This window comes from Klebsiella sp. CN_Kp091, from assembly GCF_040065095.1.
Taxonomy (GTDB): domain Bacteria; phylum Pseudomonadota; class Gammaproteobacteria; order Enterobacterales; family Enterobacteriaceae; genus Klebsiella; species Klebsiella aerogenes.
Genome location: NZ_JBEAIO010000047.1, coordinates 1 through 57671, shown reverse-complemented (window position 1 = coordinate 57671; position 57671 = coordinate 1). Strand labels below are relative to the sequence as shown.

51 protein-coding genes (1 of these 51 running past the window's edge) are annotated in these 57671 nt (G+C 55.6%); 34 read left to right on the top strand and 17 right to left on the bottom strand.

Going from position 1 to position 57671, the window contains the following annotated elements; genetic code table 11:
• The 4 genes in view from fhuA to fhuB are tightly spaced (at most 45 nt apart) and all read left to right on the top strand, a layout consistent with a single transcriptional unit that may run on beyond the window.
• Positions 1 to 620, top strand: the end of a protein-coding gene (fhuA, locus tag ABLV17_RS19985; RefSeq protein ID WP_087860853.1) for a ferrichrome porin FhuA. The gene continues 1591 nt to the left of window position 1, outside the view; only the last 620 of its 2211 coding nucleotides appear in the window; the start codon falls outside the window, past its left edge; its stop codon occupies positions 618 to 620.
• 45 nt (positions 621 to 665) lie between these two features.
• A complete protein-coding gene (gene fhuC, locus ABLV17_RS19980) occupies positions 666 to 1463 on the top strand; it encodes a Fe3+-hydroxamate ABC transporter ATP-binding protein FhuC (protein WP_113374432.1) in 798 nt (265 codons plus the stop codon).
• A complete protein-coding gene (gene fhuD / locus ABLV17_RS19975) occupies positions 1463 to 2353 on the top strand; it encodes a Fe(3+)-hydroxamate ABC transporter substrate-binding protein FhuD (RefSeq protein ID WP_271031948.1) in 891 nt (296 codons plus the stop codon). Before fhuC ends, fhuD begins: the two co-directional genes overlap by 1 nt.
• Complete coding sequence (gene fhuB, locus ABLV17_RS19970) at positions 2350 to 4332, top strand: Fe(3+)-hydroxamate ABC transporter permease FhuB (protein WP_348854565.1); 1983 nt, start codon at positions 2350 to 2352, stop codon at positions 4330 to 4332. The genes fhuD and fhuB overlap by 4 nt, the downstream gene beginning before the upstream one ends.
• A gap of 204 nt (positions 4333 to 4536) precedes the next feature.
• On the opposite strand, the gene hemL is transcribed toward fhuB, so the two are convergent.
• Positions 4537 to 5817, bottom strand: coding sequence for a glutamate-1-semialdehyde 2,1-aminomutase (gene hemL / locus ABLV17_RS19965; protein WP_045376565.1), 1281 nt, complete (start codon positions 5815 to 5817; stop codon positions 4537 to 4539).
• Positions 5818 to 5996: 179 nt separating this feature from the next.
• Between hemL and clcA the strand changes: the two genes are divergently transcribed.
• Both clcA and erpA read left to right on the top strand, forming a co-directional pair.
• Positions 5997 to 7415: a H(+)/Cl(-) exchange transporter ClcA gene (clcA, locus tag ABLV17_RS19960; RefSeq protein WP_113374436.1), complete on the top strand. Its 1419-nt coding sequence runs from the start codon at positions 5997 to 5999 to the stop codon at positions 7413 to 7415.
• Between the two features lie 81 nt (positions 7416 to 7496).
• Positions 7497 to 7841 (top strand): iron-sulfur cluster insertion protein ErpA, encoded by a 345-nt coding sequence (erpA, locus tag ABLV17_RS19955; RefSeq protein ID WP_008807363.1) that lies wholly within the window; start codon positions 7497 to 7499, stop codon positions 7839 to 7841.
• 79 nt (positions 7842 to 7920) lie between these two features.
• Here the strand turns inward: erpA and ABLV17_RS19950 are convergent, their stop codons facing one another.
• Genes ABLV17_RS19950 through mtnN form a run of 3 tightly spaced genes read right to left on the bottom strand, consistent with a single transcriptional unit; the run spans position 7921 to position 10070 of the window.
• Complete coding sequence (locus ABLV17_RS19950; protein WP_087860849.1) at positions 7921 to 8544, bottom strand: TRIC cation channel family protein; 624 nt, start codon at positions 8542 to 8544, stop codon at positions 7921 to 7923.
• Positions 8545 to 8578: 34 nt separating this feature from the next.
• Positions 8579 to 9379, bottom strand: a complete 801-nt coding sequence (btuF, locus tag ABLV17_RS19945; protein WP_087860848.1) for a vitamin B12 ABC transporter substrate-binding protein BtuF — start codon at positions 9377 to 9379, stop codon at positions 8579 to 8581.
• Positions 9372 to 10070: a 5'-methylthioadenosine/S-adenosylhomocysteine nucleosidase gene (gene mtnN / locus ABLV17_RS19940; protein ID WP_126033713.1), complete on the bottom strand. Its 699-nt coding sequence runs from the start codon at positions 10068 to 10070 to the stop codon at positions 9372 to 9374. Before mtnN ends, btuF begins: the two co-directional genes overlap by 8 nt.
• Positions 10071 to 10153: 83 nt before the next feature.
• Between mtnN and dgt the strand changes: the two genes are divergently transcribed.
• The 3 genes from dgt to ABLV17_RS19925 all read left to right on the top strand — a co-directional run bounded on the left by dgt (position 10154) and on the right by ABLV17_RS19925 (position 14576).
• Entirely contained in the window at positions 10154 to 11668 is a 1515-nt protein-coding gene (dgt, locus tag ABLV17_RS19935) for a dGTPase (RefSeq protein WP_113374437.1), read from the top strand.
• Positions 11669 to 11809: 141 nt separating this feature from the next.
• On the top strand, positions 11810 to 13243 hold the full coding sequence (degP, locus tag ABLV17_RS19930; protein WP_087860846.1) for a serine endoprotease DegP: 1434 nt from the start codon (positions 11810 to 11812) through the stop codon (positions 13241 to 13243).
• A 175-nt stretch (positions 13244 to 13418) separates the two neighbouring features.
• Positions 13419 to 14576 (top strand): CdaR family transcriptional regulator, encoded by a 1158-nt coding sequence (locus ABLV17_RS19925; protein ID WP_087860845.1) that lies wholly within the window; start codon positions 13419 to 13421, stop codon positions 14574 to 14576.
• 37 nt (positions 14577 to 14613) lie between these two features.
• Here ABLV17_RS19925 and ABLV17_RS19920 read toward each other — a convergent pair whose 3' ends face one another.
• From ABLV17_RS19920 to map, 5 genes are all read right to left on the bottom strand, one after another.
• Positions 14614 to 17601: a putative mucin/carbohydrate-binding domain-containing protein gene (locus ABLV17_RS19920; protein WP_348854564.1), complete on the bottom strand. Its 2988-nt coding sequence runs from the start codon at positions 17599 to 17601 to the stop codon at positions 14614 to 14616.
• A gap of 196 nt (positions 17602 to 17797) precedes the next feature.
• Positions 17798 to 18184, bottom strand: a complete 387-nt coding sequence (locus ABLV17_RS19915) for a DUF3461 family protein (protein WP_015368173.1) — start codon at positions 18182 to 18184, stop codon at positions 17798 to 17800.
• Positions 18185 to 18291: 107 nt separating this feature from the next.
• Positions 18292 to 19116: a 2,3,4,5-tetrahydropyridine-2,6-dicarboxylate N-succinyltransferase gene (dapD, locus tag ABLV17_RS19910; protein ID WP_015368172.1), complete on the bottom strand. Its 825-nt coding sequence runs from the start codon at positions 19114 to 19116 to the stop codon at positions 18292 to 18294.
• A 31-nt stretch (positions 19117 to 19147) separates the two neighbouring features.
• The gene (gene glnD / locus ABLV17_RS19905) at positions 19148 to 21811 is read right to left on the bottom strand and encodes a bifunctional uridylyltransferase/uridylyl-removing protein GlnD (RefSeq protein WP_271031952.1); all 2664 of its coding nucleotides are present in this window, start codon (positions 21809 to 21811) and stop codon (positions 19148 to 19150) included.
• A gap of 57 nt (positions 21812 to 21868) precedes the next feature.
• Positions 21869 to 22663, bottom strand: coding sequence for a type I methionyl aminopeptidase (gene map / locus ABLV17_RS19900; RefSeq protein ID WP_045376596.1), 795 nt, complete (start codon positions 22661 to 22663; stop codon positions 21869 to 21871).
• A gap of 322 nt (positions 22664 to 22985) precedes the next feature.
• Here map and rpsB point away from each other — a divergent pair, with 322 nt between their 5' ends.
• The 21 genes from rpsB to tilS all read left to right on the top strand — a co-directional run bounded on the left by rpsB (position 22986) and on the right by tilS (position 48635).
• A complete protein-coding gene (gene rpsB / locus ABLV17_RS19895; RefSeq protein WP_004858107.1) occupies positions 22986 to 23711 on the top strand; it encodes a 30S ribosomal protein S2 in 726 nt (241 codons plus the stop codon).
• 119 nt (positions 23712 to 23830) lie between these two features.
• Positions 23831 to 24682 (top strand): translation elongation factor Ts, encoded by an 852-nt coding sequence (gene tsf / locus ABLV17_RS19890; RefSeq protein WP_015368168.1) that lies wholly within the window; start codon positions 23831 to 23833, stop codon positions 24680 to 24682.
• 150 nt (positions 24683 to 24832) lie between these two features.
• Entirely contained in the window at positions 24833 to 25558 is a 726-nt protein-coding gene (pyrH, locus tag ABLV17_RS19885; RefSeq protein WP_004098747.1) for a UMP kinase, read from the top strand.
• A 150-nt stretch (positions 25559 to 25708) separates the two neighbouring features.
• Entirely contained in the window at positions 25709 to 26266 is a 558-nt protein-coding gene (frr, locus tag ABLV17_RS19880; RefSeq protein WP_015368165.1) for a ribosome recycling factor, read from the top strand.
• A gap of 229 nt (positions 26267 to 26495) precedes the next feature.
• Positions 26496 to 27680: a 1-deoxy-D-xylulose-5-phosphate reductoisomerase gene (ispC, locus tag ABLV17_RS19875; protein ID WP_087860843.1), complete on the top strand. Its 1185-nt coding sequence runs from the start codon at positions 26496 to 26498 to the stop codon at positions 27678 to 27680.
• 266 nt (positions 27681 to 27946) lie between these two features.
• Entirely contained in the window at positions 27947 to 28708 is a 762-nt protein-coding gene (gene ispU, locus ABLV17_RS19870) for a (2E,6E)-farnesyl-diphosphate-specific ditrans,polycis-undecaprenyl-diphosphate synthase (protein WP_087860842.1), read from the top strand.
• 12 nt (positions 28709 to 28720) lie between these two features.
• Positions 28721 to 29578 carry a phosphatidate cytidylyltransferase gene (gene cdsA, locus ABLV17_RS19865; protein WP_087860841.1) on the top strand — a complete coding sequence of 286 codons (858 nt, stop codon included), beginning with the start codon at positions 28721 to 28723 and terminating at the stop codon, positions 29576 to 29578.
• Positions 29579 to 29589: 11 nt separating this feature from the next.
• Entirely contained in the window at positions 29590 to 30942 is a 1353-nt protein-coding gene (rseP, locus tag ABLV17_RS19860; RefSeq protein WP_045390141.1) for a sigma E protease regulator RseP, read from the top strand.
• A gap of 31 nt (positions 30943 to 30973) precedes the next feature.
• Entirely contained in the window at positions 30974 to 33391 is a 2418-nt protein-coding gene (gene bamA, locus ABLV17_RS19855; protein ID WP_087860840.1) for an outer membrane protein assembly factor BamA, read from the top strand.
• Between the two features lie 122 nt (positions 33392 to 33513).
• Positions 33514 to 33999, top strand: a complete 486-nt coding sequence (gene skp, locus ABLV17_RS19850) for a molecular chaperone Skp (RefSeq protein ID WP_087860839.1) — start codon at positions 33514 to 33516, stop codon at positions 33997 to 33999.
• Between the two features lie 3 nt (positions 34000 to 34002).
• Positions 34003 to 35028, top strand: coding sequence for a UDP-3-O-(3-hydroxymyristoyl)glucosamine N-acyltransferase (gene lpxD / locus ABLV17_RS19845; RefSeq protein WP_271031953.1), 1026 nt, complete (start codon positions 34003 to 34005; stop codon positions 35026 to 35028).
• Between the two features lie 106 nt (positions 35029 to 35134).
• Positions 35135 to 35590 (top strand): 3-hydroxyacyl-ACP dehydratase FabZ, encoded by a 456-nt coding sequence (fabZ, locus tag ABLV17_RS19840; RefSeq protein ID WP_004145858.1) that lies wholly within the window; start codon positions 35135 to 35137, stop codon positions 35588 to 35590.
• A 3-nt stretch (positions 35591 to 35593) separates the two neighbouring features.
• Positions 35594 to 36382 (top strand): acyl-ACP--UDP-N-acetylglucosamine O-acyltransferase, encoded by a 789-nt coding sequence (lpxA, locus tag ABLV17_RS19835; protein ID WP_015368155.1) that lies wholly within the window; start codon positions 35594 to 35596, stop codon positions 36380 to 36382.
• Positions 36382 to 37530 (top strand): lipid-A-disaccharide synthase, encoded by a 1149-nt coding sequence (gene lpxB, locus ABLV17_RS19830; protein WP_308958177.1) that lies wholly within the window; start codon positions 36382 to 36384, stop codon positions 37528 to 37530. The genes lpxA and lpxB overlap by 1 nt, the downstream gene beginning before the upstream one ends.
• The gene (gene rnhB, locus ABLV17_RS19825; RefSeq protein WP_015368153.1) at positions 37527 to 38126 is read left to right on the top strand and encodes a ribonuclease HII; all 600 of its coding nucleotides are present in this window, start codon (positions 37527 to 37529) and stop codon (positions 38124 to 38126) included. The genes lpxB and rnhB overlap by 4 nt, the downstream gene beginning before the upstream one ends.
• A 17-nt stretch (positions 38127 to 38143) precedes the next feature.
• Positions 38144 to 41626, top strand: a complete 3483-nt coding sequence (gene dnaE, locus ABLV17_RS19820; protein WP_113374442.1) for a DNA polymerase III subunit alpha — start codon at positions 38144 to 38146, stop codon at positions 41624 to 41626.
• Positions 41627 to 41638: 12 nt separating this feature from the next.
• Positions 41639 to 42598 (top strand): acetyl-CoA carboxylase carboxyl transferase subunit alpha, encoded by a 960-nt coding sequence (gene accA, locus ABLV17_RS19815; protein WP_348854562.1) that lies wholly within the window; start codon positions 41639 to 41641, stop codon positions 42596 to 42598.
• Between the two features lie 191 nt (positions 42599 to 42789).
• Entirely contained in the window at positions 42790 to 44574 is a 1785-nt protein-coding gene (locus ABLV17_RS19810) for a glycoside hydrolase family 19 protein (protein WP_308958900.1), read from the top strand.
• Between the two features lie 100 nt (positions 44575 to 44674).
• Positions 44675 to 46813 carry a lysine decarboxylase LdcC gene (locus tag ABLV17_RS19805; protein WP_113374444.1) on the top strand — a complete coding sequence of 713 codons (2139 nt, stop codon included), beginning with the start codon at positions 44675 to 44677 and terminating at the stop codon, positions 46811 to 46813.
• A gap of 62 nt (positions 46814 to 46875) precedes the next feature.
• A complete protein-coding gene (locus ABLV17_RS19800) occupies positions 46876 to 47265 on the top strand; it encodes a VOC family protein (protein WP_015704453.1) in 390 nt (129 codons plus the stop codon).
• A gap of 68 nt (positions 47266 to 47333) precedes the next feature.
• On the top strand, positions 47334 to 48635 hold the full coding sequence (tilS, locus tag ABLV17_RS19795) for a tRNA lysidine(34) synthetase TilS (protein ID WP_348854561.1): 1302 nt from the start codon (positions 47334 to 47336) through the stop codon (positions 48633 to 48635).
• Positions 48636 to 48650: 15 nt separating this feature from the next.
• Here the strand turns inward: tilS and rof are convergent, their stop codons facing one another.
• Both rof and ABLV17_RS19785 read right to left on the bottom strand, forming a co-directional pair.
• Positions 48651 to 48911, bottom strand: coding sequence for a Rho-binding antiterminator (gene rof, locus ABLV17_RS19790; RefSeq protein ID WP_113374446.1), 261 nt, complete (start codon positions 48909 to 48911; stop codon positions 48651 to 48653).
• Positions 48898 to 49098 (bottom strand): YaeP family protein, encoded by a 201-nt coding sequence (locus ABLV17_RS19785; RefSeq protein WP_087860833.1) that lies wholly within the window; start codon positions 49096 to 49098, stop codon positions 48898 to 48900. Before ABLV17_RS19785 ends, rof begins: the two co-directional genes overlap by 14 nt.
• A gap of 196 nt (positions 49099 to 49294) precedes the next feature.
• On the opposite strand from ABLV17_RS19785, the gene ABLV17_RS19780 reads away from it, so the two are divergent.
• From ABLV17_RS19780 to nlpE, 3 genes are read left to right on the top strand one after another with little or no spacing between them, the layout of a single operon-like run.
• Positions 49295 to 49840 carry a YaeQ family protein gene (locus ABLV17_RS19780; RefSeq protein WP_045376632.1) on the top strand — a complete coding sequence of 182 codons (546 nt, stop codon included), beginning with the start codon at positions 49295 to 49297 and terminating at the stop codon, positions 49838 to 49840.
• Positions 49837 to 50250: an alternative ribosome rescue aminoacyl-tRNA hydrolase ArfB gene (gene arfB / locus ABLV17_RS19775; protein ID WP_045390167.1), complete on the top strand. Its 414-nt coding sequence runs from the start codon at positions 49837 to 49839 to the stop codon at positions 50248 to 50250. The genes ABLV17_RS19780 and arfB overlap by 4 nt, the downstream gene beginning before the upstream one ends.
• A gap of 42 nt (positions 50251 to 50292) precedes the next feature.
• Positions 50293 to 50991, top strand: a complete 699-nt coding sequence (gene nlpE, locus ABLV17_RS19770) for an envelope stress response activation lipoprotein NlpE (protein WP_087860832.1) — start codon at positions 50293 to 50295, stop codon at positions 50989 to 50991.
• A gap of 62 nt (positions 50992 to 51053) precedes the next feature.
• On the opposite strand, the gene proS is transcribed toward nlpE, so the two are convergent.
• From proS to metN, 6 genes are all read right to left on the bottom strand, one after another.
• Positions 51054 to 52772: a proline--tRNA ligase gene (gene proS / locus ABLV17_RS19765; protein ID WP_113374447.1), complete on the bottom strand. Its 1719-nt coding sequence runs from the start codon at positions 52770 to 52772 to the stop codon at positions 51054 to 51056.
• Between the two features lie 112 nt (positions 52773 to 52884).
• Positions 52885 to 53592 carry a tRNA (N6-threonylcarbamoyladenosine(37)-N6)-methyltransferase TrmO gene (gene tsaA / locus ABLV17_RS19760; protein ID WP_020079574.1) on the bottom strand — a complete coding sequence of 236 codons (708 nt, stop codon included), beginning with the start codon at positions 53590 to 53592 and terminating at the stop codon, positions 52885 to 52887.
• Positions 53589 to 53996 carry an Rcs stress response system protein RcsF gene (gene rcsF / locus ABLV17_RS19755; protein ID WP_015704458.1) on the bottom strand — a complete coding sequence of 136 codons (408 nt, stop codon included), beginning with the start codon at positions 53994 to 53996 and terminating at the stop codon, positions 53589 to 53591. Before rcsF ends, tsaA begins: the two co-directional genes overlap by 4 nt.
• 108 nt (positions 53997 to 54104) lie before the next feature.
• On the bottom strand, positions 54105 to 54920 hold the full coding sequence (gene metQ, locus ABLV17_RS19750; RefSeq protein ID WP_015368138.1) for a methionine ABC transporter substrate-binding lipoprotein MetQ: 816 nt from the start codon (positions 54918 to 54920) through the stop codon (positions 54105 to 54107).
• A 43-nt stretch (positions 54921 to 54963) separates the two neighbouring features.
• The gene (locus ABLV17_RS19745) at positions 54964 to 55617 is read right to left on the bottom strand and encodes a methionine ABC transporter permease MetI (protein ID WP_045390177.1); all 654 of its coding nucleotides are present in this window, start codon (positions 55615 to 55617) and stop codon (positions 54964 to 54966) included.
• Positions 55610 to 56641: a methionine ABC transporter ATP-binding protein MetN gene (gene metN / locus ABLV17_RS19740; RefSeq protein ID WP_087860830.1), complete on the bottom strand. Its 1032-nt coding sequence runs from the start codon at positions 56639 to 56641 to the stop codon at positions 55610 to 55612. Before metN ends, ABLV17_RS19745 begins: the two co-directional genes overlap by 8 nt.
• Positions 56642 to 56829: 188 nt before the next feature.
• Here metN and gmhB point away from each other — a divergent pair, with 188 nt between their 5' ends.
• Positions 56830 to 57396: a D-glycero-beta-D-manno-heptose 1,7-bisphosphate 7-phosphatase gene (gmhB, locus tag ABLV17_RS19735; RefSeq protein WP_047044557.1), complete on the top strand. Its 567-nt coding sequence runs from the start codon at positions 56830 to 56832 to the stop codon at positions 57394 to 57396.
• Positions 57397 to 57671 lie beyond the last annotated feature (275 nt).

Sequence of the window (57671 nt, the reverse complement as noted above, 5' to 3'; positions counted from 1 at the left end):
AGTATGAAGCCGGCGTGAAGTATGTGCCGAAAGATATGCCGGTGGTGGTAACCGCGGCGGTCTATCAGCTGACTAAAGATAAGAACCTGACGGCAGACCCGAACGATCCGACCGGACTGTTCAGCGTACAAACCGGTGAAATCCGCTCCCGCGGCTTTGAGCTGGAGGCGAAAGCGGCGGTCAATGCCAATATCAACCTGACCGCGGCGTATAGCTACACCGATGCCGAGTACACCCACGACACCGTTTTCGAAGGCAAGCGCCCGGCGGAAGTGCCGCGTAATATGGCCTCACTGTGGGCGGATTACACCTTCCACGAAACTGCGCTCAGCGGGTTGACCATTGGCGCGGGCGCGCGTTATATCGGTTCTACAGTCAGCTACTACAAAAATGACACCAGCACCGGTAAGAAAAATGACTCCTTCAATGTGGCCGGTTATGCGCTGATGGATGCGACGGTGAAATACGATCTGGCGCGCTTTGGTCTGCCGGGGTCTTCGGTCGGCGTCAACGTCAACAACCTGTTTGACCGCGAATATGTCTCCAGCTGCTATAGCGAGTACGCATGCTACTGGGGAGCGGAACGTCAGGTTGTTGCTACCGCAACCTTCCGCTTCTAACTACTCACGGGCGCGGTTCGCTGCGCCCAATATCAGGTTGTTGCTATGCAGGAACAGACTCCGCACTCTGAGACGACGTTTGCGTTAAATCGCGTGACCTTTCGCGTGCCTGGCCGCACGCTGCTTCATCCCCTTTCGTTGACCTTCCCGGCAGGAAAAGTCACTGGCCTGATTGGCCATAACGGTTCCGGCAAATCCACGTTACTGAAAATGCTTGGCCGCCATCAGCCGCCTTCCGAAGGCGATGTGTTGCTGGACGGCCAGCCGCTGGACAGCTGGAGCAGCAAGGCGTTTGCCCGCAAAGTGGCCTATCTGCCGCAACAACTGCCGGCGGCGGAAGGGATGACGGTGCGCGAACTGGTGGCGATTGGCCGCTATCCGTGGCACGGCGCGCTGGGGCGCTTCGGCGTGGCGGATCGCCAAAAAGTAGAAGAGGCGATTGCGCTGGTGGGGCTGAAACCGCTGGCGCATCGGCTGGTGGACAGTCTTTCCGGCGGCGAGCGCCAGCGCGCGTGGATCGCCATGCTGGTGGCGCAGGACAGCCGCTGTTTGCTGCTTGATGAACCGACGTCGGCGCTGGATATCGCCCACCAGGTCGATGTGCTGGCGCTGGTGCATCGTCTCAGCCAGCAGCGCGGCCTGACGGTGATCGCGGTCCTGCACGATATTAATATGGCCGCCCGCTATTGCGATTATCTGGTCGCGCTGCGCGGCGGTGAAATGATCGCCCAGGGGACGCCCGCGGAGCTGATGCGCAGCGAAACGCTGGAGCAAATCTACGGCATCCCGATGGGGATCCTGCCGCACCCGGCGGGCGCAGCGCCGGTAAGTTTTGTCTATTGATGGAAAATTCGAACTTCTTCTCACGCCGGCGCCTGTTGACGGCAATGGCGCTGTCGCCGCTGCTGTGGCAGATGCGCGGCGCGCAGGCGGCGAACGTTGACCCGCAGCGCGTCGTCGCGCTGGAGTGGCTGCCGGCCGAACTGCTGCTGGCGCTCGGCGTTACGCCCTACGGCGTGGCAGACATTCCCAACTATAACCTGTGGGTCAATGAGCCGGCGTTACCCGCCTCGGTGATTGATGTCGGCCTGCGCACTGAACCCAATCTTGAATTACTGACGCAGATGAAACCGTCGTTTATCGTCTGGTCGGCAGGCTATGGCCCGTCGCCGGAAAAGCTGGCGCGTATCGCGCCCGGTCGCGGTTTCACCTTCAGCGACGGCAAACGGCCGCTGGCGATGGCTCAGCGTTCGCTGCTGGAAATGGCCGATCTGCTGGGTAAACAGCAGCAGGCGAAGCGCCATCTGGCGGAGTTCGACGCGTTGATGGAAAGCCTGCGTCCGCGATTTGCCGACCGTGGCGATCGCCCGCTGCTGATGATTTCGCTACTTGATGCCCGACATGTGCTGGTATTCGGCGAGAACTGCCTGTTCCAGGAAGTGCTCGATCGTTTTGGCATCAAAAACGCCTGGCGCGGTGAAGCGGCATTCTGGGGCAGTATCACCGTAGGCATCGATCGGCTGGCGGAATTTAAAGAGGCCGATGTTATCTGTTTCGATCACGGCAACGATCGGGAGATGGCCCAGATGATGGCGACCCCGCTGTGGCAGGCGATGCCTTTCGTGCGCGCCGGGCGTTTCCAGCGCCTTCCGGCGGTATGGTTCTATGGCGCGACGCTGTCGGCGATGCATTTCGCCCGCGTACTGGCCGATGCGCAGGGGAGGGCGGTATGAACGCGCGTTTCTCGCCGTTAGCCATTATCCTGTTGGTCGTGTTGCTGGTTGCCGCTTTCGCGCTGAGCATCATCAACCTTCAGGTTGCTTTACCTTACGCGCAGTGGCGTCAGGCGCTGTGGCAGCCGGATAGCGATAATATCGCCCAGATGCTGTTCCATTACAGCCTGCTGCCGAGGCTGGCTGTATCGCTGCTGGTCGGCGCCGGGCTGGGGCTCGTTGGCGTACTGTTCCAGCAGGTGCTGCGTAACCCGCTGGCGGAGCCGACCACGCTCGGCGTCGCCACCGGCGCGCAGCTTGGAATGACGGTGACGACGCTATGGGCGATCCCCGGCGTGCTGGCGTCGCAGTTTGCCGCGCTGGCAGGCGCTTGTCTGGTCGGCGCGCTGGTGTTCGGCGTTTCGTGGGGCAAACGTCTGTCGCCGGTGACGCTGATTCTGGCCGGTCTGGTGGTGAGTCTCTATTGCGGCGCGGTCAATCAGCTGATGGTGATTTTCCATCACGACCAGCTGCAAAGCATGTTCCTGTGGAGTACCGGGACGTTGACGCAGACCGACTGGAGCGTGGCGCAGCGCCTGTGGCCGCAGCTGCTTGGCGGCGCGATGTTGACGCTGCTGTTGCTACGCCCGTTAACGTTGATGGGGCTGGATGATGGCGTGGCGCGGAATCTCGGGCTGGCGCTCTCTCTGGCGCGCCTTGGCGTCTTGACCCTGGCGATAGTAATAAGCGCGCTGCTGGTCAACGCGGTCGGTATTATCGGCTTTATCGGTCTGTTCGCGCCGCTGCTGGCGAAAATGCTCGGCGCCCGCCGCCTGCTATCGCGGCTGGTGCTGGCGGCGCTACTTGGCGCGTTGATCCTGTGGCTTTCCGACCAAATTATTCTCTGGCTCAGCCGGGTATGGCGGGAGGTGTCGACCGGGTCAGTCACCGCGCTGATTGGCGCGCCTTTATTACTGTGGCTGCTGCCGCGGCTGCGTAGCATCAGCGCGCCGGTGATGAATGGCGGCGATAAAGCGCTGATTGAGCGCCGCAACGTGCAGTGGTTCGCGCTGGGCGGATTGGCGCTGATGCTGTTGGCGGTAACCGCCGCGCTGACCTTTGGCCGCGATGCGCAGGGGTGGCAGTGGGCCAGCGGCGATCTGCTGGAGCAATTGATGCCCTGGCGCTGGCCGCGGGTGTTCTCGGCGCTGTTCGCCGGGGTGATGCTGGCCGTCGCGGGTTGCATTATTCAACGCCTGACCGGTAACCCGATGGCCAGCCCGGAAGTGCTGGGTATCAGTTCTGGCGCGGCGTTTGGCGTGGTATTGATGCTGTTCTTTGTGCCGGGCAACGCCTTTATCTGGCTGCTGCCAGCCGGCAGTCTTGGCGCGGCGGCGACGCTGCTGGTTATCCTGGTTGCCGCCGGGCGCGGGGGATTCTCGCCGCACCGGATGTTGCTGGCGGGGATGGCGTTGAGTACCGCCTTCACCATGCTATTGATGATGTTGCAGGCCAGCGGCGATCCGCGAATGGCGCAGATCCTGACGTGGATGTCCGGTTCGACCTATAGCGCGACGCCGGAGATGGTGCTGCGTAGCGGGGTGGTAATGCTGGCGCTATTGGCGCTGGCGCCGCTCTGCCGCCGCTGGCTGACCATCCTGCCGCTCGGCGGCGAGGCGGCGCGAGCGGTAGGGATGGCGTTGACGCCATCGCGTATTGGGTTGCTGCTGCTGGCGGCGAGCCTGACGGCAACGGCGACGCTAACCATTGGGCCGTTAAGTTTCGTTGGTTTAATGGCGCCGCACATTGCGAGGATGATGGGATTCCGCCGGACGATGCCGCATATGGTGATTTCCGGGCTGATTGGCGGGATGCTGCTGGTGTTCGCCGACTGGTGCGGGCGAATGATCATGTTCCCTTACCAAATCCCGGCAGGTTTGTTATCGACGTTTATCGGCGCGCCGTATTTTATCTATTTGCTGAGAAAGCAGAGCCGCTAACGATCCCGATTGTCTCAACATCCCCGGTGGCTACAGCGCCGCTCGATTTGGTAGCCCGGATAAGGCGCAGCGCGCCGCCTCCGGGAACATCCCCGGTGGCGCTAGCGCTTACCGGGGCTACGGCTCTGCGCGATTTGGTAGCCCGGATAAGGCGCAATGCGCCGCCTCCGGGAAAATCCCTGCGCCACCAGGCATTCAAGTACCTTACAGCTTGGCAAACACCCGACGCGCGGCGTCGATAGTGTTGTTGATATCCTCTTCGCTATGGGCGACGGACATAAAGCCGGCTTCAAACGCCGACGGGGCGAGGTAAACCCCTTCTTCCAGCATCAGGTGGAAGAAACGCTTGAAACGTTCAACATCGCACTTCACCACGTCCTGATAGCAGGTGACGGTTTCGGCATCGGTAAAGAAGATACCGAACATGCCGCCGACATTATTCACCACCAGCGGGATCCCGGTTTCGCGCGCCGCGTTCAGTAGGCCATCCGCCAGTTGATTGGTCAGCTCGGTCAGGGTTTCATGCACGCCCGGCTGCGCCACTTCGCTTAAGCAGGCGAAGCCTGCGGCCATGGCGATAGGGTTGCCTGACAGCGTACCGGCCTGGTATACCGGACCGGTCGGCGCCAGCGCGTCCATGACCTCGCGGCGGCCGCCGAAAGCGCCCACCGGCATACCGCCGCCGATGATTTTACCCAGACAGGTCAGATCCGGCTCCACGCCGTAATAAGACTGGGCGCCGGCCAGCGCGACGCGGAAGCCGGTCATCACTTCGTCAATAATCAGCAACGCGCCGAATTCGTCACACAGCGCGCGCAGGCCCGGCAGGAACTCCGGCTGCGGCGGAATGCAGTTCATATTGCCGGCCACCGGTTCAACGATGATACAGGCGATATCCTGCGGATACTGTTCAAACGCCGCGCGAACCGAAGCAAGATCGTTATAGGTGCAGGTCAGGGTATGCTTCGCGAAATCGGCCGGTACGCCCGGCGAGTTCGGCTGGCCGAGGGTCAGCGCGCCGGAGCCGGCTTTCACCAGCAGGCAGTCGGCATGGCCGTGGTAGCATCCTTCAAACTTGATGATTTTGTCGCGGCCGGTGAAGCCGCGCGCCAGGCGAATGGCGCTCATGGTGGCTTCGGTGCCGGAGTTTACCATGCGCACCATATCCATGGTCGGTACCAGTTCAGTAACCAGTTCCGCCATTTTGACTTCCATTTCGGTTGGCGCGCCGAAGCTTAACCCGCGCTCTGCCGCTTCAATCACCGCGTTACGAATGGCCGGGTGGTTGTGACCCAGCACCATTGGGCCCCAGGAACCGACATAATCGATATAAGCTTTACCATCGACATCGTACAGGTAGGCGCCATCCGCACGTTCAATAAACAGCGGGGTGCCGCCGACGCCAGTAAAGGCGCGGACCGGCGAGTTGACGCCGCCGGGGATAAGTTCGCGGGCGGCGTTATACAGATTTTCAGATTTGCTCATGGCCAGGATCCTGGTTCGTGAATAAAGTTATCGGGCTATTCTAAGTTATTCCATGAAGGTTATGAAAGTTTTGCCCAATTGAAACATTAAGTAGACGAAACAATTTTTTGGCGACGCGCGGCGCGGAGGCGGCTAGAATGCCTCTCTTCTCATTTGTATTACCAATAAATGATAATGGCATGAAAGCAGAAACTCCCTCTTTTGAAGCACATCAGTTTGTTCGCGTGCGCCGTAGCGATGCGGTCCGCCGGTTAATTCAACGCGACAAAACGCCGCTGGCGGTATTGTTGATGGCGGCGGTAGTCGGCACGCTGGCCGGGCTGGTGGGCGTGGCGTTTGAAAAGAGCGTGAACTGGGTACAGAACCAGCGAATTGGCGCCCTGGTGCAGGTGGCGGACCACTGGTACCTCGTCTGGCCGCTGGCCTTTATCCTGTCGGCGCTGCTGGCGATGGTCGGTTATTTTCTGGTGCGCCGCTTTGCGCCGGAAGCCGGCGGTTCCGGGATTCCGGAAATCGAAGGCGCGCTGGAAGAGCTGCGCCCGGTTCGCTGGTGGCGCGTGCTGCCGGTAAAATTCATCGGCGGCATGGGAACCCTGGGCGCCGGGATGGTGCTGGGGCGCGAAGGGCCGATGGTGCAGCTTGGCGGTAATATTGGGCGCATGGTGGTGGATGTGTTTCGTCTGCGCAGCCCGGAAGCGCGGCACACGCTGTTGGCTACCGGTGCGGCATCGGGCCTCTCCGCGGCCTTCAACGCGCCGCTGGCGGGGATCCTGTTTATCATCGAAGAGATGCGCCCGCAGTTCCGCTACAATCTGATTTCGATTAAAGCCGTGTTTACCGGCGTGATCATGTCGAGCATTGTATTTCGCATTTTTAACGGCGAAGGGGCGATTATCGAAGTCGGCAAACTGAGCAATGCGCCGGTGAATACCCTGTGGTTGTATCTGGTGCTGGGCATGATCTTCGGTTGTTTCGGGCCATTGTTTAATGCTCTGGTGCTGCGGACGCAGGATATGTTCCAGCGTCTCCATGGCGGCAATATCAAAAAATGGGTGTTGATTGGCGGGCTTATCGGCGGGCTGTGCGGTCTGCTGGGCCTGATGCAGCCAACGGCGGTGGGCGGCGGCTTTAATCTGATCCCCATCGCTGCAGCCGGTAACTTCTCGGTTGGGCTGCTGCTGTTCATTTTTATTGCGCGCGTCATCACCACGTTGCTGTGCTTCTCTTCCGGCGCGCCGGGGGGGATTTTCGCCCCGATGCTGGCGCTCGGCACGCTGCTGGGGACGGCATTCGGCATGGCTGCCATCCCGCTGTTTCCGTCCTATCATCTGGATGCCGGTACCTTCGCTATCGCCGGGATGGGGGCATTGCTGGCGGCTTCGGTACGCGCCCCGCTTACCGGGATTGTGCTGGTGCTGGAGATGACCGATAACTATCAGCTCATTTTGCCAATGATTATTACTTGCCTTGGGGCAACACTATTGGCGCAGTTCCTCGGCGGTAAACCTTTGTATTCGACCATTCTGCAGCGTACTCTGGCGAAACAGAAGGCCGAAGAGGCGGCGAAAGCGCAGCAGGTACCCCGGGAGAATACTTGAACGATTTACCAGGGTATTAGATAATGGCTCAAAAGGTCCGGTTATTCTTTAATCGGCCGGAAGTATTAATGGGAGCAAAAAATGAGTGATGACGTAGCGTTGCCGCTGGAGTTCACCGAAGCCGCAGCGAACAAAGTAAAACATCTGATTGCGGATGAAGACAATCCGAACCTGAAACTGCGCGTGTACATCACCGGCGGCGGTTGCAGCGGTTTCCAGTATGGCTTTACCTTTGACGATCAGGTCAACGAAGGCGATATGACTATCGAGAAACAGGGTGTCGGCCTGGTGGTTGACCCAATGAGCCTGCAGTATCTGGTTGGCGGCGCCGTCGACTATACCGAAGGTCTGGAAGGTTCGCGTTTCATCGTGACCAACCCGAATGCGAAAAGCACCTGCGGCTGCGGCTCCTCGTTCAGCGTTTAAAGGTAGTCACACTAGCTCTTTGCCACAGAGAGCAACGAATACGAAAAACGGTAACCATGAGGTTACCGTTTTGCTTTTATTACCGTCCGTTATCATCCAACGCAAAGGTCGGCAGCTTGAGGTGCCAGCGAATCGCCGCCAGGCGTATTACCAGCGTCACCACCATCCCTAACATCGCCGAGTTTTCCAGCGACAGCTGAAAGGTGTAGTGCGCCGTCGCGTGCACGATACCGCCGACAATGCAGGCGGTGGCATAGATTTCGGTGCGCAGAATCATCGGAATTTCTCGCGCCAGCACGTCGCGGATAATCCCGCCGCCGACGCCGGTGACCACGCCCATGCAAATAGCTACCAGCGGGCCGGTATGGGCAATAAAGGCTTTATTCACGCCGATGCCGACAAACACCGCCAGGCCGACGGCATCTAATACCGGCAGTACCCATTTCGGCATGCGCCGTGGCTGGCGTACCAGCAGAATCGTTAACATACTGGTGACCATCGCCACGACCAGATCGGTAGGGTCCTTAACCCAGAACACCGGGCCATTGGCCAGCGCCATATCGCGGATCGTCCCGCCGCCCACGGCGGTAACCACGCCTAATACCAGCACGCCGAAAGGGTCCATGCGTAATTTTCCCGCCAGCAATACGCCGGAGATAGCAAATACGGCTGTGCCAATAATATCCAGCCAATAGACAAGCATCGTCAGTTCCCGCTATAAGCCTGCTGCCAGGCGGTTATTTTACCTGCTCAAGCGCAGTACAGAGTTGTTTTGCGGCAAGGATAATACGTGGGCCCGCGCGTTCAAACCAGTCGCTATGTAAGGCGATGAGCGAAATTGTGAGCTGATTTTGCCAATAGCGATCCACGGCGGGGATTTTACTGGCGTCGCCGGTGATGACGATAGCCTGCGGATGCCGTGACAGCACCTGTTCGCGGCTGACCTGCGGCCAGGGAACGCGGCTGGCGGCAAAAATATTTTCTCCGCCGCACAGGCTCAATACTTGATTCTGGATCGAGGCGCTATTGCTGGTGAACAGCGGGTTGGCGCCGAACTGTAAAAATACGCGCTTTTTCGGCACGGTGGCATAGCGGGCTTTTAGCGCCTGGTAATCGTCTTGCATCGCCTGCGCGGCCTGACGGGCTTTTTCCGGCTGCGGGCTCCACGGCGCCAGCATCCGCAGAGCGCTAATGATTTGCTCAATCGAACCCGTTTCGACCCAGATAACCTTGATTCCCAGTGAACTGAGCTGATTGACCTGGCGTTCGGCATTGCCGCCGCGCCACGCCAGCACCAGATCGGGCTTCAGAGCGACAATACGTTCAAGGTTCATTCCCTGCCAGCTGGCGACTTGTTCGATTTTAGCCGCGGCGGGAGGGTAGTCGGAATAACTGCTGACGCCGACCGGCGTAATGCCGGCAGCAAAGGCCAATTCGGTGTTGGCCGGGGAGAGCGTCACCACCCGCGGCGCGGCGAAAAGCCACGCCGGGGCGAGTAACAGCAGGGCGGTTAACGCCTTCTGTAGCGACTTAGCCACGCGCCAGGTTCTGCACCAGATTTTCCACCATCAGGGTGGACTGCTTGGCGGCAACGGCGAGGAACTCGTCGAAGCTGAGATGCGACTGCTGGTCAGCGACGTCAGAGATTGCTCGTACCACCACAAATGGAATACTGAAGTTATGGCAGACGTGGGCGATGGCGGTCGCTTCCATCTCTACGGCAACGGCCAGCGGGAAGTTGTGGCGGATTTTCGCCAGCCCTACCGAGCCGTTGATGAATGCGTCACCGCTGACAATCAGCCCGCGAACGGCGTTGAGATTCAGCGCTTTGATGCAGGTTTCCGCGGCGGCAATCAGTTTGTCATCAGCTTTGAAACCCGCCGGACAGCCCGGCAGTTGGCCGTATTCATAGCCAAACGCGGTGACGTCGGCATCGTGATAACGCGCTTCGTCAGAGACCACGATGTCGCCGACTTTCAGCGTCGGCGCCAGACCGCCCGCGGAACCGGTATTGATAATCACATCCGGCTTGCAGCGCTCCAGCAACAGGGTCGCGCCCATGGCGGCTGCCACTTTACCAATGCCGGATTTCAGCAGAGCAACCTCGGTACCGTGAAGTTGGCCGGTGTAGATTTCGCTACCGCCGATAGAGATAGTCTGGCGGTTCTCGATTTTGTCGCGCAGAAGAGTAACCTCCTCTTCCATGGCGCCAATAATGCCAATTTTCATAGATTTACTCGCGATATGTCAGGATTAGCTGCATAGTCTATCATGCGCTTAAGGGGAAGCGTATTGCTCGCGCGGGAGAGGCTATGGCAAATATTGATTTTCGCAACAAGATTCACTGGCGTCGGCGCTACCGTTCGCCGCAGGGGGTAGAGACGGAACGCGAGATCCTGCGGGTGTTTGAAAGCGATCGCGGGCGCATTATCAATTCTCCGGCTATCCGGCGGCTGCAGCAAAAAACCCAGGTCTTTCCACTTGAGCGCAACGCGGCGGTCCGCACACGTCTCACCCATTCGCTCGAAGTCCAGCAGGTCGGGCGCTACATCGCCAAAGAGGTGCTAAGCCGCCTGAAGGAGCAAAAGCTGCTGGAACGCTACGGTCTGGATGAACTGAGCGGCCCGTTTGAAAGCGTGGTGGAGATGGCCTGCCTGATGCACGATATCGGCAATCCACCATTTGGCCATTTTGGCGAAGCGGCAATTAACGATTGGTTCAGCAAACGGCTAGCGCCGAAAGATGCCGCCAGCCAGCCGTTAAGCCAGGATCGCTGCCAGGTTGACGCGCTGCGTCTGCACGACGGCGAAGGGTTGCTCAACGAACTGCGGCGTAAAGTGCGTCAGGATTTGTGCTGCTTTGAAGGTAATGCGCAGGGGATCCGGCTGGTGCACACGCTGATGCGTATGAATCTGACCTGGACCCAGGTCGGCTGTATCCTCAAATATACGCGACCGGCGTGGTGGCGGGGAGAGACGCCAGCCAGCCATAGCTATTTAATGAAAAAGCCTGGTTATTATTTAGCCGAAGAAGAGTATATCGCACGGCTGCGTAAAGAATTGGATCTGGCGCCTTACAATCGTTTCCCATTAACGTGGATTATGGAAGCTGCCGATGATATCTCATATTGTGTTGCTGACCTCGAAGATGCGGTGGAAAAAAGGATATTCAGCGCGGAGCAATTGTATCAGCATCTGTATGACGCATGGGGCGTTCATGAAAAAGGATCGCTGTTCGCACAAGTCGTAGAAAACGCGTGGGAGAAATCGCGCGCTAATTCACTCAGCCGCAGCACTGAAGATCAGTTCTTTATGTATTTACGGGTCAATACGCTGAATAAACTGGTGCCTTATGCGGCGCATCGATTTATCGAAAACTTACCGGCCATTTTTAGCGGCGACTTTAATCATGCGCTGTTAGAGGACGATAGTGATTGTAGTCAGCTACTTGAACTTTATAAAAACGTCGCCATAAAACAGGTGTTTAGCCATCCTGATGTTGAACAGCTGGAATTACAGGGCTACCGCGTTATCAGCGGGCTGTTGGATATCTACGAGCCACTGCTGAAATTATCGCTGGAGGAGTTCAGCCAATTGGTGGAACAAGAGCGGGTACGCAGTTTGCCTATTGCTTCGAGATTGTTCCAGAAACTCTCAACCCGACATCGGTTGGCTTATGTGGAGGCGGTAAATAAGCTTTCGCGCGATACCGAAGAATATCCCGTGCTGGAGTATTATTACCGTTGTCGATTGATTCAGGACTATATCAGCGGAATGACGGATTTGTATGCGTGGGATGAATATCGTCGTCTGATGGCGGTGGAATAAGTCTGAGTTTTGTAAAGACGGACAATAAATTTTTACTTTTACCGAAACTTAACTCTGGAACTTCGCGCTATAAAATGACTCTGAGAGTGCGTACACAGCAACTTTTTCGTTATCCGAAATTTGAAATTGAGATTGAAACCTATGAAAAAAACCACGTTAGCAATGAGTGCTCTGGCTCTGAGTTTAGGTCTGGCGTTGTCCCCGCTCTCTGCGAGCGCGGCTGAAACGGCTTCCTCGGCGACCACTGCGCAGCAGATGCCGAGCCTGGCGCCGATGCTGGAAAAAGTGATGCCGTCTGTGGTGAGCATCAACGTTGAAGGCAGCACGACTGTTAACACGCCGCGGATGCCGCGTAACTTCCAGCAGTTCTTCGGTGACAACTCGCCGTTCTGCCAGGACGGTTCGCCATTCCAGAGCTCCCCATTCTGTCAGGGCGGCGGCCAGGGCGCGCCTGGCGATAACGCGCAGCAGCAGAAATTTATGGCGCTCGGTTCCGGGGTCATCATTGATGCGGCCAAAGGCTACGTGGTGACCAACAACCATGTGGTCGATAATGCCACCACGATTAAAGTTCAGTTGAGCGATGGCCGTAAATTCGACGCGAAAGTCGTTGGTAAAGATCCGCGCTCCGACATCGCGCTGATTCAAATTCAGGATCCGAAGAACCTGACGGCGATTAAGCTTGCCGACTCTGACGCGCTGCGCGTCGGCGATTACACCGTGGCTATCGGTAACCCGTTTGGCCTCGGCGAAACCGTGACCTCCGGTATCGTCTCCGCCTTGGGCCGTAGCGGCCTGAACGTGGAAAACTATGAAAACTTCATCCAGACCGATGCGGCTATTAACCGCGGTAACTCCGGCGGCGCGCTGGTGAATCTCAACGGTGAGCTGATCGGTATCAACACCGCGATCCTTGCACCGGACGGCGGCAACATCGGTATCGGCTTTGCTATCCCGAGCAACATGGTGAAAAACCTGACCGAGCAGATGGTCAAGTTTGGCCAGGTGAAACGCGGCGAACTGGGAATCATGGGTACCGAGCTGAACTCCGAGCTGGCGAAGGCGATGAAAGTCGATGCCCAGCGCGGCGCGTTCGTAAGCCAGGTGATGCCGGGCTCTGCGGCGGCGAAAGCGGGTATTAAAGCCGGCGACGTGATTACTACCCTGAACGGCAAGCCGATCAGCAGCTTCGCGGCGCTGCGTGCGCAGGTCGGTACGATGCCTATCGGCAGCAAAGTCGAGCTGGGCCTGCTGCGCGACGGCAAGCCGGTCAACGTTACCGTTGAACTGCAGCAGAGCAACCAGAACCAGGTTGACTCCAGCAGCATCTTTAACGGTATTGAAGGCGCGGAAATGAGCAACAAGGGCCAGGATAAAGGCGTGGTGGTGAGCAACGTGAAAGCGGGCACCCCGGCGGCGCAGATTGGTCTGAAGAAAGGCGACATCATTGTCGGCGCTAACCAGCAGCCGGTGAAAAACATCGCCGACCTGCGCAAAATCTTCGACGCGAAACCGTCTGTTCTGGCGCTCAATATTCAGCGTGGTGATACTTCTATCTACCTGCTGATGCAGTAACTGATACTAGCGTGAATGCCCCTTTCCCGGTATGGGAAGGGGGCTTTTTTATTCTACCCGCCGGTTCTGTGATTCCCGCCACAACTCCATACTTCTTTGTCATGCTTTGTGCATATGCACAGTGCGTCCTCTTCGTCACTCTTTTATGCTGATGCCCTGCTCAGGGGAGGGTTACATGGCTGGCTGGCATCTTGATACCAAAATGGCGCAGGATATCGTGGCGCGAACGATGCGCATCATTGATACCAATATTAACGTAATGGATGCCCGCGGGCGCATTATCGGCAGCGGCGATCGCGAGCGTATTGGTGAATTGCACGAAGGCGCGCTGCTGGTGCTATCGCAGGGACGGGTGGTTGATATTGATGATGCGGTCGCTCGCCATCTGCACGGCGTACGTCAGGGGATTAATTTGCCGCTGCGTCTTGAAGGGGAGATCGTCGGCGTAATTGGATTAACCGGCGAGCCCGAATCGCTGCGCAAGTATGGTGAGCTGGTGTGTATGACCGCGGAGATGATGCTCGAACAGTCGCGACTGATGCATTTGCTGGCGCAGGACAGCCGCCTGCGTGAAGAACTGGTCATGAACCTGATTCAGGCGGAAGAAAATACCCCGGCGCTCAACGAGTGGGCGCAGCGACTGGGCATCGACCTCAATCAGCCGCGGGTGGTGGCGATGATTGAGGTCGATAGCGGCCAGCTTGGCGTCGATAGCGCGATGGCGGAATTGCAGCAGCTGCAGACGGCGCTGACCACGCCGGATCGCAACAACCTGGTGGCGATTGTCTCGCTGACCGAGATGGTGGTATTGAAACCAGCGTTAAATGCCTTTGGCCGCTGGGACGCCGATGACCACTGCAGGCGCGTTGAGCAACTGATTGCCCGTATGAAAGAGAACGGCCAGCTGCAGTTCCGCGTTGCGTTAGGTAATTTCTTTACCGGACCCGGCAGTATCGCACGTTCTTATCGGACCGCACGCACGACGATGATGGTAGGTAAGCAGCGAATGCCGGAGAGCCGCAGCTATTTTTATCAGGATCTGATGCTGCCGGTGCTGCTGGATAGCCTGCGCGGCGGCTGGCAGGCCAATGAGCTGGCGCGCCCGCTGACGCGGCTGAAGGCGATGGATAACAACGGCCTGCTGCGCCGCACCTTGCAGGCATGGTTTCGTCATAACGTGCAGCCGCTGGCCACGTCAAAGGCGCTGTTTATTCATCGTAATACCCTGGAATATCGGCTCAATCGGATTTCGGAATTGACCGGGTTGGATCTCGGGAGTTTTGACGACCGTCTGCTGTTGTACATTGCATTGCAGCTGGATGAGCAACGCTAAAAACACTCCCGCCTGAGGCGGGAGTGGAAATGACGGACTACAGGCGCTGTAGCCCGCGAGCGGTCACTTGCCAGGTGACGGTATTGGACTGTTGCCAGCTATTGCCATTGAGCGGGTTAATAATAACGGAACGATTTCCCGCTTCGGCATGGAAGACTTCAATGGTATAGCCTTCCTCCAGCATAGCGGTATCAACATAGTCGCCCAGCTGCGACGATCCTTTGATCGACTGACGATACACCACCGAACCGCGCGTATTGTAGACATTGACCGTGGCGTATGTGGTCGTAAAGTGCTTGTTCGGCACCACTGGACTCGCGGTAAAGGTCAGCAGACTGTTACCAATATCCAGCTCCATCGCGGCAAAGCACACGTCATCATCGCCAAGCAGCTGCCAGCTGAAGCAATCGCCATACAGCGCGGTGGCCTCCTGAGTTTCCTCTTCTGTACCAGCGGCTTCCTCATCCGGCACATCATGTGCGAGCGCAAAGGCTTCGAGACCCGTTTTCACCACGCGCCAGCGGTTATGTTGCTTAAGGGGGACGGCGTTTTGGGTTGTGCCATTCGTGGCGCTGGAGCGGAATGCTTCATCATGGAAAATATCGATGATCATCCCTTCCGCGAGAGCGATAGTTTCACTGTTTGCCAGATTGTTAGTTGCGCCGGCATAGCTGCGTTGATAAACGACCGTATCGTTCTCGTCGCTGACCGTAATGCTGGCATAAGTATGGGCGACGTAATACGAGTGCGGCGTACCGGCCCGCGTGGCGACCGTCATCGCGCGCTGTTTATTATCAATAACGATCTGGCAAAACTCGTTATTGCCCTGACCGCGGAGATTGAGCGTCACGCTTTTGCCCGTCAGCTCGCCAGGATCGTCATTAGCCAGGGGCAGGACATCGGCATAGGCTTTCAGCAAGCGGCTGCGCTGGGGTTCTTCAATATGAGGGAGCATCAGCCAGAGGTCGTTTTTACAGACGCACTCTTCCTGCGCTAGCAGCGAGGGCTGGCTCCGGATCGCCTGGGCGTTGTGCTCGAAAATAGCCTGTAAATCATCCGCCGGATTATTATTGAGGATAAAGTTATACAGACCATTATCATCAATGCGTATCAGCTGGTATTTCTCGCGTGCGACCAGCGTTAAATATCCGAGAGAAGCTTTCAGCCGTCCAGGTTCCACGTGAGTAATGTACAGGTGATAGTGAGGACTGAATGGGATAACGACTTTTCCTGTGGCGCAATTGGTACCGGTCATGTTGCGTTCGAATACTTTTTCCCCACTGGCGGAAAGTACGCTTACCGCAGCATACAATGCCCCAGGGTAGTAGCTGTGCGGCGTAGAGCTGGTGACATTAAGAATAAGCTGCTGATTTTCGTAATCGATATCAAGGCGGGCGAAAGGCGCGTCACTAAGCCCTAAAAAGGTTATTCTCACGTTACGTTCGCTGGTATCGTTTTGTGGAATGTAGTTAACGGTAACCGCGTTGGCGCCTTCTTTTACGGTGAGATAGCTGATGTCCGGGCGATATTTTTGTGAACGACCTTTTGGAAGCTCAATCTGATACACGCCAATTGGCATCTCTTTCAGGGTCAGGGCGTCCCCATCAATAACCAGTGAATAATGGTTACCGCAATTATCCTTGATAGTCAGCGTCTGACCGTAAATTTGCTCCGGATGATCGATATTCAGCGTCAGGGTTAGCGTCCCCGTTTTACCTAATATTGCCAGCTCGCTGTTATCCACCAGCCAGAAGAAGGAATCCAGCCCTAACTGCTGGCGCGCGCTATCCCACTCGCTTTGCGGCAGAAAACGATACAGTGGATAGAGCGGTTTTGTCGCCAGTGAAACGATATTTTCCCGGGTGGCGTGCTTCAGCGTTAAACCGCAGAGATCGATAAACGGCGTCACATCATATCCCGCAGAGGTAGCAATGGCGGTTGCCAGCATATCGGCAAGCTGATGATCGGTCGGCTGGAAGCCATCGCTGTTGGCGAGTTGGCGATAATTCTGGTTAAAGACGCGGAAAGCGTTGGCGCCTGCTTTGAATAACATCAGCATCAGGAATTGCAGGCGAGGACGCAAACCCCAACTGGTGACCGGCGTCTTATCGGTAATATAGTTTATCAGCTGTGCTTCTTGCACGGCCAACTGCCCATAGTTGTATAACCAGCCATCGGTATAGAGATGATTATCCTGACTCAGCGTGAGCTGTTGATAAAAGGAGGCGTAAATATTGTTCCACACTTCGCTGACGGACAGCGTGGGATCTTGCATAAATTTACCCTGATAGCCGTGGCCAATTTCATGCAGGATAACCCACTGCGTGGCGACGTTATCCAGCCAGCCTTCGCCCACCGTTGCGGCGGTTTGCGCGCACCAGCTGCTATTATAATAGGCCGCGCCGACGCCATGTTTATCCGCCCGCAGAAAATAGCGGTTAGCAACATCCTGATTCCATTGTGAATCTGGATTATTGCTTAGCCCGGCCCACTCGTTATAACAGGTGAAAAGGTGATTATAGAAACGGTGTAATGCCGCTAATCCCGCTTTCAGCGCATTATCGCGGTCGGCATAGGGTAGCAGCAGGTTGATAACATCCAAATCAATCAGCGCGAACGATGATTTATTATTCTCCCAGCCAAGGAAAAACGCCTCTTCAGATTGCCCTGATTTCCAGCTGGGGAGCGGTTTCGTCGTCGCGGGTTGCTGGTAAACCACGGAGAACTCGCAGGGGCTGTCGGTAAATAATGTATCGATAAAAGGGACGGAATCGACGGTGGTGCTGATCGTTTTCCAATTGGTGGTCAGGGCGCAGGTTTTCTCCAGCGCGGTATCGTCGCAGAGCAGGCGCAGGGTCGAGATGCCGTTGCTGAGATCGGTTTGTCGAATTTGCAGTACGGTATTGGCGGGTAGAATAAACCCCAGCGCCTGACGATCGTGCTGCCGCCCTTTTTCAAAACCGGCTTTATCCAGCCAGGGGGCCGATGGCAGGGTATAACATTTTTGTTCAATTTCCTGTGTCATAGAGCTATCTCCTTTTAAGCGGAAACTGAACATAAACGAAATGAAATTTTAAGTAATTCATATGGATAGGGTTGTGATGTGAAATGATGTCAGTGAGGGATAACTGAGGTTTGCTGATGGCGAAGATGATCTACGGCTAAGGAAACAGGGGATGGGGCAGGGGAAGAGGGCCAGTCGCTGGCCCTATCAGGCTGATTTATTTACGCGTCAGCTTTTCCAGATCGGCTTCAATTTCGCTGATCTTATTGGTGACCACGCTTTCCAGATGGCGTAAATCGTCAAGGATCTTACGCTTGAGGTCGATTTCTGTGCGATCGCGCTGGCAGAGCTGGTCCAGCTCGTCGATCACATAGCGCAGGTTCGGGCTTATCTCCTGCACCTCTTTGTAGCCCTGACCGACGCCGTCGGCGACCACGGTTTTACGCTGGCGTGGGTATTTAAACTTCACGCTTTTGGCGAAGAATTCGCCTTTATCTTTCTGGAAATAGATCTTCAGGATGTCGTTGTTAGCTTCCTGGCGCAGGCTATAGCGATCGATTTCATCAGGATTGGTAATGCCAAGACTTTTCAGATTATCGTACATAACGGTACCTTTGATATCATCATAACCATTGAATAATTAACGAAAAAATCCATCTTCGCCAGCGTCAGATATAAAAAAAGCGGGATATCTCCCGCTTTTTGTTCTGCTTAGTCGATGGTGCGCAGCAGTTCGTTGATGCCGACCTTACCGCGGGTCTTCGCATCAACCTTTTTCACGATCACCGCACAGTACAGGCTGTATTTGCCATCTTTCGACGGCAGGTTGCCGGAAACGACAACCGAGCCCGCCGGCACGCGGCCGTAATGGACTTCACCGGTTTCGCGGTCGTAGATTTTGGTGCTCTGGCCGATGTACACGCCCATGGAGATTACCGCGCCTTCTTCAACGATAACGCCTTCAACGATTTCAGAACGCGCGCCGATGAAGCAGTTATCTTCGATGATAGTCGGGTTAGCCTGCAGCGGTTCGAGAACCCCGCCGATGCCAACGCCGCCGGACAGGTGAACGTTTTTACCGATCTGTGCACAAGAGCCGACGGTGGCCCAGGTATCAACCATGGTGCCTTCATCAACGTAAGCGCCGATGTTGACGTAGGACGGCATCAGCACGGTATTGCGTGCGATGAACGCGCCCTGGCGGACGGCAGCCGGCGGCACTACGCGGAAGCCTTCTTTCTGGAAGCGCGCTTCGTCGTAGTCGGCGAATTTCATCGGAACTTTATCGAAGTAGCGGCTTTCCGCACCATCGATAACCTGGTTATCGTTAATACGGAAAGAGAGCAGTACCGCTTTCTTCAGCCATTGATGCGTTACCCACTGACCATCGATCTTCTCAGCGACGCGCAGCGCACCGGAATCCAGCAGGGCAATAACCTGGTTAACCGCTTCGCGGGTTACGGTATCCACATTTGCCGGCGTGATGTCGGCGCGACGCTCAAAGGCGGACTCAATAACGTTCTGTAACTGCTGCATTGTTTCTTTCCATTCACTTAAAAAAAATACGTTACCCTTTATCGTTTGGATTGAGGGCCTCTGTCAACCGTTGTTGCACTTCTTGTTGCAGCTCATTATTAAGGGCACGCCGGTCGGCGGTGGCGATTATAAATAAATCTTCTACTCGCTCACCAATTGTCGTAATTCGGGCTCCGTGAAGCGATATTCCGAGGTCGGCAAACACCTGGCCGACGCGGGCGAGCAGCCCTGGCTGATCGAGCGCAATGAGCTCAAGAAATGATTTTCTGTCGGTATGGGTCGGCAGAAAATTCACTTCAGTGGCGACGGAAAAGTGGCGTAGTTTCGCCGCCTGACGACGCGGGGCCGGCGGCTCCCAGCTGCGTTGGGTTATCGTCTGCTCCAGACCGTGACGAATCGCTTCGTGGCGATCGGCGGAAAGCGGGCTGCCGTCGGGTTCAAGGACGATAAAGGTATCCATCGCCATGCCATCGCGGGTGGTGAAGATCTGCGCATCGTGAACGCTGAGGTTGCGCCGATCCAGCTCGCCGCAGACGGCGGCGAACAGGTAAGGGCGGTCCGGACTCCAGATGAAGATCTCGGTGCCGCCGCGGGTGGCCCGTGAACTCAGCAGGATCATCGGCTTACTGAGATCGTGCTTCAGCAGGTTGCGGGCGTGCCAGGCGAGCTGATTCGGCGTGTGCCGCACAAAGTAGTTCGCCCGGCAGCGGTTCCAGATTTGGTGTAGCGCCTCTTCATTGATATTGTCCATGCGCAACAGCGCCAGCGCCTGCAGCTGATGGTGGCGTACGCGTTCGCGCATATCCGGCGTACTTTGCATACCGCGGCGCAGCTGTTTTTCGGTGGCGAAATAGAGTTCGCGCAGCAGGCTTTGCTTCCAGCTATTCCACAGCGTTTCGTTGGTGGCGCAGATATCGGCGACGGTCAGGCATACCAGATAGCGCAGTCGGTTTTCTGTCTGCACTTCTTCGGCAAACTGTTTAATGACCTCCGGGTCCTGAATATCGCGGCGCTGGGCGGTTACCGACATCAAGAGATGCTGGCGTACCAGCCAGGCGACCAGTTGCGTCTCCCGTGAATTGAGCCCGTGGAGCTCGGCGAATTTCAGCACGTCTTCGGCGCCGAGAATCGAATGGTCGCCGCCGCGGCCTTTAGCGATATCGTGAAACAGGGCGGCGATGAGGATAAGTTCAGGATGGGCCAGCCGCGGCCACAGCTCTACGCACAGCGGATGGCGGCTGCGGGTCTCTTCTTTCGCGAAGCTTTCCAGCTTTAACAAGACGCGTATGGTGTGCTCGTCGACGGTATAGGCGTGAAACAGGTCGAACTGCATCTGGCCGACAATATGCGACCACTGCGGCATATAGGCCCACAGCACGCTGTGGCGATGCATCGGCAGCAGGCCGCGACTCACCGCGCCCTGGTGGCGCAGCATGCTGAGAAAGAGGGTTCGCGCCTCCGGGATATAGCACAGCGGCTGCGTCAGGTGGCGGCGCGCGTGGCGCAGATGACGCAAGGTGGTGGAGTAAATACCGGTGATGCTGCTGTTACGCACCATAATAAAGAACATCCGCAGAATCGCCTGCGGCTCGCGCATAAACAGGGTATCGTCACGCAGGTCTATCAGGGTGCCGCGCAGTTGGAAATCATCATCAATAGGCCGCGGCTTTTCGTTCTCGGTTAGCGCGAGGATCGCCTCGTCAAACAGCTGCAGCAGCATGTTGTTGAGTTCGCTCACCCGGCGCGTAACGCGGAAGAAATCTTTCATCATGTGTTCGATCGGCTGATTACCTTCGCCTTCATAGCCGAGGCGGTGGGCGACATTCAGCTGGCGATCGAAAAGCAGGCGGTTATCGTAGCGATTCACTTCAAGGTGCAAAGCAAAACGGATGCGCCAGAGCTGGTGCAGGCACTCGTTAAGCTCGTTGCGCTCGGCTTCGGTGAGGAAGCCGAAACCGACCATTTCATCAAGCGAGGTAGCGCCGAAGTGGCGGCGGGCCACCCACTGCAGGGTATGTATATCGCGCAGGCCGCCGGGGCTGCTTTTGACGTCAGGCTCCAGGTTGTAACTGGTGCCGTGGTAGCGCTGATGACGGACATTCTGCTCGTCAACCTTGGCGGCGAAGAACTTTTCCGACGGCCAGAAGCCGTCGCTAAAAATATGTTTTTGCAGTTCAAGGAACAGCGCGACGTCGCCGATCAGCAGGCGGGATTCAATTAAATTGGTGGCGACGGTGAGATCCGAAAGTCCTTCCAGCAAACACTCTTCGAGGGTGCGCACGCTGTGACCCACCTCCAGCTTGACGTCCCACAATAGCGTCAGCAGTTCGCCGACCTTTTGCGCCTGGTCGTCCGGTAGCTTTTTACGGCTGAGGATCAGTAGATCGACGTCGGAGAGCGGATGCAACTCGCCGCGACCATAGCCGCCGACGGCCACCAGCGCCAGGTCGCAGACGGAGTCAAAACCGTAGTCGACCCACAGCCGCTGCAGCAACTGGTCGATAAACTCGGTGCGCGCCGCGATGAGCCGCTCTGCGGCGATGCCGTTATCAAACGCCTCTCCGAGCCAGTGCTGGAAGGTATCGATGTGCGCCTTGATTGCGGCACAGTTCAGATCGCCCTGCGGCCAGCTCACGGGATGTTCCGGCGGGATGGGCAGAAGGGGGGAAGCTGTGTCAGGGAAAGAGTTGCTCATCGCGTCACCATAAGAAAAAGCTATCTAATAAAAAAGCCGGCGGGCGCCGGCTTTTCATTATGCATCGTGCGAGATTATCGCCGGGATGGTGTCATCCTTGCGTAGCGTCAGAATTTCGCAGCCGTTATCGGTTACCACAATAGTATGCTCGTACTGCGCAGACAAGCTACGGTCTTTGGTTTTCACCGTCCAGCCGTCCTTCATGCTGCGGATCTCTTTCTTACCGGCGTTGACCATCGGTTCGATGGTGAAGGTCATACCCGGCTTGAGCACCACGTCGGTTTCCGGCGAGTCATAGTGCAGTACCTGTGGTTCCTCGTGGAAGCCGCGGCCGATACCGTGCCCGCAGTATTCACGTACCACGGAGAAACCTTCCGCTTCGACGAATTTCTGGATCGCCGCGCCGATCGCGCGCAGGTTAATACCCGGTTTGACCATCTTCAGCGCCAGATAGAGGCTTTCCTGAGTGATGCGGCACAGGCGCTCGCCGAGGATAGTCGGTTTGCCGACGATGAACATTTTTGAGGTATCGCCGTGGAACTCATCTTTAATCACGGTCACGTCGATATTGACGATGTCGCCGTCTTTCAGCAGCTTGCCGTCATCCGGGATGCCGTGGCACACCACTTCATTAATAGAGATACAGACCGATTTCGGGAAGCCGTGATAGCCGAGGCAGGCGGAGACCGCTTTCTGCTCATTAACAATGTAGTCGTTGCAGATGCGATCCAGTTCGCCGGTGCTGACGCCCGGTTTGACGTAGGGTTCGATCATTTCCAGCACTTCGGCGGCCAGACGGCCGGCAACGCGCATTTTTTCGATGTCTTCAGATGTCTTGATAGAGATAGCCATGGAATATGTCCAGCAGTGTCGATTTTTTCGACAATAATAGATTAAGTCCTGTCAATGGTAACAGTCCGGGTACGTTGGTGCCAAATTGAGAATCATTAACAGCACGCGACGTCAACAAGAGTTGGTGTCTGGCCAGGTTTTGTGGTATAAAGCGCGCCGGACTTCCGTTCCATCTCAGATACACAAGGATGGGCGTAAGCGACATACTCATATTGTGTAAATAACACACACGTATCGGCACATATTCCGGGGTGCCCTTTGGGGTCGGTAATATGGGATACGTGGAGGCATAACCCCAATTTAATCTATAGAGGTTTTAAACATGGCAACTGTTTCCATGCGCGACATGCTCAAGGCTGGTGTTCACTTTGGTCACCAGACCCGTTACTGGAACCCGAAAATGAAGCCTTTCATCTTCGGCGCGCGTAACAAAGTTCACATCATCAACCTTGAGAAAACTGTACCGATGTTCAACGAAGCTCTGGCTGAGCTGAACAAAATCTCTGCCCGTAAAGGCAAGATCCTGTTCGTTGGTACTAAGCGCGCTGCAAGCGAAGCGGTAAAAGAAGCTGCTAACAGCTGCGACCAGTTCTTCGTGAACCATCGCTGGCTGGGCGGTATGCTGACTAACTGGAAAACCGTTCGTCAGTCCATCAAACGTCTGAAAGACCTGGAAACTCAGTCCCAGGACGGTACTTTCGAGAAGCTGACCAAGAAAGAAGCGCTGATGCGCACTCGTGAGCTGGACAAGCTGGAAAACAGCCTGGGCGGTATCAAAGACATGGGCGGCCTGCCGGACGCACTGTTCGTTATCGACGCTGACCACGAGCACATCGCTATCAAAGAAGCAAACAACCTGGGTATCCCGGTATTTGCTATCGTTGATACCAACTCTGATCCGGACGGCGTAGACTTCGTTATCCCGGGTAACGACGATGCAATCCGCGCAGTTAGCCTGTACCTGGGCGCTGTTGCAGCTACCGTTCGTGAAGGTCGCTCTCAGGACCTGGCTTCTCAGGCGGAAGAAAGCTTCGTAGAAGCTGAATAATAAGGTTTAAGCCCTTATTAGTACCGTGTATGAATAGGGGCCAATTTTAGGCCCCTTTTTTCAATTTATGCTGTTTGGCCGCAGGCCGGGCAGTTTCCACATCTCCCGAGGATTTTAGAATGGCTGAAATTACCGCTTCCCTGGTAAAAGAGCTGCGCGAACGTACTGGCGCAGGCATGATGGATTGCAAAAAAGCACTGACTGAAGCTAATGGCGACATCGAGCTGGCAATCGAAAACATGCGTAAATCCGGCGCGATCAAAGCGGCGAAAAAAGCAGGCAACGTTGCTGCTGACGGCGTGATCAAAACCAAAATCGACGGCAACTACGGTTACATTCTGGAAGTTAACTGCCAGACTGACTTCGTTGCTAAAGATGGTGGTTTCCAGGCATTTGCTGACAAAGTACTGGACGCCGCTGTTGCTGGTAAAATCTCCGACGTTGAAGTTCTGAAAGCGCAGTTCGAAGAAGAACGTGTTGCCCTGGTTGCTAAAATCGGTGAGAACATCAACATCCGTCGTATCGCTATCCTGGAAGGCGACGTTCTGGGCAGCTACCAGCACGGTGCTCGCATCGGCGTTCTGGTTGCCGCTAAAGGCGCTGACGAAGAGCTGGTTAAGCAGCTGGCAATGCACGTTGCTGCAAGCAAGCCGGAATTCGTTAAGCCGGAAGACGTTTCTGCTGAAGTAGTAGAAAAAGAGTACCAGGTTCAGCTGGACATCGCGATGCAGTCCGGTAAGCCGAAAGAAATCGCAGAGAAAATGGTTGAAGGCCGCATGAAGAAATTCACCGGCGAAGTTTCTCTGACTGGTCAGCCTTTCGTTATGGAACCGAGCAAATCTGTTGGTCAGCTGCTGAAAGAGCACAACGCCGACGTTACTGGCTTCATCCGCTTTGAAGTGGGCGAAGGCATCGAGAAAGTTGAGACTGACTTTGCAGCAGAAGTTGCTGCGATGTCCAAGCAGTCTTAATTTTTAAAAAAAGGAGCCGCCTGAGGGCGGCTTCTTTTTGCGCCTCTCTTGTAAAATCAGCCAATCGCTTATAGTGACTGCGCTGAACGATGGCATACAATGTCGTCAGAATTAACTCATCTCAATCGTTGACAGTCTCAGGAAAGAAACATGGCTACCAATGCAAAACCCGTCTACAAACGTATTCTGCTGAAGTTAAGTGGCGAAGCTCTGCAGGGTTCAGAAGGCTTCGGTATTGATGCAAGCATACTTGACCGTATGGCTCAGGAAATCAAAGAACTGGTTGAACTGGGTATTCAGGTTGGCGTAGTGATTGGTGGCGGTAACCTGTTCCGTGGTGCTGGTCTGGCGAAAGCGGGTATGAACCGCGTTGTGGGCGACCACATGGGCATGCTGGCAACGGTCATGAACGGCCTGGCAATGCGTGATGCGCTCCATCGCGCCTATGTGAACGCTCGCCTGATGTCCGCAATCCCGCTGAACGGCGTGTGCGACAACTACAGCTGGGCGGAAGCGATTAGCCTGCTGCGTAACAATCGCGTGGTGATCCTCTCCGCGGGTACCGGCAACCCATTCTTTACCACCGACTCCGCAGCCTGCCTGCGCGGTATTGAAATCGAAGCCGACGTGGTTCTGAAAGCGACCAAGGTTGACGGCGTGTTTACCGCTGACCCGGCGAAAGATCCTTCCGCTACCATGTACGATCAGCTGACCTATAGCGAAGTGCTGGATAAAGAGCTGAAAGTGATGGATCTTGCCGCCTTCACCCTGGCGCGCGACCACAAACTGCCAATTCGCGTATTTAACATGAACAAACCAGGCGCGCTGCGTCGCGTGGTCATGGGCGAAAAAGAAGGCACGTTGATTACGGAATAATTCCCGTCGGCGCTAATTCCGGGTAATATTCCGCTTTACTTTAGCGGGGAAGTTGCCCGGTTAATTGAATTAATCAGGACTATACTTAGCTCACTTTCGCAGTGGGCGACCGTGTGGTCTGTCTGAGACAAGTTTTCAAGGATTCGTAACGTGATTAGCGATATCAGAAAAGATGCTGAAGTACGCATGGAAAAATGCGTTGAAGCATTCAAAAACCAAATCAGCAAAATTCGCACGGGCCGTGCTTCTCCAAGCCTGCTGGATGGCATCATCGTGGAATACTACGGCACGCCGACCCCGCTGCGCCAGCTGGCAAGCGTTACGGTGGAAGATTCCCGTACGCTGAAAATCAACGTCTTCGACCGCTCTATGAGCCCGGCCGTTGAAAAAGCGATTATGGCGTCTGACCTGGGTCTGAACCCAAGTTCTGCGGGTAGCGATATCCGCGTTCCGCTGCCGCCGCTGACTGAAGAACGTCGTAAAGATCTGACTAAGATCGTGCGTGGCGAAGCTGAGCAGGCGCGTGTCGCCGTGCGTAACGTTCGCCGTGACGCGAACGACAAAGTTAAAGCTCTGCTCAAAGAGAAAGAGATCAGCGAAGATGACGATCGCCGCTCTCAGGACGACGTGCAGAAAATGACTGACGCCGCCATTAAGAAAGTTGATGCGGCGCTGGCAGAGAAAGAAGCGGAACTGATGCAGTTCTGATTTTCTGCCGCTACGCAGGCCCGGGGCATTCGGGGCTGCGTAAAGTCTGAAACGCCGTACAGAAGACCGTACGCTCAATATTTGGGATTGCGTTAAAATCGCTGGCCTTGTAGCCTTCCTTTTTATACCGAAGGTCATTCGCCGCCGTTTTAGCCCCGAGGATTGATGCGTAAAGGGCTTGCTGGCGGCGTTTTGCTTTTTATCCTGTCACAATTCTTCTGGACGTCTCATGAAGCAATTAACCGTTCTCGGTTCGACCGGTTCAATCGGCTGCAGCACGTTGGACGTGGTGCGTCATAATCCCGAAAGCTTTTCCGTCGCCGCGCTGGTCGCGGGGAAAAATGTCGACCGTATGGTTGAACAATGTCTGGAATTTTCTCCCCGATTCGCGGTGATGGATGATGCGCAAAGCGCTGAGCGTTTGCGTACGCTGCTGCGTGAACAGGGCTGCCGCACCGAAGTGCTGAGCGGCAAGCAGGCGGCGGCTGATGTCGCGGCGCTGGATGAGGTCGATCAGGTGATGGCGGCCATCGTTGGCGCGGCCGGCCTGGCGCCGACGCTGGCGGCAATTCGCGCCGGCAAAACGGTACTGCTGGCGAACAAAGAGTCTCTGGTAACCTGCGGCCGCCTGTTTATGGACGCGGTTCAGCAGTATGGCGCTCGACTGTTGCCGGTTGATAGCGAACATAACGCGATTTTTCAGAGTTTGCCGGAAACAATTCAAAACCATCTGGGATACGCTGACCTGACGCAGAACGGCGTCTCGTCGATTCTGCTGACCGGTTCCGGTGGTCCTTTCCGGGAAACGGCGATTTCTGAGCTGGCGGCAATGACGCCGGATCAGGCTTGCCGCCACCCGAACTGGTCAATGGGACGCAAAATTTCCGTTGATTCCGCCACGATGATGAATAAAGGGCTGGAGTACATCGAAGCCCGCTGGCTGTTTAATGCCTCTGCGCAGCAGATGGAAGTCATTATTCATCCGCAATCGGTGATTCACTCCATGGTTCGCTATCAGGACGGTAGCGTATTGGCGCAATTAGGCGAGCCGGATATGCGCACGCCGATCGCCCATACCATGGGCTGGCCGCAGCGCCTGAACTCCGGCGTTAAACCGTTGGACTTCTGTCAATTGAGCAACCTGAGCTTCTCGGCGCCGGATTACGATCGTTATCCGTGCCTCAAGTTGGCGATGGACGCTTTTGATGTCGGCCAGGCGGCGACGACGGCGTTGAATGCCGCTAACGAAGTCTCGGTGGCGGCGTTTCTGAATAGTGAAATCCGCTTTACCGATATTGCGGCAGTGAACCAGGCGGTGCTGGATAATATGGCGCTCAATGAACCGCAAAGCATTGATGAAGTGGTTGCAATTGATGCCGAAGCACGCGTCGCCGCACAGCGACAACTTCGATAACACATGGCGCAGGGGAGTCCCTACAACGCGTTGTGATATTTGTGGGCGCTGGGCTTCAGTGATATAGTCTGCGCCACCCGATCGTTGCATTTTGTTGTGAAAGATTACGGTGGCCGTGGCAAGACACGGCTTTTTTGCGTAAAGCTTTTGGTTGTTCTCTGCGATTGGCTGTAGCTCCGGCGCCGGATAAAAATGCGTATTCAGCGCTGCCCGGCGGCGTGTGTGTTGTGGCTAAGCTAATCCTTATTATGGACTTAAAACGCGTTATGTTGTCTGCTAATCAAACTGTCAGCAAAATGTCGCCTGCACATGGTTGTCGCCATGTCGCCATTATCATGGACGGCAACGGTCGTTGGGCGAAACAACAAGGTAAAATTCGCGCCTTTGGCCATAAAGCTGGAGCGAAATCTGTTCGTCGCGCGGTCTCCTTCGCGGCGAATAATGGTATTGAAGCATTAACGCTTTACGCATTCAGTAGTGAAAACTGGAACCGTCCGGCGCAGGAAGTGAGCGCGCTGATGGAACTGTTTGTCTGGGCGCTGGATAGCGAAGTAAAAAGCCTGCATCGTCACAATGTCCGCCTGCGGATTATCGGCGAGACGACGCGTTTTAATGCCCGGCTGCAGGAGCGCATCCGTAAGGCGGAGGCGCTAACGGCAAACAATACGGGGTTAACGCTGAATATCGCCGCTAATTACGGCGGCCGCTGGGATATTGTCCAGGGCGCGCGTCAACTGGCCGAACAGGTACAAAAAGGGTTGTTAAAACCTGAAGAGATCACGGAAGAGATGCTTAGCCAGCAGGTGTGTATGCATGAACTGGCTCCCGTTGATTTAGTTATTAGGACCGGGGGAGAGCACCGAATAAGTAACTTTTTGATTTGGCAAATTGCCTATGCCGAACTTTACTTTACGGATGTTCTTTGGCCCGATTTTGCTGAACAGGACTTTGAAGGTGCACTCCATGCATTCGTTAGTCGAGAGCGTCGTTTTGGCGGCACAGAAGAGCCGGGTGGCAGTCATGCCTGATGGGGGTCACTTTTGCTGAAGTATCGCCTGATTTCCGCTTTCGTTTTAATTCCCGTCGTTATTGCGGCGCTTTTTCTATTGCCGCCCGCGGGCTTTGCTATCGTCACCCTGGTCGTTTGTATGCTCGCCGCGTGGGAGTGGGGGCAATTAAGCGGTTTTACCTCAACGACGCAGCGCGTGTGGCTCGCGGTGCTTTGCGGCCTGCTGTTGGCGCTGATGCTCTTTATGTTGCCCGAATACCACTATGACGCGCATCAACCGATGGTTGAGGGATCGTTATGGGCCTCGTTTGGCTGGTGGATTGTCGCGCTGGTGCTGGTCCTCTCTTATCCGGCCTCGGCGGCGTTGTGGCGCCATTCAAAAGCGTTGCGTCTGATCTTCGGCTTGCTGACTATCGTCCCGTTTTTTTGGGGCATGCTGGCGCTGCGCGCATGGCATTACGCCGATAACCACTATAGCGGCGCGGTGTGGTTGCTGTACGTCATGATTCTGGTGTGGGGCGCGGATTCCGGCGCCTACATGTTCGGTAAAATGTTCGGAAAGCATAAGCTGGCGCCGAAGGTTTCTCCGGGTAAAACCTGGCAGGGCTTCTTCGGCGGCCTGTTGACGGCAGCCGTTATCTCTTGGGTTTATGGCGTATGGGCTCATCTGGATGTCACCCCAACCGTGTTGCTGATTTGCTCGGTGGTGGCGGCGCTGGCTTCAGTGCTGGGCGATTTGACGGAAAGTATGTTTAAACGTGAAGCCGGCATCAAGGATAGCGGGCATCTGATCCCTGGACATGGCGGTATTTTAGATCGCATTGATAGCCTGACGGCTGCGGTGCCGGTGTTCGCTTGTCTGCTGTTGTTAGTCTTCAGGACGATTTGACGGAAGGTTTTATGCTGAGCGTTCTCTGGAATTTGGCCGCTTTTATTATTGCGCTTGGCGTACTGATCACCGTGCACGAGTTCGGCCATTTCTGGGTGGCTCGTCGCTGCGGCGTGCGCGTTGAACGTTTTTCCATTGGTTTTGGTAAAGCGCTGTGGCGCCGCGTGGATAAGCAGGGGACCGAGTTTGTTATCGCGCTGATCCCGCTCGGCGGTTATGTGAAGATGCTCGACGAACGCGTCGAACCGGTGGCGCCGGAAATGCGTCACTACGCTTTCAATAATAAAACCGTTGGTCAGCGCGCGGCCATCATTGCCGCAGGCCCTATCGCCAACTTCATTTTTGCCATCTTTGCCTACTGGCTGGTGTTTATCATCGGCGTCCCTGGCGTGCGTCCGGTTGTTGATGAAATATCGCCCAATTCCATCGCTGCGCAAGCACAAATTGCAAAAGGAATGGAACTTAAAGCGATAGATGGCATCGAAACGCCTGATTGGGATGCAGTACGTATGGCGTTAGTCGCGAAGATTGGCGACCAACAAACAATACTTACCGTCGCCCCTTTCGGGACGAACCAACGTCAGGATAAAATCCTCGACCTGCGGCACTGGGCGTTTGAGCCGGATAAGCAAGATCCGGTGGCCTCGCTGGGCATCAAGCCGCGTAGTGCGCAGATTGATACCGCGCTGGCTGAGGTACAATCTCAGTCGGCCGCGCAGAAAGCAGGTTTGCAAGCGGGAGACAGGATCGTTAAAGTCGATGGTCAACCGTTAACGCAGTGGATGACGTTTGTTAATCTGGTGCGTGACAATCCGGGCAAGGCGCTGGCTCTGGAGGTCGACAGACAAGGTACGCCGCTGTCGTTGACCCTGACTCCGGATACGAAGTCGGTAAAAGGCAAGGCTGAAGGGTTTGCAGGGGTAGTGCCAAAAGTTATCCCGCTGCCTGATGAATACAAGACAGTGCGTCAGTACGGGCCGTTTGCCGCCATCGCCGAAGCCACGGATAAAACTTGGCAACTGATGTCGTTAACGGTCAGGATGCTGGGCAAATTGATAACCGGTGATGTCAAACTGAACAACCTCAGTGGGCCGATCTCTATCGCTCAGGGGGCTGGAATGTCAGCGGAATTTGGGTTGATTTACTATCTGATGTTCCTTGCGCTGATTAGCGTGAACCTCGGAATAATCAACTTGTTCCCGCTACCCGTCCTCGACGGGGGGCATCTGCTGTTTTTAGCGATTGAAAAGCTGAAGGGCGGGCCGGTATCCGAGCGAGTTCAAGACTTTAGTTATCGCATTGGCTCAATACTGCTGGTGCTGTTAATGGGGCTTGCACTTTTCAATGATTTCTCTCGGTTGTAAGAGAGTTTGTTAGGAAGAACGCATAATAACGATGGCGATGAAAAAGTTGCTCATAGCGTCGCTGCTGTTTAGCAGCGCGACTGTATACGGTGCTGAAGGGTTCGTGGTGAAGGACATTCATTTCGAAGGCTTGCAGCGTGTCGCTGTTGGTGCGGCCCTCCTCAGCATGCCAGTGCGTCCTGGCGATACGGTGACCGATGATGATATCAGTAACACCATTCGCGCTCTGTTTGCCACTGGCAACTTTGAGGACGTCCGCGTCCTGCGCGATGGTGATACCCTGCTGGTGCAGGTGAAAGAGCGCCCAACAATTGCGAGCATTACCTTCTCCGGCAACAAGTCGGTGAAGGATGACATGCTCAAGCAAAACCTTGAGGCATCCGGCGTTCGCGTTGGGGAATCTCTCGATCGCACCAAGCTTGCCGATATCGAAAAAGGGCTGGAAGATTTCTACTACAGCGTCGGTAAATATAGCGCCAGCGTAAAAGCTGTCGTGACGCCGCTGCCGCGTAACCGCGTCGACCTGAAACTGGTTTTCCAGGAAGGCGTCTCGGCGAAAATCCAGCAGATTAACATTGTCGGTAACCACGCATTCACCACTGACGAACTGATCTCACACTTCCAACTGCGCGATGAAGTACCGTGGTGGAACGTCGTCGGCGATCGTAAATACCAGAAACAGAAACTGGCGGGCGACCTTGAAACCCTGCGCAGCTACTATCTGGATCGCGGTTACGCGCGTTTCAACATCGATTCGACGCAGGTTAGCCTGACGCCGGACAAGAAAGGCATCTATATCACCGTTAACATCACCGAAGGCGAGCAATACAAGCTCTCCGGCGTGCAGATAACGGGCGATCTGGCGGGCCATTCGGCGGAAATCGAATCGCTGACCAAAATTGAGCCGGGCGAGCTGTATAACGGCACCAAAGTGACCAAAATGGAGAATGATATTAAGAAACTCCTCGGTCGCTATGGCTACGCCTATCCGCGCGTTCAGTCGCAGCCCGAAATCAACGACACGGATAAAACCGTGAAGCTGCATATTAACGTTGATGCCGGTAACCGTTACTACGTGCGTAAAATTCGCTTCGAAGGTAACGACACCTCCAAAGATTCCGTACTGCGCCGCGAAATGCGCCAGATGGAAGGGGCGTGGCTGGGCAGCGACCTGGTTGACCAGGGTAAAGACCGTCTTAACCGTTTAGGTTATTTCGAAACCGTCGATACCGATACCCAGCGCGTGCCGGGTAGCCCGGATCAGGTTGATGTCGTTTACAAGGTGAAAGAACGTAACACCGGTAGCCTGAACTTCGGTATCGGTTACGGCACCGAAAGCGGCGTCAGCTTCCAGGCGGGCGTACAGCAGGATAACTGGTTAGGTACGGGTTACTCGGTTGGCATCAACGGGACCAAGAACGACTACCAGACCTATGCTGAACTGTCGGTTACCAACCCGTACTTCACCGTAGATGGCGTGAGCCTCGGCGGTCGCCTCTTCTATAACGACTTCGATGCGAATGACGCGGATCTGTCTGACTATACCAACAAAAGCTATGGTACAGACGTCACCCTCGGCTTCCCGATCAACGAATACAACTCGCTGCGTGCAGGTTTAGGTTATGTTCATAACTCCCTGTCCAACATGCAGCCGCAGGTGGCGATGGATCGTTACCTTGACTCTGTAGGGTCAGACAGCACCGGCAGCTTTACCGCGAATGACTTCACCTTTAACTACGGCTGGACCTATAACAAGCTGGACCGTGGTTACTTCCCAACGGAAGGTTCGCGCGTCAACCTGAACGGTAAAGTGACCATTCCGGGGTCAGACAACGAATACTACAAAGCGACGTTGGATACCGCGACGTACGTGCCGATCGATGACGATCACCAGTGGGTTGTACTGGGACGTACCCGCCTGGGTTATGGCGACGGTATCGGCAGCAAAGAGATGCCGTTCTATGAGAACTTCTACGCCGGTGGTTCAAGTACCGTGCGTGGCTTCCAGTCGAACACCATCGGCCCGAAAGCGGTCTATAAATCCGGGGCTTATGCCGGAGATAATAGCGACTACGAAGAATGTTCCAACTCTGACGGTTCATACTGTAAATCAGACGATGCGGTCGGCGGTAACGCCATGGCGGTCGCCAGCCTGGAGCTGATTACCCCGACGCCGTTTATCAGCGATAAATACGCGAACTCGGTACGTACCTCCATTTTCTGGGATATGGGTACCGTGTGGGATACAAACTGGGAAAATACCGCGGCGACCCGAGCCGCAGGCGTGCCTGACTACAGCGATCCGAACAACATTCGTATGTCTGCGGGTATCGCGGTACAGTGGATGTCGCCGTTGGGGCCGTTGGTCTTCTCCTACGCCCAACCGTTTAAAAAGTACGATGGAGACAAAGCCGAGCAGTTCCAGTTTAACATTGGTAAAACCTGGTAATTGTTGGCAACAACGGAATGTAAGTGCAGTATAGCGCTGACTGTAGGCGATAGCGGATGCTATCGCCTGGCCACGCAAATAACGGTACCCCTGGGTACTCATGGGATGGTAAGGAGTCAATTGTGAAAAAGTGGTTATTAGCTGCAGGTCTGGGTTTAGCAATGGTAACTTCCGCTCAGGCGGCAGATAAAATTGCAATGGTTAACATGAACAACCTGTTCCAACAGGTAGCCCAGAAAACTGGCGTTTCCAACACGCTGGAAAATGAGTTCAAAGGCCGCGCTAGCGAACTGCAGCGTTTGGAAGGCGATCTGCAGTCCAAAATGCAGCGTCTGCAGTCTATGAAACCGGGCGCAGATCGTAGCAAGCTGGAAAAAGACGTGATGTCTCAGCGTCAGTCCTTCGCGCAGAAAGCACAGGCTTTTGAGCAGGATCGCGCACGTCGTTCCAACGAAGAACGTGGCAAACTGGTTACCCGTATCCAGACCGCCGTTCAGAGCGTAGCGAAAGATCAGAGCATCGATCTGGTTGTTGACTCTAATGCCGTCGCATACAACAGCAGCGATGTGAAAGACATCACCGCTGATGTACTGAAACAGGTTAAATAAGTAATGCCTTCAATTCGACTGGCTGACTTAGCACAGCAGTTGGATGCAGAGTTACACGGTGATGGCGATATCGTCATCACCGGCGTTGCGTCCATGCAGAGCGCTAAAGCAGGCCAAATTACTTTCATGGTAAATCCTAAATACCGTGAACACCTGGCCGCTTGCCAGGCCTCCGCCGTTGTGATGACGCCGGACGATTTACCCTTTGCCCACGGCGCCGCGCTGGTAGTGCGTAATCCCTACCTGACCTACGCGCGCATGGCTCAAATTTTAGATACCACGCCGCAGCCGGCGAAAGACATCGCGCCAAGCGCGGTGATCGATCCCACGGCGAAGCTGGGTGACAACGTCTCCGTTGGCGCAAATGCCGTTATCGAATCCGGCGTGGTGCTGGGCGATAACGTGGTTATCGGCGCAGGCTGCTTCGTTGGCAAAAATAGCAAAATCGGCGCCGGCTCGCGTTTATGGGCCAACGTTACCGTTTACCATGAGATTGAGATCGGTGAAAATTGCCTGATCCAGTCCAGTACGGTGATCGGCGCGGACGGTTTCGGTTACGCTAACGATCGCGGTAATTGGGTGAAGATCCCGCAGCTTGGTCGCGTTATTATTGGCGATCGCGTGGAGATCGGCGCCTGTACCACCATCGATCGCGGCGCGCTGGACGATACCGTGATCGGCAATGGCGTTATCATTGATAACCAGTGCCAGATTGCGCACAACGTGGTGATTGGCGACAATACCGCCGTCGCTGGCGGCGTGATTATGGCCGGCAGCCTGAAAATTGGCCGTTACTGCATGATTGGCGGCGCCAGCGTGATTAACGGCCATATGGAAATCTGCGATAAAGTCACCGTTACCGGGATGGGGATGGTTATGCGTCCTATCTCTGAACCTGGCGTCTATTCCTCAGGTATTCCGCTACAGCCGAACAAGGCGTGGCGTAAAACTGCGGCGCTGGTGATGAATATTGACGAGATGAGCAAGCGCCTGAAAGCGGTTGAGCGCAAGGTTAATCAACAAGACTAATTCATCATTCGGTCACGTTACATTCCCGGCCTGTTGCATTCGTTAATAAGATTGCCGCAGGCCGTGTTATTATTGCCTTTTAGTATATTTAGACAGGAAGAGTATTTTGACTACTGACACTCATACTCTGCACATTGAAGAGATTCTGGAACTTCTGCCTCACCGTTACCCGTTCCTGCTGGTAGACCGCGTGCTGGATTTTGAAGAAGGTCGTTTTCTGCGCGCAGTAAAAAATGTTTCCGTAAACGAGCCGTTTTTCCAGGGGCATTTCCCTGGTAAGCCGATTTTACCAGGCGTTCTGATTCTGGAAGCGATGGCGCAGGCCACCGGTATTCTGGCATTTAAAAGCGTTGGAAAACTTGAGCCGGGCGAGCTGTACTACTTCGCGGGTATCGATGAAGCGCGTTTCAAACGTCCGGTAGTACCAGGCGATCAGATGATTATGGAAGTCACTTTTGAGAAAACCCGTCGCGGCCTGACCCGTTTCAAAGGCGTTGCGCTGGTTGACGGTAAAGTGGTTTGCGAAGCGACGATGATGTGTGCGCGTAGCCGGGAGGCCTGATACGTGATTGATAAAACCGCCTTTATTCATCCTACCGCCATTGTAGAAGAAGGCGCCGTCATTGGCGCTAACGTTCACATTGGTCCGTTTTGTATTGTGGGCGCCAACGTCGAAATTGGCGAGGGCACCGTACTGAAGTCTCATGTTGTCGTGAATGGCCACACAAAAATTGGTCGCGACAATGAGATCTATCAGTTCGCATCTATCGGTGAAGTCAACCAGGATCTGAAATATGCTGGCGAGCCGACCCGAGTGGAAATTGGCGATCGCAACCGCATTCGCGAAAGCGTCACCATTCATCGCGGTACAGTACAGGGCGGTGGATTAACGAAGGTGGGCAGCGATAACCTGCTGATGATCAACGCCCACGTGGCGCATGATTGTACGCTTGGCGACCGCTGCATTCTGGCCAACAACGCGACGCTGGCCGGTCACGTATCTCTGGATGATTTCGTCATCATTGGCGGCATGACTGCAGTACATCAGTTCTGCATCATCGGCGCGCACGTTATGGTAGGCGGCTGCTCCGGCGTCGCTCAGGACGTTCCGCCGTTCGTGATTGCCCAGGGCAACCACGCCACGCCGTTTGGCGTCAACATCGAAGGACTGAAACGCCGCGGCTTTAGCCGTGAAGCGATTACCGCGATTCGTAACGCCTATAAACTGCTGTATCGCAGCGGCAAAACGCTGGACGAAGCCAAGCCGGAAATCGCCGAACTGGCGGCTCAGCATCCCGAAGTTCAGCCGTTTGTCGATTTCTTCGCCCGTTCAACTCGCGGCTTGATTCGTTAATGGCCGAACAGCGTCCCCTGACGATTGCCCTGGTCGCCGGAGAAACCTCCGGCGATATTCTTGGCGCCGGTCTCATCCGCGCCCTCAAAGCACGCGTCCCTGATGCGCGCTTTGTCGGCGTGGCGGGGCCGCTGATGCAGGCGGAAGGATGCGAAGCCTGGTACGAAATGGAAGAGCTGGCGGTGATGGGCATTGTTGAAGTGCTTGGTCGCCTGCGCCGCTTACTGCATATTCGCGCCGATTTAACGCGCCGCTTCGGCGAACTGCGTCCCGATGTCTTCGTTGGCATCGACGCCCCTGATTTCAATATTACCCTCGAAGGTAACCTGAAAAAGCAGGGCATCAAAACCATTCATTACGTCAGCCCGTCCGTTTGGGCATGGCGACAAAAACGCGTTTTCAAAATTGGCAGATCCACCGATCTGGTTCTGGCATTCCTGCCTTTCGAAAAAGCGTTTTACGACAGATTTAACGTTCCCTGCCGTTTCATCGGCCACACCATGGCGGATGCCATGCCGCTGGATCCTGACAAGGGCGCGGCACGTGGCCGTCTGGGTATCCCGCATGATGTTCACTGCCTGGCGCTGCTGCCCGGTAGCCGCGGCGCGGAGGTCGAAATGCTCAGCGCCGACTTCCTGAAAACCGCGCAGCTTCTGCGTGGTACCTATCCCGATCTGCAGGTTGTGGTGCCGCTGGTCAATGCGAAACGGCGGGAACAGTTTGAACGAATAAAAGCGGAGACGGCGCCGGATATGACGGTGCACATGCTGGACGGTCAGGCGCGCGATGCGATGATCGCCAGTGATGCTGCGCTGCTGGCCTCGGGGACGGCGGCGCTGGAGTGCATGCTGGCGAAATGCCCGATGGTCGTTGGCTACCGTATGAAGCCGTTTACCTTCTGGCTGGCGAAGCGGTTGGTGAAAACCGATTATGTTTCCTTGCCAAATCTGCTGGCCGGGCGCGAGCTGGTGAAAGAGCTGCTGCAGGATGAATGCGAGCCGCAGGCGCTGGCCGCCGCGTTGAAGCCGCTGCTGGCCGACGGCAAAACCAGCCACGATATGCATGATACTTTCCGCGCGCTGCATCAGCAGATCCGCTGCAACGCGGATGAGCAGGCGGCGGACGCAGTACTGGAGTTAGCAAAATGATGGAGTTCGTCTATCCACATACCCATCTGGTCGCCGGCGTCGATGAGGTTGGCCGTGGGCCGCTGGTCGGCGCGGTGGTCACTGCGGCGGTGATCCTTGATCCGCGTAAGCCGATCGTGGGCCTCAACGACTCTAAAAAATTAAGCGAAAAGCGCCGCCTGGCGCTGTTCGATGAAATCAAAGATAAAGCGCTGTGCTGGAGCCTGGGTCGCGCCGAGCCGCATGAAATCGACGAGCTGAACATCCTGCACGCCACGATGTTGGCGATGCAGCGTGCCGTCGCTGGTCTGAGTATTACCCCTGAGTTCGTGCTTATCGACGGCAACCGCTGTCCATCGCTACCGATGCCGTCGCAGGCGGTAGTGAAAGGCGATAGCCGGGTGGCGGAAATCAGCGCAGCGTCTATTCTGGCTAAAGTCACTCGCGACGCCGAAATGGCTACGCTGGATATTGCATTTCCGCAATACGGTTTTGCCCAGCACAAAGGCTATCCTACCGTTGTACATCTGCAAAAACTGCAGGAACACGGCGCAACAGAGCACCACCGGCGTAGCTTCGGCCCGGTGAAACGCGCGCTGGGCCTGGCGTCCAACTAAGTCACTGGGATTTAAAGATGTCTGAACCACGTTTCGTACACCTGCGGGTGCACAGCGACTATTCCATGATCGATGGGCTGGCGAAAACCGGGCCGCTGGTGAAAAAGGCGGCCGCTTTGGGCATGCCTGCGCTGGCGATCACCGATTTCACCAACCTCTGCGGTCTGGTTAAGTTCTACGGAACGGGCCATGGCGCCGGGATTAAGCCAATTGTCGGCGCTGACTTCCATGTTCAGTGCGATCTGCTTGGCGATGAATTCAGCGAGCTGACGGTTTTAGCGGCCAACAATACCGGCTATCAGAACCTGACTCTGCTCATTTCTCGTGCCTATCAGCGCGGCTATGGCGCGCTGGGGCCATGGATCGATCGCGACTGGCTGGTTGAGCATCAGGAAGGGCTGATTCTGCTGTCCGGCGGGCGTAAAGGCGACGTTGGCGTCAGCCTGATCCGCGGAAACATGCCGCTGGTAGAGCAGTGTCTCGCCTTCTATCAACAACATTTTCCGGATCGCTACTATCTGGAGCTGATCCGTACCGGTCGTCAGGACGAAGAAAGCTATCTTCATGCCGCGGTTCAACTGGCGGAGGAGCATGGTTTGCCGGTAGTGGCGACCAACGATGTGCGCTTCCTGGAAACCGGCGACTTCGACGCTCATGAAATTCGCGTCGCCATTCATGATGGCTTCACCCTCGACGATCCGAAGCGTCCGCGCAACTACTCGCCGCAGCAATATATGCGCAGCGAGGAGGAGATGTGCGAGCTATTTGCCGATATCCCGGAAGCGCTGGAAAACACCGTTGAGATCGCCAAACGCTGCAACGTTACCGTGCGCCTTGGCGAATACTTCCTGCCGCAGTTCCCGACCGGCGACATGACCACCGAAGATTTCCTGGTAATGAAGTCGAAAGAGGGGCTGGAAGAGCGTCTCGAATTCCTGTTCCCGGATCCCGAAGAGCGCGCTAAGCGTCGCCCGGAATATGACCAACGTCTGGATGTCGAACTGCAGGTTATCAACCAGATGGGGTTCCCTGGCTACTTCCTGATCGTCATGGAATTTATCCAGTGGTCGAAAGATAACGGCGTGCCGGTAGGGCCGGGACGCGGTTCCGGCGCCGGCTCGCTGGTAGCCTACGCGCTGAAAATTACCGACCTTGACCCGCTGGAGTTTGACCTGCTGTTCGAACGTTTCCTTAACCCGGAACGTGTTTCGATGCCCGACTTCGACGTCGATTTCTGCATGGAGAAACGCGACCAGGTGATTGAGCACGTTGCGGATATGTATGGCCGCGACGCGGTATCGCAGATCATTACCTTCGGTACCATGGCGGCGAAGGCGGTTATTCGCGACGTGGGCCGCGTGCTGGGCCACCCGTATGGCTTTGTTGACCGAATCTCCAAGCTGGTGCCGCCGGATCCTGGCATGACGCTGGCGAAAGCCTTTGAAGCGGAACCGCAGCTGCCGGAAATCTACGAAGCGGACGAAGAAGTTAAAGCGCTGATTGATATGGCGCGTAAGCTTGAAGGCGTGACGCGTAACGCCGGTAAGCACGCGGGCGGCGTGGTTATCGCGCCGACCAAAATCACCGATTTCGCGCCGCTGTACTGCGATGAGCAGGGGCTGCACCCGGTTACCCAGTTTGATAAGAACGACGTTGAATATGCCGGGCTGGTAAAATTCGACTTCCTCGGCCTGCGTACGCTGACCATCATCAACTGGGCGCTGGAGATGATCAATAAGCGCCGGGCGAAGAACGGCGAAGGGCCGCTGGACATCGCCGCGATTCCGCTGGATGACAAGAAAAGCTTCGACATGCTGCAGCGCTCGGAAACCACCGCGGTCTTCCAGCTTGAATCGCGCGGCATGAAAGATCTGATTAAACGTCTGCAGCCTGACTGCTTCGAAGACATGATCGCACTGGTGGCCCTGTTCCGTCCGGGCCCGCTGCAGTCGGGGATGGTAGATAACTTTATCGACCGTAAGCACGGCCGTGAAGAGATTTCCTACCCGGATGTGCAGTGGCAGCACGAATGTCTGAAACCCGTACTGGAGCCGACTTACGGCATCATCCTGTACCAGGAACAGGTCATGCAGATTGCCCAGGAGCTCTCTGGTTATACCCTCGGCGGCGCGGATATGCTGCGTCGTGCGATGGGTAAGAAAAAGCCGGAAGAGATGGCCAAGCAGCGCGGCACCTTTGAAGAAGGGGCGAAAAAGCGCGGCGTGGACGGCGAACTGGCGATGAAAATCTTTGACCTGGTGGAGAAATTCGCCGGTTATGGATTTAACAAATCCCACTCCGCCGCCTATGCGCTGGTTTCCTACCAGACGCTGTGGCTGAAAGCCCACTATCCGGCCGAGTTTATGGCGGCGGTAATGACCGCCGATATGGACAACACCGAGAAGGTGGTGGGCCTGGTCGATGAATGCTGGCGCATGGGGCTTAAAATCCTGCCGCCGGACATCAACTCCGGTCTGTATCATTTCCACGTCAACGACGACGGGGAAATCGTGTATGGTATCGGCGCCATTAAGGGCGTCGGCGAAGGCCCGATTGAAGCCATCATCGAAGCGCGTAACAATGGCGGCTACTTCCGCGAGCTGTTTGACCTGTGCGCCCGTACCGATATCAAAAAGCTCAATCGCCGGGTACTGGAAAAACTGATTATGTCCGGGGCGTTCGACCGCCTCGGCCCACATCGCGCGGCGCTGATGAACTCGCTGAACGATGCGCTGAAAGCCGCCGATCAGCACGCCAAAGCCGAAGCGATTGGTCAGGCGGATATGTTCGGCGTGCTGGCGGAAGAGCCGGAGCAAATCGAGCAATCCTACGCCAGCTGCCAGCCGTGGCCGGAGCAGGTGGTGCTGGATGGTGAAAGGGAAACGCTGGGGCTGTATCTGACCGGCCACCCGATTAACCAATACCTGAAAGAGATCGAACGCTACGTTGGCGGCGTGAGACTCAAAGACATGCACCCGACCGATCGTGGTAAAGTGACCACGGCGGCGGGGCTGGTTATTGCTGCGCGGGTAATGGTCACCAAGCGCGGCAATCGTATCGGCATCTGTACGTTGGATGACCGTTCCGGGCGTCTGGAGGTGATGTTATTCACCGACGCTCTGGATAAATACCAGCAGTTGCTGGAAAAAGACCGCATACTTATCGTCAGCGGACAGGTCAGCTTTGATGACTTCAGCGGGGGCCTTAAAATGACCGCCCGTGAAGTCATGGATATTGACGAAGCCCGGGAAAAATATGCTCGCGGGCTTGCTATCTCGCTGACGGACAGGCAAATTGATGACCAGCTTTTAAACCGACTCCGTCAGTCTCTGGAACCCCACCGTTCGGGAACCATTCCAGTACACCTCTATTATCAGAGGGCGGATGCGCGCGCGCGGTTGCGTTTTGGCGCAACATGGCGCGTCTCTCCGAGCGATCGTTTACTTAACGATCTGCGTGGCCTTATCGGCTCGGAGCAGGTGGAACTGGAGTTTGACTAATACAGGAATACTATGAGTCTGAATTTCCTAGATTTTGAACAGCCTATCGCAGAGCTGGAAGCGAAAATCGATTCCCTGACTGCAGTAAGCCGTCAGGATGAGAAACTGGATATTAACATCGATGAAGAAGTGCATCGTCTGCGCGAAAAAAGCGTAGAGCTGACGCGCAAAATCTTCGCCGATCTTGGCGCATGGCAGGTAGCCCAACTGGCGCGCCATCCACGTCGTCCCTATACCCTGGATTATGTCCGCCTGGCTTTCGACGAATTTGACGAGCTGGCAGGCGATCGCGCCTACGCTGACGATAAAGCTATCGTTGGCGGTATTGCGCGTCTTGATGGTCGCCCGGTGATGATCATCGGTCATCAGAAAGGCCGTGAAACCAAAGAGAAGATCCGTCGTAACTTTGGTATGCCGGCGCCGGAAGGCTACCGCAAAGCGCTGCGCCTGATGGAAATGGCTGAGCGTTTCAAAATGCCGATCATTACCTTTATCGACACCCCTGGCGCCTATCCGGGCGTTGGCGCGGAAGAGCGCGGCCAGTCGGAAGCGATTGCCCGCAACCTGCGTGAAATGTCGCGTCTGAGCGTGCCGGTTATCTGCACCGTGATTGGCGAAGGCGGCTCTGGCGGCGCGCTGGCGATTGGCGTAGGTGATAAGGTCAACATGCTGCAATACAGCACCTATTCGGTTATCTCGCCGGAAGGCTGCGCATCTATTCTGTGGAAAAGCGCGGATAAAGCGCCGCTGGCCGCGGAAGCGATGGGTATCGTTGCCCCGCGCCTCAAAGAGCTGAAGCTGATTGATTCCATCATTCCAGAACCGCTGGGCGGCGCCCACCGTAACCCGGAAGCGATAGCGGCGAGCCTGAAGGCACAGCTGTTGGCCGACCTGGCTGACCTGGATACCCTCAGCGAAGAAGAGCTGCGTAACCGCCGCTATCAGCGTCTGATGAGCTACGGCTACGCCTGATTATTCAGCACATTATTTTCTCTAAGGGGCCGGATTTCCGGCCCCTTTTTTTATCATTTTTCTACTGAGGCAAGATGATGCGCCAATGAGGTAATGTGATTAGCCGATGATGTCCTTCTCCCGTGACACTGCGCTAACTGCCGGGGACAACGCCTGGGCAGACCGTTCACAAGGAAAAGGAGAATAATATTATGGCAATTCATAAAACTGTCGCCTTGAGCGCCGTGGCCGCAGGGATCATGTTAAGTCTGAGCGCCGCACAGGCTGCGCCGCTGCTCAGCGCCACTGAAGCCACCACCATGACAGCCAGCGAGCTGGCGGCGAAAGAAAAAGCATTAACCGATTTTCCTCTAATGGACGCGGTGAAGTCTTCTATTCGTACCCTCGATAACGCTTCAGTCGAAAAGATTGAGCCCGGTCGGGCGGCTAACCCGGAGAACGTTAAACGCGTTGAAGGCATGCTCAGCGAGCAGGATTGGGATTATCTGTTCCCGATGCGCGCGCCGGAATATACCTACAGCAACTTCCTGAAGGCGATTGGTAAATTCCCGGCGGTCTGCGGCACCTACACCGACGGTCGTGATAGCGACGCAATCTGCCGTAAATCGCTGGCTACCATGTTTGCCCACTTCGCCCAGGAAACCGGCGGTCACGAGAGCTGGCGCGATATTCCGGAATGGCGCCAGGCGCTGGTCTATCTGCGCGAAGTTGGCTGGACCGAAGGACAAAAAGGCGGCTATAACGGCGAATGTAACCCGGATGTCTGGCAGGGGCAGACCTGGCCTTGCGGTAAAGATGCCGATGGCGATTTCCTCAGCTATTTTGGCCGCGGCGCTAAACAGCTTTCCTATAACTACAACTACGGACCGTTCTCCGAGGCGATGTATGGCGACGTCCGTCCGCTGTTGGATAAACCACAGCTGGTGGCGGACTCATGGATGAACCTCGCCAGCGCGGTCTTCTTCTTTGTTTACCCGCAGCCGCCAAAACCCTCCATGCTGCACGTTATCGACGGCACCTGGCAGCCAAACGATCGTGATAAGAGCAATGGCCTGGTGCCGGGGTTTGGCGTGAGCATCCAGATCATCAACGGCGGCGTCGAATGCGGTGGCTCCACGGAAAATGCCCAGTCGCTTAACCGTATTGCCTATTACAAAGAGTTCGCCAACTACCTCAAAGTGCCTATTGCTGATGATGAAGTGCTGGGCTGTAAGAACATGAAGCAGTTTGATGAAGGCGGTGCCGGCGCGCTGCCAATCTACTGGGAACAGGATTGGGGATGGGATCCGAACAGCGCAGACGGCAAAACCAATGCCTGCCAGCTGGTGAGTTATCAGACGCCGTACAGCGCGTTCAAAGAGGGGGATTACAGCAAATGCGTGCAGCACTACTTCAACGTAACCGTGGTTGATGATGCGGGTAGCGATGGCGCGTCTGATAAGACGGATGACGTTACGCCTGCCCCACAGGTAAACGTGGCGCCGGTGGCGCGTATTGCCGGCCCGGTGGGCGCTGTTGAAGCCGGTAGCCTGGTGTCGCTGAGTGCGGAAGGCTCTACCGATGCTAACGGCGATAAGCTGAGCTATAGCTGGATGTCGCAGGATGGGCAGACGTTAAGCGGCGCGGATAAAGCGGTTATCAATTTCAGCGCGCCGCAGAGCGACAAAGATGCTCAGTATGTGGTTAGCCTGACCGTCAGCGATGGTAGTCTGTCCAGTACCGCAACCTACACTCTCAATGTGAAGGCGAAAACGCCGGCAGAGGAAGCGAAGGATGAGCCGGCAGGCGATAGCGGCGTCATCAGCTATCCAGCGTGGAGCGCCAGCCAGAGCTGGAAGCCGGGTGACATCGTCAATAACCACGGCGCGCTTTTCCAGTGCAAGCCCTTCCCGGAAGGAGCCTGGTGCAACGTGGCGCCAACTTACTACGAACCGGGCGCAGGTCTGGCCTGGGGGGATGCGTGGAAGGTGCTGTAATCATCGCTTTGCTATGATTCAGGACTAAGATAAATCCGCCAGTGCTAAGCACTGGCGCGATTGATATTATGCTTACCTTAGGTAAATCCAGGAGGAAAGCGTGAATATCATCGCCATCATGGGGCCCCACGGCGTCTACCATAAAGACGAACCGATCAAAGAGCTGGAAGCCGCTCTGCAGAAGCAAGGATTCCAGACCATCTGGCCGCAAAACAGCGCCGACCTGCTGCAGTTTATCGAACACAACCCGCGTATCTGCGGCGTTATCTTTGACTGGGACGAGTACAGCGTTGATTTATGCAGCGATATCAATCGACTGAACGAATACCTGCCGCTGTATGCTTTTATCAATACGCACTCGACGATGGACGTCAGTAGCCAGGACCTGCGCATGGCGCTATGGTTCTTCGAATATGCGCTGGGTCTGGCGGAAGATATCGCTACCCGCATTCGCCAGTATACCAATGAATATCTGGACAACATCACGCCGCCATTTACCAAAGCGTTATTTAACTATGTGCAGGAGGGGAAATATACCTTTTGTACCCCCGGACACATGGCGGGAACCGCCTACCAGAAAAGCCCGGTCGGCTGCCTGTTTTATGATTTTTTCGGCGGTAATACGCTGAAGGCCGATGTTTCTATCTCCGTTACCGAACTGGGGTCGCTGTTGGACCATACCGGCCCGCATCTGGAAGCGGAAGAGTATATTGCCCGCGCCTTTGGCGCCGAGCAGAGCTACATGGTGACCAACGGTACCTCGACTTCAAATAAAATTGTCGGCATGTATTCGGCGCCCGCTGGCAGTACGTTGCTTATCGATCGTAACTGCCATAAATCGCTGGCGCATCTGCTGATGATGAGCGATATCGTACCGCTATGGCTAAAACCGACCCGTAACGCGCTGGGGATCCTCGGCGGCATCCCGAAACGGGAATTTACCCGCGACAGCGTCCAGCACAAAGTCGAGACAACTCGCGGCGCGCAGTGGCCGGTGCATGCGGTGATCACCAACTCCACCTATGATGGGCTGTTGTATAACACCACCTGGATTAAACAAACCCTTGACGTGCCGTCGATCCACTTCGATTCCGCCTGGGTGCCTTATACCCACTTCCACCCGATTTATCAGGGGAAAAGCGGTATGAGCGGCGACCGCGTACCGGGGAAAGTGATCTTCGAAACCCAGTCGACGCATAAAATGCTGGCGGCGTTGTCACAGGCTTCGCTTATCCATATTAAAGGCAGCTACGATGAAGATACCTTCAATGAAGCCTTTATGATGCATACCTCTACCTCGCCAAGCTATCCGATCGTCGCCTCGATAGAGACCGCGGCGGCGATGCTGCGCGGTAACTCCGGAAAACGCCTGATTCAGCGCTCCATCGAACGCGCGCTACATTTCCGTAAGGAGGTTCAGCGCCTGCGTGAGGAGGCTGACGGCTGGTTCTTCGATATCTGGCAGCCGGAAGAGGTCGAAGAAGCGCAATGCTGGCCTGTTTCCCCTGGAGAAACGTGGCATGGATTCCAGGACGCCGATGCCGACCATATGTTCCTCGATCCGGTCAAAGTCACGATTCTCACGCCGGGTATGGACGAGCAGGGCAATATGGCGGAAGAGGGGATACCGGCGGCGCTGGTGGCGAAATTCCTCGACGAGCGCGGCGTGGTGGTGGAGAAAACCGGGCCGTACAATCTGCTGTTCTTGTTCAGTATCGGTATTGATAAAACTCGAGCGATGGGCCTGCTGCGCGGTCTGACCGAGTTTAAACGCGCCTACGATCTTAACCTGAGGGTGAAAAACATGTTGCCGGATCTCTACGCTGAGGATCCGGACTTCTACCGCAATATGCGCATCCAGGATCTGGCGCAGGGGATCCACCGCCTGATCCGTCAGCACCAGCTCTCACAGCTGATGCTGCGGGCGTTCGACGTGTTGCCGGAGATGAAAATGACCCCGCATCAGGCCTGGCAGCGACAGATTAAGGGCGAAGTAGAAACCATCGAACTGGAGAAACTGGTGGGGCGTATTTCGGCAAATATGATCCTGCCGTATCCGCCTGGCGTGCCGTTGCTGATGCCGGGAGAGATGATCACCGAAGAGAGCCGCGCGGTGCTCGATTTCCTGTTGATGCTCTGTTCGATCGGCCGCCACTACCCAGGTTTTGAAACCGATATCCACGGGGCCAAACGTGATGAAGATGGCGTCTACCGTGTACGAGTCTTAAAAAATAATTAGGGGCTTGCGCGGCGGCGGGCGGCGCGAGTAACGTGTTGGGCTTCAACAGGAGGAGAACAACCATGCTGGGTTTAAAACGGGTTCACCATATTGCCATCATCGCGACAGACTACGCGAAGAGCAAAGCGTTCTATTGCGACATCCTCGGGTTTACGCTGCAAAGCGAGTTCTACCGCGCCGAGCGTGATTCGTGGAAGGGCGACCTGGCGCTGAACGGCGAGTATGTCATCGAACTGTTTTCGTTCCCGTTCCCTCCTGCGCGTCCAAGCCGCCCGGAAGCCTGTGGTCTGCGCCACCTGGCGTTTAGCGTCGACGATATTGATGCCGCGGTTGCGCATTTGCAGGCGCACGGCGTCGCCTGTGAAGCTATCCGCATCGATCCGTTTACCGATAAGCGTTTTACCTTTTTCAACGATCCCGACGGCCTGCCGCTGGAGATTTACCAACAGTAATACTTGCCAGAACCAGCCCTGGCGCGTAACGTGCCGGGCTATCTCTTCTTAGCTGCATACGCACGATCATGACGCCGGATATTGCCTCATCGCTTCGACCACATCGTCAGTTTCTGCTGGCCTTCAGCGGCGGCCTGGACTCAACCGTCCTGCTGCACCGGCTGGTACGCTGGCGCCAGCGCGAGCCAGCGGTTCAACTGCGCGCGATTCACATTCACCATGGCCTGAGCGCCAACGCAGACCACTGGGTCGAGCATTGCGAACAGATTTGCCAGCAGTGGCAGGTGCCGCTACAGGTGGTGCGCGTAACGCTGGCGGATGAGGGGTTGGGGATCGAAGCGCATGCTCGCCAGGCGCGCTATCAGGCCTTCCGTGAAGCGCTTTTGCCAGGTGAAGCGTTATTGACGGCACAACATCTCGACGACCAATGCGAGACTTTCCTGCTGGCGCTCAAACGCGGTAGCGGCCCGACCGGCTTATCGGCGATGGCGGCCTGTAGCGAGTTCGCTGGTGGCAAATTGCTGCGTCCGCTGCTCAATGAGAGCCGTGAATCCCTGCATCAGTGGGCGCTGACTTATCAACTGCGGTGGATTGAAGACGAAAGTAATCAGGACGATGCCTACGATCGTAACTTTCTGCGCCTGCGGGTGGTACCGCTACTGAGCGAGCGCTGGCCGCATTTTGCCGAGGCCGTTGCCCGCAGCGCCAGCTTATGTGGCGAACAGGAACAGTTGCTCGATGAAATGCTGTCGGCGGAGCTCGCCGCGCTGGTCGATGAGCGCGGTTCGCTGGCGATAGAACCGCTAAGCGCGATGAGCGCGGCGCGTCGTGCGGCGCTGCTGCGCCGCTGGCTGGCCTCCCAACAGGCGCCGATGCCGTCGCGCGAAATGCCGGAGCGCATCTGGCAGGAAGTGGCGCTGGCGCGTGAAGACGCCGCGCCTTGCCTGCGGTTAGGCGGTTTTGCCGTCCGGCGCTACCAGCAGCGCCTGTATTGGGTAAAGCATCTGCCTGGCCTGACCGAGCGTGAGTTGCCATGGGAGGACCCCACTACACCGTTAATATTGCCGGAAACGCTGGGAGAACTGGCGTTGCAGTCCGGCGGGCCGTTACGCATGCCGCGCGCGGATGAGCCGGTATCGATACGTTTTTGCGCCAGCGGTAATCTGCACATCGTTGGGCGTCCGGGCGGGCGTAAGCTTAAGAAAATCTGGCAGGAAATGGCGGTCGCCCCCTGGCGTCGGGATACTACGCCGCTGCTATTTTATGGCGAAACGTTGATTGCGGCGGCCGATGGACTGTTTGTCACCAGAGAGGGGCAAGTGCAGGAAGGCGAGGGGTTACAGCTGGTATGGCGGAAAACGGGCGGCTAAGCCGCCCGATGGGCTTCAGGATTCGCTGACCACCACGGTGCCAATTTCCGGGTGGCTGAAACTGGCGATTTTATCCAGGCGTAGCTCGCGGACGTTACCGGCAAGTTCTACCACCAGATACTCGACATTTTTACGCGAGATAAGATCGTTCGCTTTGGCCTGCAGCTGTTCACCATCTTTCAGGGCCAGCGCCAGCACCAGGTGATGCTGGCAGGCAAGCTCGAGGTTGTCATAATCATCGCAGTTAATGGGTTGATAAGTATCATTCATTGACATAATCGCTCACCAATAAGTTTGCCGCCGCATAAGCGGCCTTTTCCCTGACTGACTCCGAAAGGGCCTGATCCGCCGCAACCTCATTTAATACTTTCAACGCGCAGCCCAGCGCATCCGGGATATACCCTAAGTCTCCGCTGGCTATTTCCGCATACCGCTTGCGTATTAACTCACAATATTGATCCACATGCCCTCCTGTCAGCGTTCTGACTTAACCGTGGGATGCAAGTTTAAGCCTACGAAGATAAACTCTGTTTAGCAAGGTGACTATACCATAGTCATCTAAGCAATATCAGCAGGATGAAAGGAGTACCTGCGATTGCCGACAGCCTTTTGTCGCCAGTTTCGCTACAATGTACGCCATTTTTTTCAGGAGTTTATTCATGGCGCTGAAAGCGACGATTTATAAAGCTGTGGTGAATGTTGCCGATTTGGATCGCAACCAGTTTCTGGATGCTAACCTGACGCTGGCGCAACATCCCTCAGAAACCCAGGAGCGTATGATGCTGCGCCTGCTGGCGTGGATCAAATATGCTAACGAACGCTTGCAGTTCACCCGCGGGTTGTCCTCGGATGATGAACCGGAGCTGTGGCAATTAAACGACCATTTGGGCGTCGATCTGTGGATTGAGCTGGGGTTACCGGACGAGAAACGCCTCAAGAAAGCCTGCTCGCGGGCGCAGGAGGTGGCGCTGTTTGCCTATAATAGCCGAGCGGCTGAAATCTGGTGGCAGCAGAATCAGAACAAGCTTGCGGCGTATCCGAAGCTGACCATCTGGTATCTTGATGATGCGCAACTGGCGCAGCTGAGCGCTTTTGCCGATCGCACCATGACGCTGCAGGCAACCCTGCAGGACGGGGGTATCTGGTTATCTGACGATCGGAATAATCTGGAAATTCATTTAACGGCCTGGCAGCAGCCGGCATGATAACGATTAGCCGCAGCGTTTCCATCCCGGATGAGGAGATCTCGCTTACCGGGGTCCGCGCACAGGGGGCGGGCGGTCAGCATGTGAATAAGGCCTCGACGGCGATTCACTTACGTTTTGATATTAAAGCATCGAGCCTGCCTGAGTTTTATAAAGAACGCCTGCTCGCCGCCAGTCACCACTTAATTTCTGCTGACGGTGTGGTTATCATTAAGGCTCAGGAATATCGCAGCCAGGAGATGAATCGCGAAGCGGCGATCTCGCGACTGGTTACGCTGATAAAAGAATTAACCGCAGTGCAAAAAAGCCGCCGGGAGACGCGACCGACTCGGGCGTCAAAAGAGCGACGACTTGCCTCCAAGGCGCAAAAGTCCTCAGTCAAAGCGCTGCGTGGGAAAGTTCGCCATTAAGAGGCGTGGCGGACGGGTGGAATGGATTATAAGGAATTCACAGTGAAGAAAATTGTATTTTCGCTCGCAGCGGCCTGTTCGCTCTTTGCGCTGTTTGGCTGCAATCATCGCGCTGAGGTGGAGACGGTTCAGCCGGCGGCGATGGAAGAGCTGAAACCGATGCAGCAAAGCTGGCGCGGTATTTTGCCTTGCGCGGATTGCGAAGGGATTGAAACCTCTTTGTTCCTTGAGAAAGATGGCACCTGGGTAATGAATGAACGTTATCAGGGCGTTAGCCGCGAGCCGTCATCTTTCGCTTCATATGGGACCTGGGCGCGTACCGCCGATAAACTGGTCTTGACCAATAGCAAAGGCGAGAAATCCTACTATCGGGCGAAAGGCGACAAGCTGGAAATGCTCGATCGTGACGGCAACCCGATTCAGTCAACGCTTAACTATACGCTGGAGTCGGTGAAAGCCAGCCTGCCGACGACACCGATGGCGATGCGCGGGATGTATTTCTATATGGCGGATGCGGCAACCTTTACCGATTGCGTCACAGGTAAAACGGTGGCCGTTGCCAATAACGCTCAGCTTGAACGTGATTACGCCGCCGCGCGCGGGACCGATACTCGTCCGGTACTGCTGGTGGTAGAAGGGCACTTCACTCTCGAAGCGAACCCGGATACCGGCGAGATGATGAAAACGCTAATGACGGATAAAGACAGTAAATTTATTCCAGGTAAAGATTGCGGTAAGTAATCCGTGCAGTTGTAATTAAAAAGGCCTCGCTATTGCGAGGCCTTTTAGCTTTAAAGGGGAAATTAACCTTTAATTTGCTGCACCAGGTAATTCACAATATCCCCGGTCTTAATCAGCTGTTTCTCGCCGTTGCGACGATGTTTGTATTCAATATCATCGTTGTCGAGGTTACGATCGCCAAGCACGATGGTATGAGGGATGCCGATCAGCTCCATATCGGCGAACATCACGCCCGGACGCTCTTTACGATCGTCCATCAGCACGTCGATGCCATGCGCACGCAGTTCAGCATAGAGTTTCTCGGCCAGCTCCTGCACGCGATAGGACTTGTGCATGTTCATCGGCAGAATAGCGACCTGGAACGGCGCGATAGCGTCCGGCCAGATAATCCCGCGATCGTCAAAGTTCTGCTCAATAGCGGCGGCCACCACGCGGGTCACCCCAATGCCGTAGCAGCCCATGGTCAGGATCTGGTTGCGGCCATCTTCGCCCTGCACCGCGGCATTCATTGCCTGAGAGTACTTGGTGCCCAGCTGGAAGATGTGGCCCACTTCGATACCGCGTTTGATAAGCAGAGTGCCTTTTCCATCCGGGCTCGGATCGCCGGCAACGACGTTACGAATATCAGCAACTTCCGGAGTCGCGACATCGCGATCCCAGTTGATGCCGAAGTAATGTTTGCCATCAATGTTAGCGCCGGCGGCGAAATCGCTCATGGCCGCGACGGTACGGTCGATAACTACCGGAATCGGCATGTTAACCGGACCGAGAGAACCCGGGCCCGCGTTAACGAGAGCGCGGATCTCTTCTTCGCTGGCGAAGGTCAGCGGGCTCGCGACCTGCGGCAGTTTTTCCGCTTTTACTTCGTTGAGTTCGTGATCGCCGCGTACCAGCAGGGCGACCAGCGGGTAGCTGCTATCTTCTACCGCTTTCACCAGCAGGGTCTTCACGGTTTTTTCGATTGGCAGATTGAACTGCTCAACCAACTCGGCGATGGTTTTCGCGTTCGGCGTATCCACCAGCGTCATCTCTTGCGTCGCTGCTGCGCGCGGTTCTTTCGGCGCGACGGCTTCGGCAAATTCAATGTTCGCCGCGTAGTCGGAGCTGTCAGAGAAGATCACGTCATCTTCGCCGCTCTGCGCCAGTACCTGGAACTCATGGGAAGCGCTACCGCCGATCGAACCGGTGTCAGCCTGTACCGCGCGGAAATCCAGCCCCATACGGCTGAAGATTTTGCTGTAAGCGGTATACATCGCGTCGTAGGTTTCCTGCAGCGATTCCTGAGAGGTATGGAAAGAGTAAGCATCTTTCATCAGGAACTCACGGGAGCGCATCACGCCGAAACGCGGGCGAACTTCATCGCGGAACTTGGTCTGAATCTGGTAAAAGTTCAGCGGCAGCTGTTTGTACGAGTTCAGCTCATTGCGAATCAGGTCAGTAATGACCTCTTCGTGAGTCGGCCCGAGGACGAATGGGCGATCGCCACGATCGGCAATGCGCAGCAGCTCAGGGCCATATTGCTCCCAGCGACCGCTCTCCTGCCACAGTTCAGAAGGCTGAACTACCGGCATTAACACCTCGATAGCACCGGCGTTGTTCATCTCTTCACGCACGATGTTCTCGACTTTTTTCAGAACGCGCACGCCGGTCGGCAGCCAGGTGTACAACCCTGAGGCCAGCTTGCGGATCATCCCGGCGCGCAGCATCAGCTGATGGCTGATGACTTCGGCGTCGGCAGGTGTCTCCTTCAGAGTGGAGAGCAGATATTGGCTAGTACGCATGTTGTTACGGTTCCATTTGGACGATCGGAACAGGCTGGAGAGCCAGCCTGAAACAAAAAAAGTGGTTTAGTTTACCAGTGTGGCAAAGATGCCAAAAGAGAGGAAAATAAAATTAGCGCGGTTCGAGAGAAAAGACTTCAAAACCGGAGGGGATTACCCGCCAGCGCACGTTGAAATCGAGCAGCCAGACGGCGTAGGTTTTCCCTGCTTCTTCCTCTTTGCGATAAGCCGGACGCGGATCCTGCGCCAGTACTTCACGGATAAACGCTTTGATATGCGGGTAGCGTTTTTCAAGCGTGAGTAACTGTGCTTCTATTTCCGGCGTAAAGCTGACATTCATGCCTGCCAGCGGCGCCTGTTGCGCATAGCTGGCGCTGGCATCAGGCAGGGCTTCGGCAAAGGGAAGATAAGGTTTGATATCAACCACCGGCGTGCCGTCAACGAGATCGAGGCTGCCAAGTTCCAGTATTACCTGATCCTTCTGGCAGCGAACGCCTTTCAGTTCAACCAGCGACATGCCGATAGGGTTGGGGCGAAATGTCGAGCGGGTCGCGAAGACGCCCATGCGCGCGTTGCCGCCAAGGCGGGGAGGGCGCACGGTCGGGCGCCAGCCGCCAGCCATGGTCTGATGAAAGACGAACAGCACCCACAGATGGCTGAAGTTTTCCAGTCCACGCACGGCGTCAGCCTGGTTATAAGGCGCTAATAGATGCAGTTCTCCGCCGCCGTGTTCAACCAGACCAGGCTGGCGAGGAACGGCAAACTTCTCTTTATACGGCGAGCGGATGACGCCTATCTGCGCGAACTGAAATGCACTCATTGCGCCGAGACGTTAAGCGCTGAACCCAGGCAAACGGCCTGACGGTAGCAGCCTGGCGTACCGCTGGTCACTTCGCAGCTGTGCAGCAGCACGGCGTTGGCCTTCATTTTGGCCGCGTTGATTTGCATGCGTTTACGGGCGGTCGGGATGTTCGGCGGGGAGTCCTGGTTTGAAGCCTGGCATGATTCGCCGCTCACTTCACCCAGATCGCGGAAAGGTTTCCCTACCAGCGCGGCGGCATCGGTATAGATTCTAACCGGTGCGGGACGTGAGACTTTTGGTTTAGCCGTTTCCGTCTGGACTGGCGTGGTTGCGGTGCTTTTAACAGGCTCAACGGGGGATCTGCTTAGCATAGAACAACCGCTTAACATGAGTGCTAACAAACAGACCGGTAAAGCACGCATAGTATTTCCTCAATGAATTATAAAACAGGGCGCTATTGAATCAGGTGCTTGCATAAATGACAAGACGGGCATAAAGCCCGTCCTGAATGATATTACGCTGAAAGCAGATTACCAGCCTTTCACTGCGCCACCGTTAAAGATTTTGTTAGCGGCTTCGTAAACTTCATCGCTTTGGTAAGCCTGAACAAATTTCTTAACATTTTCCGCGTCTTTATTATCTTCGCGGGCGACGATCAGGTTTACGTATGGCGAGTTTTTATCTTCAACGAAGATACCGTCTTTCGCCGGCGTCAGGCCAATCTGGCTGGCGTAGGTGGTGTTGATGACCGCCAGAGCGATCTGCGCGTCGTCCAGAGAACGCGGCAGCTGTGGCGCTTCCAGCTCAACAATCTTCAGGTTTTTCGGGTTTTCAACCACGTCCAGAGACGTCGGCAGCAGGCCTACGCCTTCTTTCAGTTTAATCAGACCCACTTGCTGCAGCAGCAGCAGAGAACGGCCGAGGTTGGTCGGGTCATTCGGTACGGCAATCTGTGAGCCCGGCTGCAGTTCGTCCAGAGATTTGATTTTCTTCGAGTAGCCAGCGATCGGATAGACGAAGGTGTTACCGACGGAAACCAGTTTATAACCGCGATCTTTAATCTGCTGGTCGAGATACGGTTTGTGCTGGAAGGCGTTAACGTCGATGTCGCCTTTGCTCAGCGCTTCGTTCGGCAACACGTAGTCGTTGAAGGTTACCAGCTCAACGTCGAGGCCATACTTCTCTTTTGCCACTTTCTGCGCGACTTCAGCAACCTGCTGTTCCGCGCCGACGATCACGCCGACTTTAATATGGTTAGGATCTTTTTCATCCTGACCGCAACCCACCAGAGCCAGAGAACCGATTAATGCGCCAACTGCCGCAAAGGTTTTGAAATTAAAGGCCATGTTATTTCCTTCCTGTAAGAATTAGTGTTGTGTGTCAATAACGTTATTTGTGAGTCACAGCCCGGACGATACGATCGCCAGAGAATTGAATTAAATAAACCAGAATAACCAGCAATACCAGTACGGTATTCATTACCGTCGCGTTATAGCCGATGTAACCGTACTGATAGCCAATCTGACCCAGACCACCGGCACCGACCGCACCGCCCATCGCGGAATAACCCACCAGGGTGATGAGTGTGATGGTGGCGGCGTTCACCAGACCCGGCAGCGCTTCAGGGAGCAGAACTTTACGCACGATCTGCAGCGGCGTTGCGCCCATCGCGCGTGAGGCTTCGATAAGCCCGGTTGGGATCTCCAACAGCGCGTTTTCCACCATACGCGCGATAAACGGCGCGGCGCCAACCGTTAATGGCACAATCGCTGCCTGCAGGCCGATCGAGGTACCGACGATCACGCGGGTAAACGGAATCATCCACACCAGCAAAATAATGAATGGAATCGAGCGGAAGATATTCACCAGCGCCGATAGCGTACGATACAGTCGGGCGTTGGCGGCAATCTGCCCCGGACGGGTAACGTACAGCAGTACGCCGACCGGCAAGCCGAGCACAAAGCCAAAGAAGCCGGAGACAAACGTCATAGCCAGCGTTTCCCACACGCCGCGAACCAGCAGCCAGATCATTGGTTCAGACATATCCCAGTACCTCTACTTTTACATGATGTTCCTGCAGCCAGGCGATCGCCGCCTGGGTATCTTCTGGTGTGCCGTGCATTTCAGTCAGCATGATGCCGAACTTCACTCCGCCGGCGTAATCCATCTGCGCGCTAATAATGTTGTTATTCACATTAAAGCGGCGGGCGGTTTCCGACAGCAGCGGCGCATCGACGGAATGGCCGGTGAACTCCATACGCAGCATCGGCACGCTGTCAGGCAGCGGCGTGGGCTTCAGGCGCGCCTGATAGTCATCCGGAATATCCAGATGCAGGGTAGATTGAATGAACTGTTGGGCGAGCGGCGTCTTAGGATGGGAGAAGACTTCGCTCACGGTGTCCTGCTCGATCAGTTGACCATTGCTAATGACCGCCACGCAGTCGCAGATACGTTTAACCACGTCCATTTCATGGGTGATCAACAGAATGGTCAGCCCCAGACGACGGTTAATGTCTTTTAACAGTTCGAGGATCGAACGGGTCGTTGCCGGGTCGAGCGCGCTGGTGGCTTCATCGCACAGCAGCACCTTTGGATTGCTGGCCAGAGCACGGGCAATCGCCACGCGTTGTTTCTGGCCGCCGGAGAGGTTTGCCGGATAGCTGTCGTGCTTATCGCCAAGACCAACCAGGTCAAGCAGTTCATTAACGCGGCGTTTGATTTCCGCCGGCGGCGTGTTGTCCAGCTCAAGCGGCAGCGCCACGTTGCCGAAAACGGTACGTGAAGCAAGCAAATTAAAGTGCTGGAAGATCATGCCAATCTGACGGCGCGCGCGAGTCAGTTCTTTTTCAGTCAGCGCGGTGAGTTCCTGGTTATCAACCTGCACGCTACCTTCGGTTGGGCGTTCCAGCAGGTTAACGCAGCGAATCAGCGTACTTTTACCTGCGCCGGAAGCGCCGATCACGCCGTAAATTTGCCCGGCAGGGACATGCAGGCTGACATCGTTCAGCGCCTGTATGGTGCGGTTCCCCTGCTGGAACACTTTGGTAATATTCGAAAGTTTAATCATCAGTTATTTATTATCGTTTAGCCGTTTGCCGTGGCATTTTCTTCTGCCGTGTCCAGGCGATGCCTGTCAATGAAATGGATGTTAAGGCATCCAGACGTCTAAATCAATCTGACTCTTTATAATGAGCACTTTCTTGCATGCCGAAACATGCGATACTAACGGCATTAGCCTTTATCAGGAGCAAACCGGTGGCAAAGTCTGTACCCGCAATTTTTCTCGACCGTGACGGCACGATTAATATCGATCATGGTTATGTCCACGAAATCGACAACTTTGAGTTTATCGACGGCGTCATTGATGCCATGCGTGAACTAAAGGCAATGGGATTTGCGTTAGTGCTGGTGACCAACCAGTCAGGCATCGCGCGCGGTAAATTCACGGAAGCGCAATTTGAGACCCTCACCGAATGGATGGATTGGTCGCTGGCAGACCGCGGCGTGGATCTCGACGGTATCTATTATTGTCCGCATCACCCGCAGGGGAGCGTTGAAGAGTTCCGCCAGACCTGTGATTGCCGTAAGCCGCATCCAGGGATGCTCATTTCCGCACGCGATTTCCTGCATATTGATATGGCCGCTTCTTATATGGTGGGCGATAAACTCGAAGACATGCAGGCGGCTGCGGCGGCGAATGTCGGAACGAAAGTGCTGGTGCGTACCGGTAAGCCGGTTACCGAAGAAGCGGAAAGCGCCGCAGATTGGGTGCTAAATAGCCTGGCGGACCTGCCTGCTGCTATCAAAAAGCAGCAAAAATAAGCGTTGCGTATAAAAGATGAGCGGTTGAAATAAAAATGTATTTTTCCGCTTGTCATTCCCGGCGGGCTCCCTATAATGCGCCTCCATCGACACGGCAGATGTGAATCACTTCACACAAACAGCCGGTTCGGTTGAAGAGAAAAATTCTGAAATTCAGGGTTGACTCTGAAAGAGGAAAGCGTAATATACGCCACCTCGCGACAGAGCGCTAAAGCGCGTCGCAACTGCTCTTTAACAATTTATCAGACAATCTGTGTGGGCACTCAAAGTGACAT

Excerpts from the sequence above, each read along its gene's own strand:
- fhuC (WP_113374432.1), top strand. The coding sequence starts at position 666 with ATGCAGGAACAGACTCCGCACTCTGAGACGACGTTTGCGTTAAATCGC.
- fhuD (WP_271031948.1), top strand. The coding sequence starts at position 1,463 with ATGGAAAATTCGAACTTCTTCTCACGCCGGCGCCTGTTGACGGCAATG.
- fhuB (WP_348854565.1), top strand. The coding sequence starts at position 2,350 with ATGAACGCGCGTTTCTCGCCGTTAGCCATTATCCTGTTGGTCGTGTTG.
- hemL (WP_045376565.1), bottom strand. The coding sequence starts at position 5,817 with ATGAGCAAATCTGAAAATCTGTATAACGCCGCCCGCGAACTTATCCCC.
- clcA (WP_113374436.1), top strand. The coding sequence starts at position 5,997 with ATGAAAGCAGAAACTCCCTCTTTTGAAGCACATCAGTTTGTTCGCGTG.
- erpA (WP_008807363.1), top strand. The coding sequence starts at position 7,497 with ATGAGTGATGACGTAGCGTTGCCGCTGGAGTTCACCGAAGCCGCAGCG.
- ABLV17_RS19950 (WP_087860849.1), bottom strand. The coding sequence starts at position 8,544 with ATGCTTGTCTATTGGCTGGATATTATTGGCACAGCCGTATTTGCTATC.
- mtnN (WP_126033713.1), bottom strand. The coding sequence starts at position 10,070 with ATGAAAATTGGCATTATTGGCGCCATGGAAGAGGAGGTTACTCTTCTG.
- dgt (WP_113374437.1), top strand. The coding sequence starts at position 10,154 with ATGGCAAATATTGATTTTCGCAACAAGATTCACTGGCGTCGGCGCTAC.
- degP (WP_087860846.1), top strand. The coding sequence starts at position 11,810 with ATGAAAAAAACCACGTTAGCAATGAGTGCTCTGGCTCTGAGTTTAGGT.
- ABLV17_RS19925 (WP_087860845.1), top strand. The coding sequence starts at position 13,419 with ATGGCTGGCTGGCATCTTGATACCAAAATGGCGCAGGATATCGTGGCG.
- ABLV17_RS19920 (WP_348854564.1), bottom strand. The coding sequence starts at position 17,601 with ATGACACAGGAAATTGAACAAAAATGTTATACCCTGCCATCGGCCCCC.
- ABLV17_RS19915 (WP_015368173.1), bottom strand. The coding sequence starts at position 18,184 with ATGTACGATAATCTGAAAAGTCTTGGCATTACCAATCCTGATGAAATC.
- dapD (WP_015368172.1), bottom strand. The coding sequence starts at position 19,116 with ATGCAGCAGTTACAGAACGTTATTGAGTCCGCCTTTGAGCGTCGCGCC.
- glnD (WP_271031952.1), bottom strand. The coding sequence starts at position 21,811 with ATGAGCAACTCTTTCCCTGACACAGCTTCCCCCCTTCTGCCCATCCCG.
- map (WP_045376596.1), bottom strand. The coding sequence starts at position 22,663 with ATGGCTATCTCTATCAAGACATCTGAAGACATCGAAAAAATGCGCGTT.
- rpsB (WP_004858107.1), top strand. The coding sequence starts at position 22,986 with ATGGCAACTGTTTCCATGCGCGACATGCTCAAGGCTGGTGTTCACTTT.
- tsf (WP_015368168.1), top strand. The coding sequence starts at position 23,831 with ATGGCTGAAATTACCGCTTCCCTGGTAAAAGAGCTGCGCGAACGTACT.
- pyrH (WP_004098747.1), top strand. The coding sequence starts at position 24,833 with ATGGCTACCAATGCAAAACCCGTCTACAAACGTATTCTGCTGAAGTTA.
- ispC (WP_087860843.1), top strand. The coding sequence starts at position 26,496 with ATGAAGCAATTAACCGTTCTCGGTTCGACCGGTTCAATCGGCTGCAGC.
- ispU (WP_087860842.1), top strand. The coding sequence starts at position 27,947 with ATGTTGTCTGCTAATCAAACTGTCAGCAAAATGTCGCCTGCACATGGT.
- rseP (WP_045390141.1), top strand. The coding sequence starts at position 29,590 with ATGCTGAGCGTTCTCTGGAATTTGGCCGCTTTTATTATTGCGCTTGGC.
- bamA (WP_087860840.1), top strand. The coding sequence starts at position 30,974 with ATGGCGATGAAAAAGTTGCTCATAGCGTCGCTGCTGTTTAGCAGCGCG.
- lpxD (WP_271031953.1), top strand. The coding sequence starts at position 34,003 with ATGCCTTCAATTCGACTGGCTGACTTAGCACAGCAGTTGGATGCAGAG.
- lpxB (WP_308958177.1), top strand. The coding sequence starts at position 36,382 with ATGGCCGAACAGCGTCCCCTGACGATTGCCCTGGTCGCCGGAGAAACC.
- rnhB (WP_015368153.1), top strand. The coding sequence starts at position 37,527 with ATGATGGAGTTCGTCTATCCACATACCCATCTGGTCGCCGGCGTCGAT.
- dnaE (WP_113374442.1), top strand. The coding sequence starts at position 38,144 with ATGTCTGAACCACGTTTCGTACACCTGCGGGTGCACAGCGACTATTCC.
- accA (WP_348854562.1), top strand. The coding sequence starts at position 41,639 with ATGAGTCTGAATTTCCTAGATTTTGAACAGCCTATCGCAGAGCTGGAA.
- ABLV17_RS19810 (WP_308958900.1), top strand. The coding sequence starts at position 42,790 with ATGGCAATTCATAAAACTGTCGCCTTGAGCGCCGTGGCCGCAGGGATC.
- ABLV17_RS19800 (WP_015704453.1), top strand. The coding sequence starts at position 46,876 with ATGCTGGGTTTAAAACGGGTTCACCATATTGCCATCATCGCGACAGAC.
- tilS (WP_348854561.1), top strand. The coding sequence starts at position 47,334 with ATGACGCCGGATATTGCCTCATCGCTTCGACCACATCGTCAGTTTCTG.
- rof (WP_113374446.1), bottom strand. The coding sequence starts at position 48,911 with ATGTCAATGAATGATACTTATCAACCCATTAACTGCGATGATTATGAC.
- ABLV17_RS19780 (WP_045376632.1), top strand. The coding sequence starts at position 49,295 with ATGGCGCTGAAAGCGACGATTTATAAAGCTGTGGTGAATGTTGCCGAT.
- arfB (WP_045390167.1), top strand. The coding sequence starts at position 49,837 with ATGATAACGATTAGCCGCAGCGTTTCCATCCCGGATGAGGAGATCTCG.
- proS (WP_113374447.1), bottom strand. The coding sequence starts at position 52,772 with ATGCGTACTAGCCAATATCTGCTCTCCACTCTGAAGGAGACACCTGCC.
- tsaA (WP_020079574.1), bottom strand. The coding sequence starts at position 53,592 with ATGAGTGCATTTCAGTTCGCGCAGATAGGCGTCATCCGCTCGCCGTAT.
- rcsF (WP_015704458.1), bottom strand. The coding sequence starts at position 53,996 with ATGCGTGCTTTACCGGTCTGTTTGTTAGCACTCATGTTAAGCGGTTGT.
- metQ (WP_015368138.1), bottom strand. The coding sequence starts at position 54,920 with ATGGCCTTTAATTTCAAAACCTTTGCGGCAGTTGGCGCATTAATCGGT.
- ABLV17_RS19745 (WP_045390177.1), bottom strand. The coding sequence starts at position 55,617 with ATGTCTGAACCAATGATCTGGCTGCTGGTTCGCGGCGTGTGGGAAACG.
- metN (WP_087860830.1), bottom strand. The coding sequence starts at position 56,641 with ATGATTAAACTTTCGAATATTACCAAAGTGTTCCAGCAGGGGAACCGC.